At 58.6% G+C, this 51380-nt stretch carries 47 protein-coding genes and 2 pseudogenes; 35 read left to right on the top strand and 14 right to left on the bottom strand.

The genetic code is table 11. The annotated features are described in order from the left end of the window. Positions 1 to 249 (top strand): hypothetical protein (locus tag ACYCZJ_RS00245; protein ID WP_461552213.1); only part of this gene is annotated, 249 nt, incomplete at its 5' end. Between the two features lie 356 nt (positions 250 to 605). Here ACYCZJ_RS00245 and ACYCZJ_RS00240 read toward each other — a convergent pair. Next, positions 606 to 1517, bottom strand: coding sequence for a DMT family transporter (locus ACYCZJ_RS00240; RefSeq protein WP_461552212.1), 912 nt, complete (start codon positions 1515 to 1517; stop codon positions 606 to 608). Positions 1518 to 2234: 717 nt separating this feature from the next. Between ACYCZJ_RS00240 and ACYCZJ_RS00235 the strand changes: the two genes are divergently transcribed. Both ACYCZJ_RS00235 and ACYCZJ_RS00230 read left to right on the top strand, forming a co-directional pair. Further along, complete coding sequence (locus ACYCZJ_RS00235; protein WP_461552211.1) at positions 2235 to 3143, top strand: sensor domain-containing diguanylate cyclase; 909 nt, start codon at positions 2235 to 2237, stop codon at positions 3141 to 3143. A gap of 528 nt (positions 3144 to 3671) precedes the next feature. Next, positions 3672 to 4604 carry a hypothetical protein gene (locus ACYCZJ_RS00230; RefSeq protein WP_461552210.1) on the top strand — a complete coding sequence of 311 codons (933 nt, stop codon included), beginning with the start codon at positions 3672 to 3674 and terminating at the stop codon, positions 4602 to 4604. Between the two features lie 171 nt (positions 4605 to 4775). On the opposite strand, the gene ACYCZJ_RS00225 is transcribed toward ACYCZJ_RS00230, so the two are convergent. After that, a complete protein-coding gene (locus tag ACYCZJ_RS00225) occupies positions 4776 to 5471 on the bottom strand; it encodes a dienelactone hydrolase family protein (protein WP_461552209.1) in 696 nt (231 codons plus the stop codon). A 143-nt stretch (positions 5472 to 5614) separates the two neighbouring features. After that, positions 5615 to 5902, bottom strand: a complete 288-nt coding sequence (locus tag ACYCZJ_RS00220; RefSeq protein WP_461552208.1) for a hypothetical protein — start codon at positions 5900 to 5902, stop codon at positions 5615 to 5617. Between the two features lie 405 nt (positions 5903 to 6307). On the opposite strand from ACYCZJ_RS00220, the gene ACYCZJ_RS00215 reads away from it, so the two are divergent. Next, complete coding sequence (locus ACYCZJ_RS00215) at positions 6308 to 7144, top strand: hypothetical protein (protein ID WP_461552207.1); 837 nt, start codon at positions 6308 to 6310, stop codon at positions 7142 to 7144. Positions 7145 to 7202: 58 nt separating this feature from the next. On the opposite strand, the gene ACYCZJ_RS00210 is transcribed toward ACYCZJ_RS00215, so the two are convergent. Next, the gene (locus ACYCZJ_RS00210; protein ID WP_461552206.1) at positions 7203 to 8216 is read right to left on the bottom strand and encodes a zinc-binding alcohol dehydrogenase family protein; all 1014 of its coding nucleotides are present in this window, start codon (positions 8214 to 8216) and stop codon (positions 7203 to 7205) included. A gap of 104 nt (positions 8217 to 8320) precedes the next feature. Then, entirely contained in the window at positions 8321 to 8491 is a 171-nt protein-coding gene (locus ACYCZJ_RS00205; protein WP_461552205.1) for a DUF2164 family protein, read from the bottom strand. A 26-nt stretch (positions 8492 to 8517) separates the two neighbouring features. Between ACYCZJ_RS00205 and ACYCZJ_RS00200 the strand changes: the two genes are divergently transcribed. Continuing rightward, positions 8518 to 8763 (top strand): DUF2249 domain-containing protein, encoded by a 246-nt coding sequence (locus tag ACYCZJ_RS00200; RefSeq protein WP_461552204.1) that lies wholly within the window; start codon positions 8518 to 8520, stop codon positions 8761 to 8763. A 20-nt stretch (positions 8764 to 8783) separates the two neighbouring features. Here the strand turns inward: ACYCZJ_RS00200 and narL are convergent, their stop codons facing one another. Beyond that, entirely contained in the window at positions 8784 to 9437 is a 654-nt protein-coding gene (gene narL, locus ACYCZJ_RS00195) for a two-component system response regulator NarL (RefSeq protein WP_461552203.1), read from the bottom strand. Continuing rightward, positions 9434 to 11350, bottom strand: coding sequence for a histidine kinase (locus tag ACYCZJ_RS00190; RefSeq protein WP_461552202.1), 1917 nt, complete (start codon positions 11348 to 11350; stop codon positions 9434 to 9436). The genes narL and ACYCZJ_RS00190 overlap by 4 nt, the downstream gene beginning before the upstream one ends. A 301-nt stretch (positions 11351 to 11651) precedes the next feature. Here ACYCZJ_RS00190 and ACYCZJ_RS00185 point away from each other — a divergent pair, with 301 nt between their 5' ends. The 10 genes from ACYCZJ_RS00185 (at position 11652) to ACYCZJ_RS00140 (ending at position 25855) form a co-directional block, all read left to right on the top strand. Next, a complete protein-coding gene (locus tag ACYCZJ_RS00185) occupies positions 11652 to 12944 on the top strand; it encodes a nitrate/nitrite transporter (protein WP_461552201.1) in 1293 nt (430 codons plus the stop codon). 76 nt (positions 12945 to 13020) lie between these two features. Next, positions 13021 to 14442, top strand: a complete 1422-nt coding sequence (locus ACYCZJ_RS00180) for a NarK family nitrate/nitrite MFS transporter (RefSeq protein ID WP_461552200.1) — start codon at positions 13021 to 13023, stop codon at positions 14440 to 14442. A 42-nt stretch (positions 14443 to 14484) separates the two neighbouring features. Next, complete coding sequence (locus tag ACYCZJ_RS00175; RefSeq protein ID WP_461552199.1) at positions 14485 to 18201, top strand: nitrate reductase subunit alpha; 3717 nt, start codon at positions 14485 to 14487, stop codon at positions 18199 to 18201. Beyond that, positions 18198 to 19751 carry a nitrate reductase subunit beta gene (narH, locus tag ACYCZJ_RS00170; protein WP_461552198.1) on the top strand — a complete coding sequence of 518 codons (1554 nt, stop codon included), beginning with the start codon at positions 18198 to 18200 and terminating at the stop codon, positions 19749 to 19751. The genes ACYCZJ_RS00175 and narH overlap by 4 nt, the downstream gene beginning before the upstream one ends. A gap of 2 nt (positions 19752 to 19753) precedes the next feature. Further along, complete coding sequence (narJ, locus tag ACYCZJ_RS00165; RefSeq protein WP_461552197.1) at positions 19754 to 20425, top strand: nitrate reductase molybdenum cofactor assembly chaperone; 672 nt, start codon at positions 19754 to 19756, stop codon at positions 20423 to 20425. A gap of 23 nt (positions 20426 to 20448) precedes the next feature. Continuing rightward, positions 20449 to 21135 (top strand): respiratory nitrate reductase subunit gamma, encoded by a 687-nt coding sequence (narI, locus tag ACYCZJ_RS00160; protein WP_461552196.1) that lies wholly within the window; start codon positions 20449 to 20451, stop codon positions 21133 to 21135. 60 nt (positions 21136 to 21195) lie between these two features. Continuing rightward, positions 21196 to 21993 (top strand): peptidylprolyl isomerase, encoded by a 798-nt coding sequence (locus tag ACYCZJ_RS00155; RefSeq protein WP_461552195.1) that lies wholly within the window; start codon positions 21196 to 21198, stop codon positions 21991 to 21993. A gap of 35 nt (positions 21994 to 22028) precedes the next feature. Continuing rightward, positions 22029 to 23588, top strand: a complete 1560-nt coding sequence (locus tag ACYCZJ_RS00150; protein WP_461552194.1) for an NAD(P)/FAD-dependent oxidoreductase — start codon at positions 22029 to 22031, stop codon at positions 23586 to 23588. A 438-nt stretch (positions 23589 to 24026) separates the two neighbouring features. Next, complete coding sequence (locus tag ACYCZJ_RS00145) at positions 24027 to 25124, top strand: tellurite resistance/C4-dicarboxylate transporter family protein (protein ID WP_461552193.1); 1098 nt, start codon at positions 24027 to 24029, stop codon at positions 25122 to 25124. A 128-nt stretch (positions 25125 to 25252) separates the two neighbouring features. Next, entirely contained in the window at positions 25253 to 25855 is a 603-nt protein-coding gene (locus ACYCZJ_RS00140; protein ID WP_461552192.1) for a uracil-DNA glycosylase family protein, read from the top strand. A 25-nt stretch (positions 25856 to 25880) separates the two neighbouring features. Here ACYCZJ_RS00140 and ACYCZJ_RS00135 read toward each other — a convergent pair. Further along, positions 25881 to 27283, bottom strand: a pseudogene (locus ACYCZJ_RS00135) (IS5 family transposase). A gap of 173 nt (positions 27284 to 27456) precedes the next feature. On the opposite strand from ACYCZJ_RS00135, the gene ACYCZJ_RS00130 reads away from it, so the two are divergent. Together ACYCZJ_RS00130 and ACYCZJ_RS00125 are read left to right on the top strand one after the other, a co-directional pair. Continuing rightward, the gene (locus tag ACYCZJ_RS00130; protein WP_461552191.1) at positions 27457 to 27861 is read left to right on the top strand and encodes an IS21 family transposase; all 405 of its coding nucleotides are present in this window, start codon (positions 27457 to 27459) and stop codon (positions 27859 to 27861) included. A gap of 3 nt (positions 27862 to 27864) precedes the next feature. Then, positions 27865 to 28224 (top strand): annotated as a pseudogene (locus ACYCZJ_RS00125) (ATP-binding protein); the annotation flags it as partial. Positions 28225 to 28491: 267 nt separating this feature from the next. On the opposite strand, the gene ACYCZJ_RS00120 reads toward ACYCZJ_RS00125, so the two are convergent. Genes ACYCZJ_RS00120 through ACYCZJ_RS00095 form a run of 6 tightly spaced genes read right to left on the bottom strand, consistent with a single transcriptional unit; the run spans position 28492 to position 32132 of the window. After that, complete coding sequence (locus ACYCZJ_RS00120) at positions 28492 to 29379, bottom strand: TauD/TfdA family dioxygenase (RefSeq protein WP_461552190.1); 888 nt, start codon at positions 29377 to 29379, stop codon at positions 28492 to 28494. Continuing rightward, entirely contained in the window at positions 29376 to 29963 is a 588-nt protein-coding gene (locus ACYCZJ_RS00115; protein ID WP_461552189.1) for a hypothetical protein, read from the bottom strand. Before ACYCZJ_RS00115 ends, ACYCZJ_RS00120 begins: the two co-directional genes overlap by 4 nt. A gap of 6 nt (positions 29964 to 29969) precedes the next feature. After that, positions 29970 to 30815: a sulfurtransferase gene (locus ACYCZJ_RS00110; protein WP_461552188.1), complete on the bottom strand. Its 846-nt coding sequence runs from the start codon at positions 30813 to 30815 to the stop codon at positions 29970 to 29972. A gap of 55 nt (positions 30816 to 30870) precedes the next feature. Then, positions 30871 to 31203, bottom strand: a complete 333-nt coding sequence (locus ACYCZJ_RS00105; protein WP_461552187.1) for a TusE/DsrC/DsvC family sulfur relay protein — start codon at positions 31201 to 31203, stop codon at positions 30871 to 30873. A gap of 30 nt (positions 31204 to 31233) precedes the next feature. Continuing rightward, positions 31234 to 31860, bottom strand: a complete 627-nt coding sequence (gene cas6, locus ACYCZJ_RS00100; protein WP_461552186.1) for a type I-MYXAN CRISPR-associated protein Cas6/Cmx6 — start codon at positions 31858 to 31860, stop codon at positions 31234 to 31236. Between the two features lie 26 nt (positions 31861 to 31886). After that, on the bottom strand, positions 31887 to 32132 hold the full coding sequence (locus ACYCZJ_RS00095; protein ID WP_461552185.1) for a DUF6967 family protein: 246 nt from the start codon (positions 32130 to 32132) through the stop codon (positions 31887 to 31889). A gap of 435 nt (positions 32133 to 32567) precedes the next feature. On the opposite strand from ACYCZJ_RS00095, the gene dsrA reads away from it, so the two are divergent. The 18 genes from dsrA to ltrA all read left to right on the top strand — a co-directional run bounded on the left by dsrA (position 32568) and on the right by ltrA (position 51196). Continuing rightward, positions 32568 to 33869, top strand: a complete 1302-nt coding sequence (dsrA, locus tag ACYCZJ_RS00090; RefSeq protein ID WP_461552184.1) for a dissimilatory-type sulfite reductase subunit alpha — start codon at positions 32568 to 32570, stop codon at positions 33867 to 33869. A 50-nt stretch (positions 33870 to 33919) separates the two neighbouring features. Further along, positions 33920 to 34990 (top strand): dissimilatory-type sulfite reductase subunit beta, encoded by a 1071-nt coding sequence (gene dsrB, locus ACYCZJ_RS00085; RefSeq protein WP_461552183.1) that lies wholly within the window; start codon positions 33920 to 33922, stop codon positions 34988 to 34990. 69 nt (positions 34991 to 35059) lie between these two features. Next, a complete protein-coding gene (gene tusD, locus ACYCZJ_RS00080) occupies positions 35060 to 35419 on the top strand; it encodes a sulfurtransferase complex subunit TusD (protein WP_461552182.1) in 360 nt (119 codons plus the stop codon). Between the two features lie 16 nt (positions 35420 to 35435). Continuing rightward, positions 35436 to 35840: a sulfurtransferase complex subunit TusC gene (tusC, locus tag ACYCZJ_RS00075; protein WP_461552181.1), complete on the top strand. Its 405-nt coding sequence runs from the start codon at positions 35436 to 35438 to the stop codon at positions 35838 to 35840. Positions 35841 to 35851: 11 nt separating this feature from the next. After that, complete coding sequence (gene tusB / locus ACYCZJ_RS00070; RefSeq protein WP_413437209.1) at positions 35852 to 36157, top strand: sulfurtransferase complex subunit TusB; 306 nt, start codon at positions 35852 to 35854, stop codon at positions 36155 to 36157. 31 nt (positions 36158 to 36188) lie between these two features. Then, positions 36189 to 36521 (top strand): TusE/DsrC/DsvC family sulfur relay protein, encoded by a 333-nt coding sequence (locus ACYCZJ_RS00065; protein WP_461552180.1) that lies wholly within the window; start codon positions 36189 to 36191, stop codon positions 36519 to 36521. Positions 36522 to 36610: 89 nt separating this feature from the next. Continuing rightward, positions 36611 to 37339 (top strand): respiratory nitrate reductase subunit gamma, encoded by a 729-nt coding sequence (locus tag ACYCZJ_RS00060; protein ID WP_461552179.1) that lies wholly within the window; start codon positions 36611 to 36613, stop codon positions 37337 to 37339. 15 nt (positions 37340 to 37354) lie between these two features. Next, positions 37355 to 38887 (top strand): sulfate reduction electron transfer complex DsrMKJOP subunit DsrK, encoded by a 1533-nt coding sequence (gene dsrK / locus ACYCZJ_RS00055; RefSeq protein ID WP_461552178.1) that lies wholly within the window; start codon positions 37355 to 37357, stop codon positions 38885 to 38887. A gap of 29 nt (positions 38888 to 38916) precedes the next feature. Further along, complete coding sequence (locus ACYCZJ_RS00050; protein ID WP_461552177.1) at positions 38917 to 40866, top strand: NAD(P)-binding protein; 1950 nt, start codon at positions 38917 to 38919, stop codon at positions 40864 to 40866. An 8-nt stretch (positions 40867 to 40874) separates the two neighbouring features. Then, positions 40875 to 41420 carry a hypothetical protein gene (locus ACYCZJ_RS00045; protein WP_461552176.1) on the top strand — a complete coding sequence of 182 codons (546 nt, stop codon included), beginning with the start codon at positions 40875 to 40877 and terminating at the stop codon, positions 41418 to 41420. After that, complete coding sequence (gene dsrO, locus ACYCZJ_RS00040; RefSeq protein WP_461552175.1) at positions 41417 to 42157, top strand: sulfate reduction electron transfer complex DsrMKJOP subunit DsrO; 741 nt, start codon at positions 41417 to 41419, stop codon at positions 42155 to 42157. The genes ACYCZJ_RS00045 and dsrO overlap by 4 nt, the downstream gene beginning before the upstream one ends. A 3-nt stretch (positions 42158 to 42160) precedes the next feature. Further along, positions 42161 to 43369, top strand: coding sequence for an NrfD/PsrC family molybdoenzyme membrane anchor subunit (gene nrfD / locus ACYCZJ_RS00035; RefSeq protein ID WP_461552174.1), 1209 nt, complete (start codon positions 42161 to 42163; stop codon positions 43367 to 43369). Between the two features lie 41 nt (positions 43370 to 43410). Next, positions 43411 to 44409 (top strand): glycosyl transferase family protein, encoded by a 999-nt coding sequence (locus ACYCZJ_RS00030; protein WP_461552173.1) that lies wholly within the window; start codon positions 43411 to 43413, stop codon positions 44407 to 44409. An 11-nt stretch (positions 44410 to 44420) separates the two neighbouring features. Next, on the top strand, positions 44421 to 45818 hold the full coding sequence (locus tag ACYCZJ_RS00025) for a cobyrinate a,c-diamide synthase (RefSeq protein WP_461552172.1): 1398 nt from the start codon (positions 44421 to 44423) through the stop codon (positions 45816 to 45818). Between the two features lie 44 nt (positions 45819 to 45862). Next, on the top strand, positions 45863 to 46225 hold the full coding sequence (locus ACYCZJ_RS00020) for a HesB/IscA family protein (RefSeq protein WP_461552171.1): 363 nt from the start codon (positions 45863 to 45865) through the stop codon (positions 46223 to 46225). A gap of 18 nt (positions 46226 to 46243) precedes the next feature. After that, on the top strand, positions 46244 to 47704 hold the full coding sequence (locus ACYCZJ_RS00015) for a dihydrolipoyl dehydrogenase family protein (protein ID WP_461552170.1): 1461 nt from the start codon (positions 46244 to 46246) through the stop codon (positions 47702 to 47704). 18 nt (positions 47705 to 47722) lie between these two features. Further along, complete coding sequence (cysG, locus tag ACYCZJ_RS00010) at positions 47723 to 49129, top strand: siroheme synthase CysG (RefSeq protein WP_461552169.1); 1407 nt, start codon at positions 47723 to 47725, stop codon at positions 49127 to 49129. 708 nt (positions 49130 to 49837) lie between these two features. After that, complete coding sequence (gene ltrA, locus ACYCZJ_RS00005; protein ID WP_461552168.1) at positions 49838 to 51196, top strand: group II intron reverse transcriptase/maturase; 1359 nt, start codon at positions 49838 to 49840, stop codon at positions 51194 to 51196. The last annotated feature ends 184 nt before the right edge of the window (positions 51197 to 51380 follow it).

Raw genomic sequence — 51380 nt, 5'->3', positions numbered from 1 at the left:
CAGGAGTTCAGGAGTTCAGGAGTTCAGGAGTTCAGGAGTTCAGGAGTTCAGGAGTTCAGGAGTTCAGGAGTTCAGGAGTTCAGGAGTTCAGGAGTTCAGGAGTTCAGGAGTTCAGGAGTTCAGGAGTTCACAGGGTCAGGCCTGGAGTTCACAGGGTCAGGCCTTGCCTTTTGCCTCAACCATAAGCCAAAACAATTCAAAAATAACCCAGGGTCAGATACCGTCTGCATTAACACATACCAAAGCTAATTAGCGCGTCAATGCCACGCGTCTCGCTTGAGCATAGTTCGCCGGGGGTAGCCCGGCAGCTAGTCACCTTTTCTTGTTTGGCCAAGAAAAGGTAACCCAAAAGAAGGCCACCCCACTGCGCCGTCCCTTCGGGATACCTTCGTCCGAACCGGTCAGGCGGGGGCTGCGCAAACGCCCTGACAGCTTGCACAAACCGCAAGCTGCTGCGGAGCTCGAACAGTGCTCGCCTAAAGCTCCCGCCAGAGCGGTTCAGACGAAGCGGCGCAGAAGGGGAATTTCAAAAAACCTTGAGTCACACGCGTTGCGCGTGGCTTTTTGTGGCAAGACCTGACTCCAAGATCGTTCGCCCTTTATCCTCATTTTGCTGATTGATGTGTAGCGCCCAGAACAGCGCCGATCGTCACAAGCACGACGCCGGCAATGGTCACGGCATCGAGGGATTCCCTCAGCAAGGGTACGGCGGCGACTGCCGAGATACCAGGAACCATGGCCAGCATGAGGGTTGCTCGCTGCGTTCCGATGTTGTGTATGGCGTAGGCGAAGAGCAGGCCGGCAATCGAGGCAGCCAGGATGCCTTGATACACGCCTTGCAACAGGATGAAGGACAGGGGAACGGTGGTGATGGCCTTGGGCAGAAACAGGAGATAAACAGGCGTGTAGCAAACCATTGAAATCACGGCGACACCGATCGTGGCTTCGAGGGGCGAGACATGCCAATGCTTGAGCAACAAGCCAAAGCTGGCATAGCAGATTGCGGCAAGGAGAAAGAACACATCCCCCACCCATTGATGGGCGGGTGCCCCGGAAAATTGACCAAAGCTGTGGATGCCGATCAACACGATCCCCAAACCTGCGACCAGCAGGGCGAATTCAGACCGGACGCCAGGGCGGTTCCCGAGTATGAGCCAGGCAATCAATGCAGTCGCAAATGGAATGCCGCCGTTGACCAGAATGCCCGCATGGGCGGTCGGCGCAAGTGAAAAGCCCGCGTAAACGAATAAGCCATAGCTCATGCCGCCAAATGCGGCCAGCACGGCGAGTCGCTGCCAGTTGAGGCGTCGCCATCGGATCAACACAAACGGCAGACATACGAGCCCCGAGAAGACGAAACGTAGGGCAGCCATGTCATAGGGTGTAAGCGGGCTGCGTCCACCCAGCCGGGAGACGAGGTTGAACCCGGACCAGATCACGATGACCGCAGCCGCAGCGGCAAAGCCTTTGAATAGGTGGGGAGAGTGGGTCGGAATAGGGTGGCCTTCAACTGTCATGTGATGTGATTTCGGGATAATCGGTACCGCTCACATTATCACTGAAAACTCAATCCATCGCGTCGTGAACCAGGGCGGCACGGGAAACTTCGGGGCCAGGTCTTTCATTAACACATACCAATTATCAAATTGACGCGCCCGTTCGATGTGTATCGTTTGAACATGGTTTGCCGGGGGTAGCCCGGCAGCTAGTTACCTTTTCTTGTGTGGCCAAGAAGAGGTAACCCAAAAGAAGGCCACCCCACTGCGCCGTCCCTTCGGGATACCTTCGTCCGAACCGCTCAGACGGGGACTGCGCAAACGCCCTGGCAGCTTGCACAAACCGCAAGCTGCTGCGGAGCTCGAACAGTGCTCGCCTGAATCTCCCGCCCGACCGGCCCAGACGAAGCGGCGCAGAAGGGGAAGTTCAAAAAACCTTGAGTCACACGCGTTGCGCGTGGCTATTTTTGTATCCCTATTTCCACTATCACCCGGCTGCCCGGTCTTGCCACGATGGGATTAGGTCTCGATACTGCCTGCTTAAGCAGGATTTTGTGCAGAAGCATCATAATAGCCACTCAATTTGTATGGGATATTGGTAATTAACCGAATAGTATTGAGACCTAACCCCGGATTTTGTATCACTCGATGAATTGCTCCAATTAACGGGGCCAGGCTCGATTTATCTCAAGGGTCGATTGGGCGCGCAAGGACGAAGAAAAATGGAGGCTTCTGAAATTGAGAGACGAGCAAACTGATCCGGATATAGCCCGGCGTATCCAGAACGCGATCGACATGCTGCCGAGTCCGATATTCATCAAGGACGAGGACTGCCGTTACATTGCCTGCAATCGCGCATTCGAGAGCTATATCGGCCTGCCGCGAGCCAAAATCATCGGCGCGACCGTTTATGACGTCGCCCCCGCCGAGTTGGCCGCCATCTACGAGAAGGCCGATCGCGATCTGCTGGCCGACGGCGGGACGCAAACCTACGAAACCAATGTGCGCTACGCCGACGGCAGCGTCCACGATGTTATCTTCTACAAGTCGGTGTTTCACAAAGCGGATGGGCGGCCCGACGGCATCTCGGGGGTGATACTCGACATTACCGATCGCAAGCGCCTGGAAGACGAACTCGCGCAGGCGGCCAGGGAAGATTTCCTGACCGGCGCTGTGAACCTGCGCACCTTCTACGAACTGGCCGACCAGGAATTCGCGCGCTTCAAGCGCACCGGCGAAGCGTTCTCCCTGCTGGTGCTGGACCTCGATCATTTCAAGAAAATCAACGACACGCTCGGCCACGAAGCCGGCGATGATGCGCTGCGCAAATTCGTCCAGATTGTCACGGCCAACCTGCGCGAGCAGGACATTTTTGCCAGAGCGGGGGGCGATGAATTCCGGCTGTTGCTGCCGGGAACGCCACCGTCTGGCGCAATTGTGCTGGCCGAGAAAATCCGTGAAGAAGTGAGCCGGGTGAATCTCCGTGCATCGAACGGCAGCGTCCCCCTGTCCATGAGCGCCGGACTCTGCAGATGCCATCCGGATGACACGCGCATCGACGACATCGTTCGCAGGGCCGATGCCGCGCTGTATGAGGCAAAAGCGGCTGGCCGCAACGCGGTCAGGACTCATCCGGTCAGCCAGTAGCGCAGCTTGAAATCAATGCCGCTCCGTCGCGGTGAAAACAAATAGGGGACAGGCCACGGTTCGGCACCATGTAGTTACGGCCAAGTCTTGCATTAACGCATGCCAGAGCTAATCGGCGCGTCTATTCGACGTGCATCGCTTGAGCATGGTTTGCCGGGGCTAGCCACCTTTTCTTGTGTGGCCAGGAAAAGGTAACCCGAAAGAAGGCCACCCCATTGTGCCGTCCCTTCGGGATGCCTTCGTCAGAACCGCTCAGGCGGGGGCTGCGCAAACGCCCTGACAGCTTGCACAAACCGCAAGCTGCTGCGGAGTTCGAACAGTGCTCGCCTATCGATCACCATGAATGGAGTGGCTGGCTTGTGTGCAAGCAAAGGTGAAAGTTAAAATAGCGCACCAATTAATTAAAGGCGAAAGTCTCGAAAATGGTAATTGGATTAACCTGAACCCATTGCGGAATCAGCAAGAACACGCACGGGGTCAATGCTGGCTTCGTGGTTTGCCTATCATCAAAAATTCTAAAATAACCCCATGATCTCTAAACTGCCCTGGCTCCCGAATTTCCATCGCAAGTCGCTCGTCACGCTCTTTGTCACCTATATTGCCCTGGTGGGTGTCGTCACCCTGGCCATTCTGTCGGTTTATGCCGTGCTCTTGCCGGGTACCCTGGCAGAGGGATTCGGCCTGCTGAAACGGGCGGTCATCGCGAGTTTCAACCTGAGTGGTTATAAGGATGCCGCGCCGACTCCGTTCAGGGATAACCCGAACCTCGTGGTGATGACGATCCTGTTCGCCCATGCCTTTGCCATCCTGGTTCTCAACATGATCTTCCAGGCGGTAATCACTGCGAAGCTGATCAAGCCGGCCATTGATTTGCGCCTCTCCGACGGCGCGGTATTTAATCCCTCCTACGGCCTCAAGCAGACGCCGAACATCCTGTTCCGGCTGATCAATGCCAACCCGTTCGACCTGCACCTGATTTCCCTCAAGGCTTTTCTGACCGTGCATGATGAACACCCGGAGGATCCTGCGCGAAGCATGATCTATTACTTTCCTGTTCCGGACATCGATCCGCAGGAGATTCCGGTGCTGCGCTCGCACACTCCGTGGATCATCGCCATTCCCGTGGACGCGGCGCTTGGCAATTCGATTGTGCGTGACTATGAATGGCGCCTGACCGGCCCCGCCGGTTCCCAGCCCGGAAAGCGCCAGCTCGAGGTGCTGGTATCCGGCTATGAGACCGAGGCCTCCACCAGTTTTATGCGGGCATTCAAGCTCAATCTGGAAGCGGATGGTCCGAATGGCCTGATCTGCGGAGCTTTCCAGTCTTTGCACTGCGTTATGGACAAGAAGGAACTGGAGGCCATCAACACGCGCAACGCGAGGCTGGATGCGTCTTGCGTCGGCTGTCCGGAAGCGGATTGCCGATTCCGGAGCGTGTCGTCAGCGTCTCAAAGCGTTTAGCCAGGGCAGCTATTGCTTGAACATGGTTTGCCGGGCTGTCCCCGGCACTCAACTATCGCGCGTAGCGCTCTAAAGTACTCACCGGAACATCACGCCCGACCGGCTCAGACGAAGCGACGCAGAAGGGGAATTTCAAAGAACGCGAAGTCGCGCGCCTTGCGCATGAGTTTTCTATTGACGCAGTTGCTTGTCGAAGAACGCGATGGTCCGCTGCCAGGCAAGTTTTGCAGCCTCGGGGTTATAACCGAGTGGCGGCAAGTTCCTGGAATCGGATTCTTCGTTGGCGAAGGCATGTTTGGCATCGTAGCGGTAGAACTCATGGCCGACGCCGGCCTGCTTCAGTTTCTCTTCCAGCGCGTCGACACCGTTGATGGCGAAGAACTGGTCGCGGGTGCCCCAGTGGCCGAGCATGGGCGCCTTGATCTTGGCGGCATCCACGTATTCGAGCGGTGGATAGCCGTACCAGGTGGTGTTGGCATCGCTCTCGGCAACGAACACGGCCGCGAGCACCGTCAGGGCGCCGCCCATGCAGTAGCCGTTCACGCCGACCCTGGGGCTGCCAGTATTTTTGAGGTATTGAACCGCGCCGCGAATGTCCTGGCCCGCCGCATCACCGAAGTCGAGGTCCTTCATCAGATGTTCGGCCTCGGTCGCATCCAGCGTCAGTTTGCCGCGAAACAAATCGGGCACCAGCACGCGATAACCGGCCGCGGCAAATTGATCCGCAACGCCTTTGATCTGGTCGTTCAGACCCCACCACTCCTGGATCACCACGATCCCCGGCGCGCTGCTACCCTGCGCAGGCTCAACCATATAGCCTTTGGCATCCTGACCGTCCGGTCGTTTGAAACTGATTAGCTCACCCATGACATTCTCCTGATTAATTACGTGAATAGACAAAAACCTGCCGCGCGGCCTGACCTGACCTGAACAGAAGTTTTGTGAATATTGGTGATCAGAGTGACTCCAGATAGACAGGCAGGTTCAACCATATGCAGGCAATGCCGGGGTCAGCGATGCGTGTACCCCAACACCAACAGCAGCAGCGCCGTAATGGCCATGGCCGCGTGGAGGCTGACGCCAATCATCGGCGGTGGCGGGCGATGTTCGTGATTGCCCATGCGCAGGGCCAGAAAAACCAAGCCGCCGAGCAGTGCCAGAATAAACAGTAGCGCCGCATCGTTGTACAACACCTGAATGGGACTGCTGAGGATATGTTTTCCCAACAGGATCAGGCCCAGCAGGGCGACGCCGGCGTGCCCCGCCGCCAAGGTCCGGGAGCCACGCCGATAGCGCACGCCCAAACCACGAGCCCCAGGCCAAGCAGGGCGGCCAGACAGAACAGAGCGATTGCGGCAAGGATCATGCGTTTTCCCGGATCAAGGAATAGCGATACAACGTTCAATCCGACCGGATGACATGGTCGGGTTTTGCGTTCACACATATTAAAACTAATTGACGCGCCTATTCGACGCGCATCGCTTGAATATAGTTCGCCGGGGGTAGCGAATGCCCTGACAGCTCGTACAAACCGCAAGCTGCTGCGGAGCTCGAACAGTGCTCACCTGAACCCCTCATCTGGAGGCGATGCAGAAGGACAATTTCAACAAATCTTCCTATTCATTAAAGCGATACTAATCTAGTATGAATTCGTAAATTGATTGAGGCCTGTCTTTGCGTATAACCCGGACAAAGGAACAGCAATGCGATTGATAGTCTATGCAGCCGCAACCCTTACGTTTATGGGCGCGCAGATAGCGCCCTCCTTTGCCGCTGGCAATCCTCAAGCGGAAGGGCTCACCGAGCAAATCGTCGAAACCACCCCGCGCGAGGGGGTCTATCAGCGCTCCCTGCTGAGCCGCAAAGCAACCCAGGGTGAAAAGTGGCTGGTGGTGTCCTTTCCCGGCTACCCCGGCATCCTTCGATTGGCTCAGAATGACGGCGTCATCGAGTATGGGCTGAAAGGGAATTTCCTGGTTCGGGCCCGGCGTCATCTGGTGTCAAACGACATCGCGGTGGCGACGCTTGATTGTCCTTCGGACCAATTCGCGGACTGCGGCGACAGTTATCGGGCCAGCGACAAACAGGTGCGCGATGTTGAAGCGCAGATCGAGGCGCTCAAGGCCATCGTCGGTCCGCAAGTCAAGGTGGCCTTGATCGGTACTAGCTACGGAACAGTGTCAACCGAGATACTCGCGCTCAAGCTGGGCGGCAAGGTGGACGCTGTCATTCATACCTCTTCTATCACGAAGCCGCACCGGGAAATAGGCCTGGTTTTGTATGGGATTGATCTGACCAAGGCATCGATGCGACAGCTCCTGGTGCATCACCAGGATGATCCCTGCGATCTCACACCCTTTGCACCATTGGAAAAGTACCAAGGCATTATCCCGATCATGCGGGTCAAGGGTCAGAGCAATCCGCATGGTCCCGACTGCCAGGCCTTCACGGCGCACGGATTTGTCGGTCGGGAGCGGGTGGTGATGAACAGCATTGGCGACTGGCTGGTGAATGACCACCTGACCGAGGTGATTGAGTGACCCTGTAACGACTGAGCTATCGCAAGGGGGTAGCAGAGCTACTCCCTGTCATGGTCTGTCAGAAGCCTTCAAGCACAATCTTGCCGCGTGCCTTGCCTGATTCCAGCAACTGGTGGGCACGCCGCAGGTTTTCTGTGTTGATGGTCCCGAAGTGCTCCGCCAGGGTGGTGCGAATAATCCCGGCATCGACCAAGCGGGCCATTTCATCCAGCAAGTGTTGCTGGGCAACCATGTCGGCGGTTTTGAACATGGAACGGGTGAACATGAACTCCCAATGCACGGAGACGCTCTTGCGTTTCAACTGGCGGATGTCGAGCGACGCCGGGTCGTCGATGAGGCCGAACTTGCCCTGGGGGGCGATGGCTTCGACAATTTCCGGGAAGTGTTCGTCGGTCTTGTTAAGGCTGACGATGTGCGACACCTGGTTGATGCCGATGCGCTTCAGTTCTTGACTGATCGGGCGAGCGTGGTCGATGACATGATGCGCGCCCAATTCACGGGCCCAGGCTTGCGTTTCGGGGCGCGAGGCGGTGCCGATGACGGTCACGTCGGTCAGATGGCGGACGAGCTGGGTCATGATCGATCCGACGCCCCCCGATGCGCCAATGATGAGCAGGGTGTCGTTGCCGTGATTTTTTCCGGGCTTGAGTTGCAGCCGGTCAAACAGCATTTCCCACGCCGTGATCGAGGTCAGGGGCAGGGCGGCAGCCTGCGCGAAATCGAGGCTCTGCGGCATGTGGCCGGCAATCCGCTCATCGACAAGATGAAGTTCGGCATTGGTGCCCATGCGGGTGATATCACCGGCGTACCAGACGCGATCGCCCACCTTGAATTGCGTGACTGCGGCACCCACGGAGCGAACGACACCTGCAGCATCCCAGCCCAGCACCTTCCATTCGCCCGGCGCAGCCCCACTTGAGGCACGAACCTTGGTATCCACCGGATTAACCGAGATGGCCTTCACCTCGACCAGGAGGTCGTGTTCGAGCGCAACCGGATCGGGAAGCGCGATATTCTCAAATGATTCCAGTGATGTGATTGGATGAGGATTTTGGTAGGCAATGGCTTTCATTTATGATCCTTTTGGGTGAATGATCGAAGCCGGAAAATGAGAGCCGGCTGCATTTGGCAGGCATCAATCCATATGAGAAGGGCGAGCCTGAAGTTGCATGAGGCTTACGCGCTCTTTTTCTGACGGCCCGGCTTGCGCCAATATTGAAACTCATCTTCATGGACGTCGATATCGGCTTCCATGATTCGCGCCTGGAGGCGATCCTGTACATCAGCGACCGCCTTATTGTAGACAACCGGCCCAGGCTCTTCGGGAGAATAGTCCAGCAGCGCCACTCGATCAGGAAATAAGGAGATTGATCATGCTGCAGAATCTGAAGATTTTCGATGGACAATCCCGTCTTGTCGATGTCCGCAGCGTCGCCAGGCGTTTCCGCCATGCGGCCATATCGGCGCTCTGGATGTCTTGCAGCCAGGGGAGGTCATGCATTCGTCAACGTCCGTTGCCGTTGATCGATCAAATGCACCAGCGCTATGGCGGGACGATCGAAGTGGAATATGTCGAACGCCAACACGTGAACATTGTCATCCGTTTTGCGCGCCGTTAAGATGTATTTGGGCTGCCCGTTCAGCTGCGTCCGGCTCTTTCGACGGCCCACACGGCCGCTTCAACGCGGGAGCGCAGATTGAGCTTTTTCAGCAGGTGCTTGATATGCACTTTGACCGTGCCTTCGGTAATTCCCAGTTCGCGCGCGATCAGCTTGTTGCTCTTGCCGGTGGCGACCTGTTCCAGGATATTGGTTTCCTGCTCGGTAAGCCCGGCTTCCTGCGGCGTGTCGGGACGCGCCTCGTGCCGCAGGGCATGGGCCAGCATGCCGGCCAGGCCATCGGTCAGGGTCATGCGTCCCTGGGCACCGGTACGGATACTGGCCAGCAGATCTTCGGGTTCCATGTCCTTCAGCAGATAGCCGTCGGCACCGGCGCGCAACGCGGCGATCAGATCGTCCGAGTGGTCCGATACGGTGAGCATGATGACGCGCCAGTCGGCGTCTTTCGTTTTCAGCGCCTTCAACACGTCGATGCCGCTCATGTCCTTCAGGTTGAGGTCGAGCAATATCAGGTCCGGTTGCAGCGCATGGGCTTGTTCGATACCTTCCTTGCCGCTTGATGCCTCGCCGATGACGCGGAATTCCTCGGCCATGCCGATGAGCTGGATCACGCCTTTGCGGAACAGCGGGTGATCGTCGATGATCAATACCGAGAAATCTGTGGTGGCGTTCATGTTGCAAATCCGTGCAGTTGTACCGGCGCCGGTTCGTTGCAGGCGGCCGGTTTGAAGCTCAGTGACACGCGGGTTCCTCCTGTCGCACGGTTTTCCGTTTCCAGTTTTCCTCCCAGGCTGCGCGCGCGTTCCTGCATGATGGCCATGCCGTAATGGTGCATGTCCGGAGAGCCATTGAAGCCGATGCCGTCGTCTTCCACCGTGGCCGACAATATGCCGTCGCTGTCCAAGCTAACCATTGCTTTAACTTGCCGGGCCCTGGCGTGATGCACGACATTGGACAGGGCTTCCCGAATGATCTGCAACACGTGGATTTCCTCGTTGGCCGACAGGTGACAGCCAACTAAATGGACGTCGAGCTGAATCGGGATATCTCCACGCCTGGAAAATTCGGCGACGGTGTCTTGCAGCGCGGCCGCCAGCCCGGCGCCTTCGATTTTCAGGCGGAAGGTAGTAAGCAGCTCCCTGAGTTCGCGGTAGGCACTGTTGAGGCCCTGGCGTAGCTCGGAAAGTATTTTTCCCGCCTCCGCAGGCGGCGGCGTACCAAGCACGGATTGCAAGCGGCTCACCTGGATTTTCATGAAGGAGAGGGACTGGGCCAGCGAATCATGCAGTTCGCGCGCGATGACGGCACGTTCCTCGAGCAGGGAGACGCGCCGGCTTTGCTCGCTCTTGCGCGCCGTGCCGATGGCGGTGCCGATATGCCGGCACAAGGCTTCGAGCAGCTGCATTTGCCAGGCTTCGAGCGTGCGTCCTTTCTGTATCTCCAGTTGCAGCACGCCGTGCTGCCGTTCGGCGTCCATCAGGGGTAGCGCCAGTATGGTCCGCTGGCTGTCGCCAGCGAGGCGTTGATGCATGACGGCGCCGCCCAGGCACTCGGCGCAATTGGATACCTGGCAAAGATTGACGTCGCCATTACCGGCGATGAACGTGGAGGCAAGCGGGGAGGCCCGGTCGCTTTCTCCCTCCACCAGACATGCCGAGCCATGCCCGATGTCGAGCACGCTTTCAATATCCTTCAACAAGATTGCGTAAGTGTCGCGGGCGACCGGCCCGCTATACAGCCGTGCGATGGAGTGGTACAGCAATTCAAGAGACTGGTTGCTGCGGCTCAATTCTGCGGTTTTTTCCGCGACGCGGGTTTCAAGATTCCGGTACAGTTTGGACAATTCCGCAGCCATCCCGTTGAATGCGCGACCCAGGCGGCCCAGTTCGTCCGGACCGGTATGCTGGGTCCGGATATCAAATTGCCCTCGTCCCATTCGCTCGGCGTAATCGAGCAGATCCCGCAACGGAACGAGCACCTCGGTATGCAGCATGTACATACTGACAAAGATGACCACGATCGTGAAAAACAGTGAGGCGCCCAGGATGGTACGCTGAAGGGCGACTTTGGTATCCACTTTCTGGCTCAGCAGCTTGACCAGTCGATCGACACGATCAACAAATCCATCCACTTTAACCAGCAATGCCGTCTCTGCAGCATAAGTTTGCCGCGTTGTCGCACCAGCAAGCCTTTCGCCCTTCAACATGGCCGCTATGTCGGGATGCAGCCGTTGCTGCCAGTCATTGACCAGTGCCCGGTATTGTATTTGGGGCATGCTGCGAGGATCGGTTGGCAATGTTTTCAACAGGCGGCCATCACGCAGCGTCGAGTCGAAGTGTTGCAGTGCATCCAGCGCCGTGCGTTTGCCATCAGGGTTTTGCTGCTTCTGCGCCAGCAGCACCAGATTCACGATGCGATGGCTCTGCATTCGCAAGGAGCCTGCCACATCAATGGCCGTACCGCTGCCTTGCATCGTTTCAGCAACCATGATGGAACTTGCCATGCCCAATACGGTGAGCAGTGCGATGGCGGCCATGGCAATACCCAGGCGCAACGATAAAGAACGTTCAAACAGTTTCGTAGGCATGGTTATGGTTCTCCTGCATCTGCGGTGATGTCCGCCGAGGCGAAAGCGTACCGTACCAGGGAAGAAAAGGGTGAGAAAAAGGTGTACCACCAATAATGCGACAGCGCTTCATTTTCTGTATTTCATCGCAATGAAACAAAATTGTATCAAGGTGTTAGCCATGTTTCTCGCGTACCTCTTTGGTGGTATGCGGGTGCTTTTTGCGGGATTCGTACGGATAGGCAGTTATCTTTCCCAAGCCTACACTGCGCTCAAGGGTAACAGGGATCGATCATCATCATCAGGGCGTAAAGCGTAAAAAATGACGACACATACTCAAAAACAGGGTTTGGCTCTGGGCATGAGCACTTTGGCGTTTGCCTTTAACTTTGCCGTGTGGACCATGTTCTCCATTATCGGTATCAAAATCAAGAGCGAGCTGGGATTAAACGAGACCGAATTCGGACTGCTGGTGGCGACGCCGATCCTGACCGGCTCTCTCGTACGTTTGCCGCTGGGGATTTTGAGCGATCGCTTCGGTGGGCGGATCATCTACCTGGTACAAATGATCCTGGTAGCGGTCTCGACCTATGGACTCGCCTTCGCCACCCAGTACTGGCAATACCTGGTAGTCGGGCTGTTCGTCGGGCTGGCGGGAGGTGCTTTCGCCATCGGTATTCAGTACACCTCGTCCTGGTTCAGCAAGGAGCGGCAAGGCACCGTCATGGGTATTTTTGGCGCAGGCAATACGGGTGCTGCCATTACCAACTTCGTGGCTCCCTTGATTGTGGTGGCCTGGGGCTGGCGCGCCGTCCCGCAAGTCTATTCCATCGCCATGCTGGTGATGGCGGTGGCGTTCTGGTTGTTGACCTCCACCGATCCGCGCTACGAGGAGCGCAAGGCGGGCCGGCTCAAGCACATCACCCTTGCCCAGCAACTCGCGCCTCTCAAGGATGCGCGGGTGTGGCGCTTCGGGCTCGCCTACTTCTTCGTGTTCGGCGGGTTCGTGGCGCTGGCCCTGTGGTTGCCCAAGTACTACATCGCCGAGTACGGCCTCGACTTCAAGACGGCGGCATTGATCACCATACTCTTCACGCTTCCTGCCGGCAGCGTACGCGCTTTAGGGGGCTGGGTTTCAGACAAGTTCGGCGGCCGCATCGTGAACTGGTGGGTATTCTGGATCTGTCTGGTGTGCCTGTTTTTCCTCTCCTACCCGCCGACCACCATGACCATTCACGGCATCAAGGGTGATGTCTCCCTGCACATTGGCCTCAATGTATGGGTATTCACCATTTTGATCTTCGTGGTAGGCACTGCCCAGGGATTCGGTTCGGCCAGCGTGTACCGCTGCATCGCCGACTATTACCACGACAACATCGGCTCGGTCGGCGGCCTGGTCGGAGTGATCGGCGGCTTGGGCGGATTCAGCCTGCCGATTCTGTTCGGCGTGGCCGCGGACAGGATCGGCGTGCGTAGCAGCTGCTTCATGCTGCTCTACGGTCTGGTAGCCACCGTGATGATCTGGACCTATTACGCCGTCAAGGCAGAAAAAATGGCGGTGCTGGCGAAGAAAGATGAGCTGCGCGCCGCGATGATGAAGGAAGAGTTGATATGAGCGTACCGGGACTCCATGGAGAACGCGCTGGCAGCAATACTCTGCCAACGCGAATGAGCAGAAAAGGAGCGGCAGAATGGCCCGCACCGTATTAAAAACGAATCCAAGACGCGAAGGCCATGTCATTACCGAGTGGCGACCGGAAGATGCCGCTTTCTGGGAAGAGAAAGGCAAGCGCATCGCGACCCGTAACCTGTGGATATCGATCCCGGCGTTGCTGCTCGCGTTCGCCGTGTGGATGGTGTGGAGCGTGGCGGTGGTGAATTTGCCCAATATCGGGTTCAATTTCGACGAAAACCAACTGTTCTGGCTGGCGGCGTTGCCCGGTCTTTCCGGCGCCACGCTGAGGGTTTTCTACTCGTTCATGGTGCCGATTTTCGGCGGGCGCCGGTGGACTGCCATCAGCACCGCATCGCTTCTGATACCGGCAATCTGGATGGGGGTCGCGGTGCAGGATCCCCATACGCCATACTCGGTATTTTTGGTCCTGGCGCTGCTGGCCGGATTCGGGGGCGGCAACTTCGCGTCCAGCATGTCCAATATCAGTTTTTTCTTTCCGAAAAGCCAGAAAGGCATGGCGCTGGGACTGAACGCCGGCCTCGGCAACCTGGGGGTGAGCGTGGTGCAGTTCGTCGTGCCGCTGGTGATTACGATCGGCGTGTTCGGTGCCTTTGGGGGCGAACCGCAAACCTGGGCCAAGGGTGATGTCACCAGGACCATGTGGATTCAGAACGCCGGCTTCATCTGGGTGCCGTTCATTATTGCTTCCACGCTCGCCGCCTGGTTCGGCATGAACGATCTGGCGACGGCGCGCGCCTCGTTTCGCGAGCAGGCGGTTATTTTCAAACGCAAGCACATGTGGCTGATGAGCTGGCTGTATGTTGGCACGTTCGGTTCTTTTATCGGCTTTTCCGCCGGGTTGCCGTTGCTGACCAAGCTCCAGTTCCCTGACGTGGACCCGACCCAATACGCTTTCCTGGGCCCCATGGTCGGCGCCCTGTTCCGCCCCGTGGGCGGATGGATATCGGACAAGCTGGGCGGCGCGCGCGTGACCTTCTGGACGTTCGTGGCCATGGCTGTGGCGGTGCTGGGGGTGATCTACTTCCTCGGCATACGCACCCAGCCCGGTGCGTTCTGGGGTTTCCTGGCGATGTTCATGGTGCTGTTTCTCAGCACCGGCATCGGCAACGGTTCGACCTTCCGCATGATTCCAGTGATTTGCCTGAGCATGTATCTGCGCGAAGCCGAACTCCACGGCGATGCTGCCGTTGAGTCGGTGGCGGCGAAGGAGTCCGGCATGCGCTCGGCAGCGGTGTTGGGGTTCATCTCCGCCATTGCGGCCTACGGTGCATTTTTCATTCCGAAGAGCTTCGGCACCTCCATTGCGCTGACCGGCGGGCCGCAGGCCGCGTTGTATATATTCATCGGTTTCTATCTGAGCTGTATCGCCGTCACCTGGTGGTATTACTCACGCAAAAATGCGCCGGTACCTTGCTGAGTCAAGGGTATGGCGGCTGAATATAACCTTAGGAGCAAATAAATGAGCCATTTCATCGACAGATTGAGTTTTTTCAAGAAGAACGTTGCAAACTTCTCCGGCGATCACGGTGTCGTGACCCAGGAAGACCGGAGCTGGGAAAACGGTTATCGCCAGCGCTGGCAGCACGACAAGATCGTGCGCTCCACCCACGGGGTGAACTGCACCGGTTCATGCAGCTGGAAAATCTACGTCAAGAACGGACTGATCACCTGGGAAACCCAGCAGACCGACTACCCGCGTACCCGTCCGGATCTGCCCAACCACGAGCCGCGCGGCTGCCCCCGCGGCGCCAGCTACTCCTGGTATGTGTATAGCGCGCAGCGCGTGAAATACCCGATGATCCGCGGCCGCCTGATGGAATTATGGCGCGAAGCCCGCAAAACCATGGAGCCGGTGCAAGCCTGGCAGGCGATCAGCCAGAATCCGGAAACCGCAAAGCGCTACAAATCGGTGCGCGGACAGGGTGGTTTCGTGCGCGCCAAGTGGGATGAAGTCACGGAAATGATTGCCGCGGCCAACGTGTCCACCATCAAGGACTACGGCCCTGACCGGGTGGTGGGATTCTCGCCGATCCCGGCGATGTCGATGGTGAGCTATGCCGCCGGGTCGCGTTACCTGTCGCTGATCGGTGGCGTTCCCTTGTCTTTTTATGACTGGTATTGCGATCTGCCGCCGGCTTCGCCGCAGGTATGGGGCGAACAGACAGACGTGCCCGAATCCGCAGACTGGTACAACTCCACCTACCTGATGGTATGGGGTTCCAACATCCCGCAGACGCGTACGCCGGATGCGCATTTCTTCACCGAGGTGCGTTACAAGGGCACCAAAACCGTCGCCGTCTCCAGCGACTATGGCGAGATGGTCAAGTTCGGCGATATCTGGCTGGCGCCCCGGCAAGGCACCGATGCCGCCCTGGCGATGGCGATGGGGCACGTTATTCTCAAAGAATTCCATCTGAACAAAAAGAGCGAATATTTCGACGGCTATTGCCGCCAGTTCACCGACATGCCGATGCTGGTGATGCTGAAAGAGCATAACGGCACGCTGGTGCCGGACCGGTTCCTGCGCGCGTCCGATCTGGATGGCAAGCTCGGGCAGGAAAACAATCCCGACTGGAAAACCATCGTGATCGATGAAAATACCGGCTATCTGGTCGCACCCAACGGCTCGATCGGTTTCCGCTGGGGGCAGAGCGGCATGTGGAATCTGGAAATGCGCGATGCCGGATCCGGTCAGGAAATCAAATCCAGGCTTAGCCTGATGGATGTCAGGGATGCCGTTGCCGGTGTCGGCTTCCCCTATTTTGGCGGCACCGACGCCGATGATGTGCAGGTGCGCAATGTGCCGGTCAAGACCATCCGTGTTCACGATAGCGAAGTCAAGGTGGCGACGGTTTACGACCTGTTGCTTGCCAATTACGGCCTGGATCGCGGGCTGGGGGGCGGCAATGTGGCCACCAGCTATGACGACATGGCACCGTACACCCCGGCCTGGGGTGAAAAGCACACCGGTGTGAAACGCGCCGACATCATCACCGTGGCGCGCGAATTCGCCGACAACGCAGACAAGACCCACGGCAAATCCATGGTGATCGTCGGTGCCGGGCTGAATCACTGGTATCACATGGACATGATTTACCGCGGCATCATCAACATGCTGATGATGTGCGGTTGCATCGGCCAGTCCGGCGGCGGCTGGGCGCATTACGTGGGACAGGAAAAACTGCGCCCGCAAACCGGCTGGACGCCGCTGGCCTTTGCACTGGACTGGCACCGTCCGTCGCGGCAGATGAACGGCACATCGTTCTTTTACGCGCACACCAGCCAATGGCGGCATGAGAAGCTGGATACCAGTGAAATTCTGTCGCCCACCGGCGATGCCAGTGTTGCGGACTACCGCCTGATTGACTTCAATGTGAAATCCGAGCGCATGGGCTGGCTGCCGTCTGCCCCTCAGTTGCAGACCAACCCGATCGAGGTGGTTAAGGCTGCGGAAGCTGCGGGCATTGATCCGGTCAAATATGCAACGGAGCAACTCAAGAACGGCACGCTGAAAATGTCCTGCGAAGACCCGGACAATCCCAAGAATTTTCCGCGCAATATGTTCGTGTGGCGCTCCAACATTCTGGGTTCCAGCGGCAAGGGCCACGAGTATTTCCTGAAGTACCTGCTGGGTACGCAGAATGCTGTATTCGGCCCGGATCTGGGGGAACTGGGCGAAGTCAAGCCCAAGGAGGTGGTGTGGCATGACAAGGGCGCGGAAGGCAAGCTGGACCTGCTGGTGACGCTGGATTTCCGCATGTCCACCACCTGCCTGTATTCCGATATCGTATTGCCGACCGCCACCTGGTACGAGAAGGACGACCTGAATACGTCGGACATGCATCCCTTCATCCATCCGCTGTCCGAAGCCGTGCAGCCGTTGTGGCAAAGCAAGTCGGACTGGGAAATCTACAAGACCATCGCGAAAAAGTTCAGCGAACTCGCCGCCACGCATCTGGGCACCCGGAAGGATCTGGTGCTGACCCCGCTGATGCACGACACCCCGAGCGAACTGGGGCAGGCGATGGGGGTGAAGGACTGGAAGAAAGGCGAATGCGACGCCATCCCTGGCAAGACCATGCCCAACATGACGGTGGTGACGCGCGATTACGCCGATACCTACAAGAAATTCACCTCGGTGGGCCCGTTACTGAGCAAAATCGGCAACGGCGGCAAGGGTATTTCCTGGAACACCGAAAGCGAAGTGAAACAGCTCGCCGAACTGAATTATACGGTGCAGGAAGAAGGCATCAGCAAGGGCTTGCCGCGTATCGAATCAGCCATCGATGCGTGCGAAATGATCCTGATGCTGGCGCCGGAAACCAATGGCCAGGTGGCGGTGAAGGCGTGGGAAGCGTTGTCCAAAATCACCGGACGCGACCATACCCATCTGGCCATCCCGCGCGAAGACGACAAGATCCGTTTCCGCGACGTGCAGGCACAGCCGCGCAAGATCATCTCCTCGCCCACCTGGAGCGGGCTGGAGTCGGAGCATGTGAGTTACAACGCCTGCTACACCAACATTCATGAATTCATCCCCTGGCGCACCCTGACCGGACGCCAGCAGTTCTACCAGGACCACAAGTGGATGCTGGATTTCGGCGAAGGGCTATGCGTATACAAACCGCCCATCGACACCAAGACCGTCAAGCCGGTAATCGACAAGATGGGCAACGGCAACACCCAACTGGTGTTGAACTGGATCACGCCACACCAGAAATGGGGCATCCACAGCACCTATACGGACAACCTGCGCATGCTGACACTGTCGCGCGGCGGGCCGCACGTCTGGATCTCCGAACCGGAGGCGAAGGAAGCCGGGATTGTGGATAACGACTGGATCGAGGTCTACAACGTGAATGGCACGCTGACTGCCCGCGCCGTGGTCAGCCAGCGCGTGCCGCGCGGCATGGCGCTGATGTATCACGCACAGGAAAAAATCATCAATGTGCCGGGTGCGGAAACCAGCGGCTATCGCGGTGGTATCCATAACAGCGTGACGCGCACGGTCACCAAGCCGACCCACATGATCGGCGGCTATGCGCAGCTCTCCTACGGTTTCAATTATTACGGGACGGTCGGCTCCAACCGGGATGAATACGTGATCGTACGCAAAATGAAAAATGTGGACTGGCTGGAAGGCCCGCTGGATGAAAACAAGGAGGCTGCAAAATGAAAATCCGCGCCCAAGTGGCCATGGTCCTTAATCTGGACAAATGCATCGGCTGCCATACCTGCTCCGTCACCTGCAAGAACGTGTGGACCTCGCGCGATGGCATGGAATATGTCTGGTTCAACAACGTGGAAACCAAACCCGGTATCGGCTATCCGAAACAGTGGGAAAACCAGGATATCTGGAACGGCGGCTGGAAGCGCAACAGCAATGGCAAGATCGAGCCGCGCCAGGGCGCCAAGTGGCGCATCCTGGCCAATATCTTCGGCAACCCGAACCTGCCCGAGATTGACGATTACTACGAGCCGTTCACCTACGATTACGAACATCTGCAGAATGCCAAGCTGTCGGAAACCCCGCCCACTGCGCGCCCTGTGTCGGTGATTACCGGCAAGAAAATGGACAAGATCGAATGGGGCCCAAACTGGGAGGATGACCTGGGTGGGGAGTTCTCCTCGCGCAGTCGCGACAAGTGTTTCGACGATGTGCAGAAGGAAATGTACTCGACCTTCGAGAACACTTTCATGATGTACCTGCCGCGCCTGTGCGAGCATTGTCTGAACCCGACCTGCGTCGCGTCCTGTCCTTCCGGTTCCATCTACAAGCGCGAAGAGGATGGCATCGTGCTGGTCGACCAGGACAAATGCCGTGGCTGGCGCATGTGCATCAGCGGTTGTCCGTACAAGAAAATTTACTACAACTGGAAATCCGGCAAGGCAGAAAAATGCACGTTCTGCTACCCGCGCATCGAGGCCGGCCAGCCGACTGTTTGCTCGGAAACCTGCGTAGGGCGGATTCGCTATCTGGGCGTGTTGCTATATGACGCAGACCAGATCGAGCAAGCCGCCAGTGTTGCCGACGAACAGGATTTGTATGAGGCGCAATTGAAGCTGTTCCTCGACCCGAATGACCCCAAAGTCATCGAGCAGGCGCGTACCGACGGCGTGCCCGAGGCCTGGCTGGACTCTGCGCGCAAGTCACCGGTTTATAAGATGGCCATCGACTGGAAAATCGCGTTCCCCTTGCACCCCGAATACCGGACCTTGCCGATGGTCTGGTACGTGCCACCGCTCTCGCCGATCCAGTCTGCGGCAGAAAGCGGCACAATGGGCATGAACGGCATCATCCCTGATACCAAATCCCTGCGCATACCGGTCAAATATCTGGCCAATCTGCTCACCGCCGGCAAGGAAGCGCCCATCGTCACGGCATTGGATCGCATGCTGGCGATGCGCGCCTACATGCGCGGCAAATCGGTGGAAGGCGTGGCCAATACCGCGGTGCTCAAGCAGGTCGGCCTGACGGTGAGCCAGGTCGAGGAAATGTACCGTTACATGGCCATCGCCAATTACGAAGACCGGTTTGTCATCCCGAGCGGCCATCGTGAGGAAGTGGTCGATACCTTTGATGAGAAGGGCAGTTGCGGTTTCTCGTTTGGCAATGGGTGTTCCGATGGTATATCTGATGCCAGTCTGTTCGGTACCAAGAAAAAAGGTTCGATGATCTTCGTCGATATGCCGAAATCACGGAAAAAAATAGTGGAAGGGGCCTGATCATGAAAACATTCAAAGTGCTTTCGTTGTTGTTGAGTTACCCCCAGGCTGAATGGGTGGACGAACTGGATCTGATGGAATCGTTGCTGGCGGACGAAAAGGAGCAGAACGGCGCGGCGCAGGCGCAACTGGCTGATCTGTTCCAGGCGCTGCGTACAGAGACCCTGCTTGAGTCGGAACAAACTTACGTGGGCACGTTCGACCGCAATCCCTCGCACTCGCTGCACCTGTTCGAGCATATCCACGGCGAGTCGCGCGACCGCGGTTCGGCGATGGTCAACCTGATTGAGGAATACCGCAAACACGGGCTGGATATGGATGCGGATGAGTTGCCGGACTATGTGCCGCTGTTTCTGGAGTATCTCTCCCAGCTTCCGGATCAGGACGCGCTGAACATGCTGGGCGAGGCGGTGGACGTGCTGGCGCTGATCGGGCGCAAGCTGAACGGCAACCATAGCCCGTACCACACCGTATTCGCTGTGCTGGAAGGCATGTCGCCGGTGGTGGCGCAAGTCCTGCCCGATGTGCCGGTGCGCGAGATGGAAGAAACCATCATCCAGTTCGGCCCGTCAGCCGACGGCACCGATCCGCTGCTGGTGCCCAAACCGCAAACGGCTTATGTGCGCATGCCGGAATCCCGCAAGGCGGCTGCCGCCGCTGGCGGCGCGATCTGACCTACCTTTAAGGAGACCAAGTCATGGATTACTTGAATAATCTGCTATTCGGGATTTACCCCTATGTGGCGCTCGCCATCTTTTTCCTGGGCAGCCTGATTCGTTTCGACCGCGAGCAATACACCTGGAAAAGCGACTCCAGCCAGCTATTGAAACGGAGCCAGTTGAGATGGGGCAGCAATTTGTTCCACATCGGCATCCTGTTCCTGTTCTTCGGGCATGCGGTCGGCCTGCTGACCCCGCACTGGCTGTATGAGTCCATGGGACTGACCACCGAGGCCAAGCAGCTTCTGGCGATGATCTCCGGCGGTACCGCGGGGCTGATCTGCCTGGCGGGCATCACGCTGCTGCTGCACCGGCGCCTCACCGAGCCGCGCATCCGCGCCACCAGCAAGCCGATGGACATCATCATCCTGCTGTGGGTCTTCGTCACCCTGCTGCTGGGGCTGACGACCATCCTGTTTTCGGCCCAGCATCTGGATGGGGCCGACATGCTGCTGCTGGCAAACTGGGCGCAACACATCGTAACGTTCCGCTCCGGTGCTGCGCAATTCCTGCTGGCGGTGCCGCTGATTTTCAAGATTCACCTGTTCTTCGGCATGACCCTGTTCCTGCTGTTCCCGTTCAGCCGGCTGGTCCATGTCTGGAGCGGATTCGCAGCGGTCACTTATCTGACGCGCAGCTACCAGGTAGTCAGGCAGCGTGGTTGAGCGATGAATTCTGCCTGCCACCAGTAGGGCAGCAGGTAAGCATACGAAAGGAGAAGGACTGTGAGTATCAGTGTAAATGATGTCGAAATTACGGATGAAGCAGTGGAACGCGAATTACCGCACCATGCCGGCGCCCCCGTTCCGCTGAAGGCAGCGGTGGAAGCCCTGGTGGTGCGGGAAGTCTTGCTGCAGGCGGCACGCAACAAGCTTGCCGCGGAGCAGGACGCGCTGCGCGTGTTGGAAGCGTCGCAGGCCGAAGATGCCGAGGCGCTGGTCGAGGATGCCCTGATTGAGCGGTTGATCGAACTGGAAGTGACTTCGCCGGTGCCGACCGAGGAGGAGTGCGAAACCTATTACCGCAAGAATATCGGGCAGTTCCGCACCGGCGATCTGGTTGAAGCCAGCCACATCCTGTTCCAGGTAACGCCGAATGTTCCGCTGGACGCATTGCGGGCGAAAGCGCAGGAAGTGCTGCAGCAGGCGCTGGCACAGCCGGAGCAATTTGCAGAGCTGGCTCGCACCTACTCCAATTGCACCTCGGCAGAAGTCGGCGGCAGCCTGGGCCAGCTGACCAAAGGCCAGACCGTGCCGGAATTCGAGCGCGCCATTTTCAGTCTTGAGGCGGGGCAAACCGCATCCAGGCTGGTTGAGAGCCGTTTCGGCTTGCATATTGTGCGCGTCGAACGCCGTGCAGAAGGCCGCACATTGCCCTTCGAAATGATCCGTGAGAAGCTTGCCGAGTATTTGACCGAGCAGGTGCGGATCCGCGCCCTCAGGCAGTATCTGAAGATTCTGGTCGGGCAAGCCGATATTCAGGGCATTGAACTGGAAGGCGCGCAGACGCCGCTCGTGCAATAAGCGCATTTTTATATGTCGCATCAAAGGAGACCAACATGACACACATAGTGATTGCCGGAGCAGGAATCGCAGGGGTGCCTGCCGCTTACGCCATGAAAAACCGGCTGGGCCCGCAGGACAAGGTGACCGTGGTATCGAACAAGGATTACTTTCATTTCGTGCCGTCCAATCCGTGGGTCGCCATGGGGTGGCGCGATCAAAAGGATATTGCGTTCCCTATCGGCCCGTGCCTGGCAGACCGTGGCATAGCTTTCATCCCGCAAGCACTGAAAAAAGTGGATGGCGCGAATAACCAGGTGGAATTGGCCGACGGCAGCACACTGGCTTATGACTATCTGATCCTTGCCACCGGACCGGAAGCGGCGTTTGATGAAATCGAAGGGCTGGATCCGGCCAAAGGCGCAGTGCACTCCGTGGTGCATATTGAAGACGCAGCCAAGGCTTATACGGACTACCAGCAGTTCGTGAAAAATCCGGGGCCGCTCGTGATCGGCGCCGTTCAGAACTCATCCATACTCGGCCCGGTCTATGAATTCGCTTTTCTGGCGGATGCCGATCTGCGGCGCCGCAACCTGCGCGACCGCGTGCCCATCACGCTCCTCACCCCGGAACCTTATGTCGGGCATCTGGGCCTGGGCGCGGAAAGTGAAACGCGCCATTTGCTGGAACGGGCGCTTGCCGAGCGCAATATCACCTACCGCACCAACGTAAAAACCAAAAAAATCGATTCAGGCGTTGTCCATATCGCCGAATGCGACGAGCAGGGCAAGGAAATCCGCGCGAGTGAAGTTCCTTTTGCCTACGCCGTGTATTGGGCCGCGTTCCGCGGCATCCATGCCCTGCGTGACAGTGCCGGCCTCACCGATGAGCGCGGTTTCGTCAAGACCGACGCGTATCTGCGCAGCCCGGCATATCCTAATATCTTCGCCGTGGGAGTATGTGGCGCGCACCCGTCCATAGTGGAAACGCCGCTGCCCATTGGCGCGCCGGATTCCGTCTATTCCATACAGAACGAAGTCGATGCCGCCGTGCGCAATATTGCTGCCGCCATCAATGGGGAAGCGTTGACCAGCCCGGCGCCGCTGCGTGCCAAGTGGTTAACCGACATGACCAAATCCGGTGCTGTGTATCATTCGGAGCCGCAGATCCCGTTGCGCAACATCAACTGGCTCAAAGAGGGCAAATGGGTACATCTGGCCAAGGTGGACTTTGAAAACTACTTCATCAATAAAATCAAACTGAAGCCGGCCGGACCCGGTGTATCCGTTGGGAGCCATATCGCTACATTGGTGCGAAAACTGCAATCCTATTCCGATGGAGCAACCAAAGTTGAAGACATGCCCCGCGCATTCACAAAATCTTTGGAAGTGCGGATATCGAAGGAGTTGAATTATGATTTGCGGGCTTTTTCTCAAATCTTGAGTCAGAAGGAAGGCGCGCTGGCAGCAGCATTGCTGGAGTCTGCCCTGCTCGATGCCAGATCCATGCTGCAAGGAGCGGCGCTGGACGATCTGCAAAAAATAAAGCGCGATCTGATGGTGGCCGATTTGCCGGAAAACCAGCCGGGAGTGGGGTTTCACGGTGGCGGAACCTGATACTTTGCTTCCTGTTGGCCGAAGCGGCGCGGCTGTCCTCGCATCATACCTGTTGCGATTTCAAGGCGCTGGCGCTGGGTTTTTTGAACGAAAAACCTTGAGGCTGCACTCACACCGCCCCAGCGCGCCCAAGCCCCACCCTTGATGTGCTGACCTCATCCGGGCAGCATCAGGGCTTCCCTGCAGTTGCAGGGGAAGCTCGCCCGCCTCAACAGACTTCGGATATGCGCAAATATCTGAGGATTCTTTGTGCGGAGCAGGGTGTTGCGACGCGCGGGAGCGGTTGATCTGCTCCAGTCGATGGTAACGCTCCCATCCAGGCAGATAAATTGGTATAAGGAACTGACTGAATGGCTGTGGAATACGCGACACCACTCACGTACAGAGAAGTTACTCCCGAGCGGACAGCACTATCAGGCAGCGGAAGACAGAGCAATAATGACCGATAGTGCCGAGCACAACATAGACCAAAGACCGGATGGCCGGTTCTTCCTGGGCAGTCTTAAGGCCGCAGCGAAGGGACTGTCTCCCGCCTACTTTGCCATGGTGATGGCAACCGGGATCGTATCCATTGCGGCAGGCGCGATGGGCATGCCGCGCATCGCAATGGCGCTGTTCTGGCTCAATATCGGTGTCTACCTGGTGTTATGGCTGTTGAGCGTGCTGCGGGCCGTCTGGTTCACCCGCCAGTTTTTCGACGACATGCTCGACCACCAGCGCGGCCCGGGATTCTTTACCACCATTGCCGGATCCTGCGTCCTCGGCAGCCAGTTCATACTGATCTCCGGTAATTATCAGGCCGCATTCGTTCTCTGGGTGGTCGGTGCTGTCCTGTGGGTGGGTTTGAACTACACCATTTTCACGGCCTTCACCGTCAAGGAAATCAAGCCGCCTCTGGATCAGGGCATCACCGGCGCCTGGCTTCTCGCCGTCGTCGCTCCCCAGTCGATAGCCGCTCTCAGCGCGCTCCTGGCGGCGCACTGGGGGCAACCGCACAAACTCGAGTTCAACTTCATAGCCTTGTCCATGTGGTTGTGGGGCGGCATGCTCTACATCTGGATGATGGCGCTCATTTTCTACCGCTATACCTTCTTCAGATTTTTACCCAGCGATCTGGCGCCGCCATACTGGATCAACATGGGGGCCATGGCAATCTCCACGCTGGCCGGCTCATTGCTGGTCGCCAATGCGGCTGACGCGCCCTACCTGCAGTCGCTGCTTCCCTTCATCAAAGGTTTCACGGTGTTTTACTGGGCAACCGGAACGTGGTGGATTCCGATGCTTGTGGTGCTGGGGGTCTGGCGGCACGTCTACAAGCGCTTTCCGCTGAAATATGATCCGCTGTACTGGGGTGCGGTCTTTCCGCTCGGCATGTACGCCGCCAGCACGTTGCAGATGGAACGTGCGATGAATCTGCCATTTCTGAAATTCATTCCGCAATACTTCCTGTACCTGGCGCTGCTTGCCTGGCTGGCTGCCTTCGCCGGGCTGCTCCACACGCTGGCGCGTCAAATCCTCGTTCGGGCGAGAAAGTGAAGCGTGCTCGATGATTGAATTCGCGAGGCTTGTTTGCAAGGCTCTCTGATGGGTCTATCCTGGCTGCACAAATGTGCTTTATTCGCGCCAACGCTAGCCTGTTTCCTCTGTCAATAAAAGTGCACATTGTGCCAGAAACAACTTATCCCACCCTCGAAGCGCTGCTGGTTGCAGTGCGTGATTGTCGCGCGTGCGAAGCACACTTGCCGCTCGGCCCACGCCCGGTGCTGCGAGCCGTTAACACAGCCCGCATCCTGATTGTGGGGCAGGCACCCGGCATCCGCGTGCATACATCCGGCATTCCATGGGACGACCCGAGCGGGGAACGCCTGCGGGCATGGATGGGTGTGGACAAAGATGTTTTTTATGATGCTTCGCGCATTGCAATTATTCCCATGGGCTATTGCTATCCGGGACGAGGCGCTCACGGCGATATGCCGCCGCGTCGTGAATGCGCAACACTGTGGCTCGACCAGTTGCTGGCCAGGCTGCCGCAGATTGAGTTGACCTTGCTTGTTGGTCAATATGCGCAGCGTCACTTTCTCGGCCCTCGCCGCAAATCGACACTGGCTGAAACGGTAAAGGCCTGGCGGGAATATGCTCCACAATACCTTCCGCTGCCTCACCCATCGCCACGCAATCAGCCATGGCTCAAGCACCATCCCTGGTTTGTGCAGCAACTTGTGCCGCTGCTGCGCGCACGAGTCGAAACACTTACCATGCTGAGCTAAAAAATGGCGAAGCCGGATCACCAGCCTATCGTATTGATCGTGGGTCATTCAATAGTCCGTCCTGAACAATGATGTTTTCAGCCGGCCGGGGCATTGCGATAAAAGCTGGCGGCGCGTTCGACACCAGCCAGGCGTACACGACGTCGGCAATTCGGGCGCAAAGAAGCCGCAGCTTCTTCAGCAGCAAGCGGAGGTTGTGCCCAGCGCCGCACATGACCGCATGCAGGGCGTCGCCGATCGCGCCCTTGAGCGGATTGCGGGCAAGCCTTCCATCGGATTTCATGTGGCCGATTGCGGGTTCGATCGCACTGCGCCGCTTGACCATCGCGTGCAGCGTTCGCGTCAGACCGCGCTTCTGGCCGGAGCGCAAGATGCGCACCCCGTCGACCTTCACCCCCTGGTAGCCCTTGTCGACGATGGCGATCTTCGGTCTTGCGTCGGCCAGGATGCCGGCCTGCTCCAGGGTTTCGGCCAGGGTGTGGCCATCCCAGGGGTTGCCCGGCATCGAACGCATGCCCACGACCACAATCCCTCCTTGAGCGTGGTGGCGATCGTGATCTTCACGCCGAACTCGTAGGGCGTCCTGGCCTTGCCCTTGGCGATGCATTCAACCTCCGGGGCGTGCAACGCGTACAGCTTGTTCTTGTCCTGGGCCCTCTGCGCGAGGATCCGGCCGGCGCGCTCGAGCAGGTCCTGCGCCTTGGCCTGCTGCGACTCGGGCAGCTCATGCAACTTGCGCCCGACCTCGCGGTGCACGCGACCGACGCGGCTGCGCAAGGTGCGCAACGATTTCTTCATGCGCTTGAACTGCTTGGCGTGCGCGTAGCGTCCGATCTGCGTGGCCAGTCGCGGCGCCTCGCGGTTGTAGTTCTGGCGCAGCTTGATGCTGCCCTCGCCGGCCAGTTTGACCATGTGCTGGCGCGCCCGCTCCAGCAGGCGGCTGTCGGTCGGATGGGCGATCGCCTTGGGCATCACCGTCGTGTCGACGATGACCCGATCCACGCTCGTCTTGCTGATCATCCCGGCCTTGCGCGCCGCCTCGATCGTCAATGCCAGCAGCGTCTCGACGCCTTCCTCGCCGATGCGCTTTCTCCAGCGTGTCAGGCTTGAAGGATCCACCGGCGCCTCGGTCTGCAGGTAGGTCTCGCCAGTGAAGAACTGCCAATACGGGTTCTCCACCCAGGTGTTGACCACGGCCTCGCCGGAGGCGTCGAACGCGTGTTGCAGGTACAACAGACCGGCAACCACCTGCGGCGACAGCGCGGGCCGGCCACGACCCGAGGTGAAGTGCCGGGCAAAGGTGCGGTGAATCTCGTCCCAGTCAATCAGACCGGCAAGGCGAACCAGCGGATGCTTCATGTTGAGCTGTTCATCCAGGCGCGGCCGGAACAGATCCGGCGGCGGCGACTTCGGGGAATGCGGAGCCATGCGCGAAACCTCGTCGAAATTTGCAGGAAAGCTCCGTGTTTAACGCACGAGCCTGCGATTTCGACAACCGAAAACGCTCACTTTTTCAAACAAAATCAACTTATTGAGGATTGTTCAGCGCCGACTATGTAATCATCCGGCGTTTTGAGCCGGGGGTATCTGGAGTGTTTTATATGGACATGATTTACGAAATTCGTCGGCGGCATCTGGTACAAAAGCAAACGATCACGGCGATTGCCCGTGACATGGGCGTTTCTCGCCCGACGGTGCGCAAGCATCTCAAAACGGTCGAAGAACCCCAGTACGTGCGTGAGCACCCAGCCTCACCGAGGCTGGATCAATTTGAGGAACAACTCAGGCAATGGCTGACTGACGAAGCCAAACTTCCAAGACCACGCCGCCGCACCGCGCATCGACTACTCAAGGGCTTGCAGGAAATCGGCTACAGCGGCGCCTATGACAGCGTGCAGCGTTTCGTCAAACGCTGGAAATCCAACCATATTGGCCCCAAGCTGACCGAAGCCTTCGTCCCGATGCTGTTTCAACCCCTAATCTGGAAAGTTTTGCACGCTGTTTGACAGGTCAATCAGTTAGAGCGGGAGAAGAGTCTGGGTCGTGTCGGCAATCTGGCCAAGCAACTATGCCTGGTGGATGCCGTCATTTTAGATGAGCTGGGTTATTTGCCGTTTCCGGCGTCGAGCGGTGCACTGCTGTTCCATCTCATTAGCCAACTTTATGAGAAGACCTCTTTGATCATTACCACGAATCTGTCGTTCGGCGAATGGGTACAGGTGTTCGGCGATGCGAAGATGACAACCGCTTTACTGGATCGCGTTACCCATCATTGCGACATCCTTGAAACAGGCAACGATTCCTACCGCTTCAAGCAGCGTAAAAATCACCCTCAGAATGCTGGAAAAGTGGAAACTATTGGACGCTGATTGACATATCTATGCCGCATTCTTCCCGGCCCAGAGTGAAGGCGAGAAATTCCAGGATGTTGATGACGGGGACACCTGATTTTTGTGAGGTACCGGGCGTTCTGGCCAGATTGTTTGATGCCGGCACAAACATTCCTTTCAACGGTCATTGTTCAAAAATAAATTTACCTATCTGCTTGCTTGAATGTTAAGCAGTCACAGGCAAGTTACAGCCGTGGCTGATTCCGGAGCCGTCGGGCTTCCCGGGCCGAAATCTAAATGGTGGAGTCAGGTGTCTTCGATGCGCTCGTAATAACGTGCGCGGTAGAGCAGCCGTCGTTGCGTTTCATTGTCGCTGAAACCGCTGCGGTCATGCAGCACGTTGTTGCAGACCAGGCCCATGCCGGACTCCAGGCGGGCGCGGAAGATATAGGACAGGTCGCTTGCCAGCAGCTGTTCCAGGAAGGCCACGGCGGCCAGGGTGGCAGGGTTCGGATTCCATTCGATGCTGCGGGTGCGGGCGGTGTAGCGCATGTGGAGCTGGCCGCTGTCCAGCACGGAAAACACCGGGCCGGTTTCGGCGGGCCGCGCCACGCCGTTCTCGTCCATGCGTACCGGAATGGTCATGGCATCGGGCGCCATGAGCGCGCGGATGTGCTCGGGGTTTGCATCGCGCATCAGCAGGTAGACGATTTCGTGGTCGAGCAGGGTATTCTCCCCGCCGCTGACGGCAGGCGTTACGCAGTGCAGCATCAGCCCCAGGATGCGCCGTTCCGGGGGATTGTAGTAACCGTCCGTGTGCCAGCGGATGGGGCGGTCGGTATAGGGAATGAAGTCACCGCGCTGGCCGCCGCCGGCGGCGACGGTGAGGGAGGTGATGGCATCCTCGTCCGCCAGCAGGTTGTGGTCCAACCGTTTCAGGCCGAATTGCAGCCCCAGCCTGCGCGGGATGTCCTTGTCCGGCGTGGCGCCGCAGTGGCTGGCGTAGATGGCCAGGTTGGTCTTGCGGCAACGTATCAGGATCGCGTCATGCTCCGCCGGGGTGAGCGCTCGCGGGTCGCCTACCTCCACCACCATGTCTTCGGCGCGCCTGGGGTAATTGCTCAGCTTGGCTTCGCGCCAGGCCTGATAAGCGGCGTCGGCGTCCAGATGGAAAGGGCTGCGTGTGCTTGTCATGCGGGCAGGGGAACGCCTGATGTTTGCGGAAACAGGCCATCCACCGCTTTCTTGACGGTTGCTACCATCTCTGGCGCCTCCAGTTCCATGATCTGGTCGATCACCCAGGGCTGGTCGCGGCCTTCCATGATGTCGCGGATGCAGTTGCCCAGGTAGCGCAGCGCTGCGAAACTGGGTTGCTCCGGCGGAAAATCGAAGCTGGCGTAATCCTGGCCGCGCCGGTTGACCAGGTCGATGAAGTCGGCCTGGTAGGGGTGGCCGTGGTCGTTCATCACTTCGTGGATATTCTCTTCCAGGATTTCCGCTAGGCGCTTTGCCAGGGCCTGCACCAGGGCCTGCCGTTCAGCGTCCGCGATGCGGCGGTACACCATGCGGTCGGCGAGGTGCAGCATGAAGGCTGCCAGTTCCGCCAGCAGGGTAAAGCCGCGTTGGGGAGTGATGATGTCGTAATCGGACTTGGAAAGGTCAATGACCGTTTTGTCTGCCAGCTTCCAGATGGTAAGTGCGATCACACCGGCCTGTTGCTCCGGTCCCTTGGGGCCGTCCTCTTGCTTGAACCAGATGGTTTTAACGCGGATAGCCATTTTGGTTTAATCCTCCTTGATGGTTGGGCGCGACGGATCGGTGATCCATTCGCTCCAGGAGCCGGGGTAGAGCCGGGCGCCGGACAATCCCGCAATCTCCATGGCCAGCAGGTTGTGGCAGGCGCTGACACCGGATCCGCACATATGAATGCTGCGCTGCGGCGGGGTCGCGCCCAGCGCCTCCAGATAGGCGGCGCGCAACGCGTCGGCGCCGAGTAAAGTGCCGTCCAGGTCCAGGTTATCCTCGAACGGCCGGTTCATCGCGCCGGGGATATGGCCGGCCACTTTGTCGAGGGGTTCCACGAAGCCGATGAAACGCTCCTCCGGGCGGGCATCGAGCACCGCTTCGCCGCGGCAGATGGCGGCGGCCACTTCGGCGGCGTCTGCGCACCGATCGGCATTGGGCCGGGCTTCGAAGCGTGCTGGCACGATAGTCGGCGCATCTGCCGTGAGCAGACGCTTTTCCCGCTGCCATTTGTGCAAGCCACCGTCCAGCAGGCCCACGTTTTCATGCCCCAGCCAGCGCAGCAACCACCACAGTCTCACCGCCATGGAACCGAAGCTGTCGTCGTACACCACGACCTGGACGTCTTGTCTTACCCCCCAGCGGCCGAGTTTTTCACCCAGTATGGCGGGATCGGGCAGCGGGTGGCGGCCGCTGGCGGGCAGAACCGGCGCGGACAGGTCGGCGTCAAGGTGGGCATAGCGGGCGCCCGGGATGTGCGCGGCGGTGTAGGCTTGGCGCCCGGCCTCGGGCCGGGTCAGGGTAAAACGGCAGTCGAACAGGATCCAATCCGGGTCGCCGAGGCGCCGTGCGAGTTGTTCGGTGCTGACCAGCGTGGCGGACCTCATGGCCGTAGGGCGGGACGGTAACGGAATCGGTCGGCCATGTTCATATTGGGCGCTATCAGTAGCCGCCTTTCCCGAACGGCTTGGTCAGGCCGGCTACCCGCGCCGCCTGGCGGGCAGGCTGGTTGGGAAACAGGGTGTACAGATGCTTTTTCCAATCCGGACCGGGATGGTTTTCCTCGAGATCCTTGACCATGTTGCGGAAATTCGGCGTATGGCCGTCCTCACGGAATTTCTCGCGCAGGTAACGCACCACGAACCAGTGTTCGTCGGTCAGGCCGATATTTTCCGCGCCGGCGATGACGGGCACGATTTCATCGTCATAAACTGGCTCCAGCAGGAATTTTTCATCATCGACTTCCAGTTCCTGGCCGTTGTATGTGTAGCTCATTTTTTCCTCCTGTCGTTAACGGATTGGCGATTAAACCGAGCCTATTGCGCCGACGGCGGCAATGGATTTATGCGGGATAAAGATGCCGCATCCGAGCTTGCGGTGCGCTCCCAGGCCCTGCTGCTGCATATGGATGGCATGCTCCAATGGCAGGTTGTGCAGCAGCAGGCTATAGCCGGAAACGGTATCGCGGCCGTCAAAAACCTGCTGGCGTCTGCCGCAAATGAAACGGCTGTCAATGCCCATCTGGTTCAGCATGCGCATGATGTCGAGCGTGAATTCTTTTTCATCTGCGCTGCCGGTGACCACGCAATGGGCATACAAGGGCGTGTACCTGCTCAGCGGCTTGATCTTGCAGGCGCCAATAACCAGTTCCTGTTGCTCCAGGTGGATGGTGCGCCCGTTAAGTTTTGTTAATTCATCCAGACGGCCGGCCGGGCAGCGCACCACCAGTTTGGTACGCCGGTTCAGCATCAGTTCGCCGGCGCCGCTGTCGGCGCCATGCACCGGATGAATGCCCAGCAAGGGCTCATCCTCGATCCAGGGCAACCAGCGCAGCAGTTCCTGGAACAGCAGATAGCCGTGATCCGCCGGCATGCGCGGGCCGCGCAATTCCAGATGCGCATCGGACATCGCGGCGATGCCGATTTCCGACATCTCCGCGTGATCGTCGTAGAGCCAGCCTATTTTCCTTCTCCTGCTTTGACCTGCCCGGCCTGGGCAAGGGTGTCCGCCCATTCCAGCATGGCCCGCCCCCACGCCCTGGCGGTGGGTTCGTCGATATCGAAAATGGTAAAACGTGTCTGCTCGCGAATCCTTACCCGTAGCGTCACGTAATCGGCCTGGTGCAGCACGTGCTGAAGCTCGATTTGCTGCCGGTAGGGCGAGGCCAGCAATTTATGCAGCGTTCTGATTTCAATCGCGTCCAATTTTTGTCCCCAATGAGCGTGGAGCAGGAAAGCCGCATTTCTTAAAGGCACCTGGGCGACCCGGGCTTGACAGGATTGTAATCGGCCTCATTGCTTCGTCCTGAGCAAAGTTTCTCATTGTCGCCCGCACAAGAAACTAGCCCAGAAGGGGGAGGCGCACTACCCGAATGGTTAGGTGTGTACTACCAATCAAGTTTATGGAATTGGCGTTTTTGAAGGAGGAACATACATGAACTTTCAGTGACATTGCGCCGGGCATCAGTTTCCGGCGGCAGCATCAACGGTCATGGACTGCCTGGCCTTTGAGCACGGCAGGAAGGGTCAGGTTAACGACTAGTGCAGTCTGGCTGAACATGTTGATCGGTTGATCATAAGTTCAACCATGGATTTTGGACAAACCGGCAACTACTTACTGGTGGAATGAAGGGAGTGGCTATGACCAAGAAGATGTACGACACGCCGATGCTTGACCAACTCGAGAGTGGCCCGTGGCCCAGCTTTGTAACCGGGCTGAAGCGTCTGGCCAAGGACAACGACATGATGGTTGACCTGATGGGTCAGCTGGAAACCTCCTACCAGACCAAGAAAGGTTACTGGAAGGGCGGCACCGTGGGTGTGTTCGGTTACGGCGGCGGCGTGATCCCCCGCTTTAGCGAGTTGAAGGACGAGCACGGGAAACCCCTCTATCCAGCTGCCGCTGAATTCCATACCCTGCGTATCCAGCCGCCGGCCGGCATGCACTACAACACCGAGATCCTGCGCAAACTCTGCGATCTGTGGGAAAAGCATGGTTCCGGGTTGATTGCCCTGCATGGCCAAAGCGGCGACATCATGTTCCAGGGCGTCTCCAGTGCAAACGTCCAGCCCGCTTTCGACGAGCTGAACGAAATGGGCTTCGACATGGGCGGCGCCGGCCCTGCCCTGCGCACCTCCATGTCCTGTGTGGGTGCAGCCCGTTGTGAAATGTCCAACTTCGACGAGGCAAAAGCATTGCGGACCATCATCAATGACAATATTGATGACATGCACCGTCCAGCGTTGCCGTATAAATTCAAATTCAAATTCTCCGGCTGCGGCAATGATTGCGTGAACGCCATTCAGCGTTCCGACATGGCGGTAATCGGTACCTGGCGCGACAGCATCCGTGTCAACGAGGTGCTGGCCAAGGATTACATGGCCAGGCACGGCATGGAAAAACTGGTTAACGACGTGATCAGCCGTTGTCCGACCAAGGCCTTGTCCCTGAAAAATAGCGCCGATGTTTCCCGGGCCGATGGTATTTCCAGCGTGGCCGTCACCGACACCCAGTCCCTGCAAATAGACAACCACAATTGCGTGCGCTGCATGCATTGCCTGAACGTCATGCCGGGTGCGCTGCTTCCCGGCGCCGATAAAGGTGTGAGCATCCTGGTGGGCGGCAAGAGCGTGCTGAAGATTGGCGCCACCATGGGCACGATGGTGGTTCCGTTCATGAAGCTGGAATCCGAAGAAGACTTTGAAGCGTTGACCAGTCTGTCGCGCAGCATTATCGACTTCTTTGCCGAGAACGCGCTGGAGCATGAACGCACCGGCGAGATGATCGATCGCATCGGCCTGGTCAACTTCCTGGAAGGCGTGGGTATTGATATCGATGCAAACATGGTTCTGGAGCCGCGCAGCAATCCCTATGTACGCATGGACGGCTGGGACGAAGAAGTCGAGAAGGCGGCAGAACACAAGAGAAAAGTTGCCGGTTAATGCCGCTTCATTAAGCGCTGAACAAGTTTTCTATCTGGAGATAAGAAATTATGGCTGAAATGCGTTCACCCATTGAGAGCGGCGTTCCGGATCCGATGCCCTACATGCACCCGGTCATGGTCAAAAACTATGGCAAATGGGCTTACCATGATCATCCGAAACCAGGTGTCCTGCGGCACCGCGCCGAAAGCGGCGATGAAATCTGGACGGTCAAGGCAGGCACCCAGCGCCAGATGGACGTCTACACCATCCGCACGTTGTGTGACATTGCCGACCAGTTCGCCGATGGACACGTACGCTTTACTGCGCGCAGCAACATCGAATACATGGTTGCCGACGAGAACAAAGTGGAACCCCTGATCAAGGCGCTGAATGATCATGGTTTTCCGATCGGCGGCACCGCCAACTCGGTTTCCATGATTGCCCACACCCAGGGTTTTCTGCATTGCGACATTCCCGGCACCGACGCTTCCGGTACGGCGAAGGCATTGATGGACGAGCTGTACGAGGAGTTCATCAAGTGCGAGATGCCCAACCGGGTCAAGCTGTCCACCTCCTGCTGTGAGATCAACTGCGGCGGTCAGGCCGATATCGCGATTATCATGCAACACACCAAGCCGCCCAAGATCAACCATGATCTGGTTGCAAACGTGTGCGAGCGCCCTACCGTGGTGGCGCGCTGTCCGGTGGCAGCGATTCGTCCGGCGCTGGTGAACGGCAAACCTTCTCTGGAAGTGGACGAGAAGAAATGCATTTGCTGCGGCGCCTGCTACCCTCCCTGCCCGCCGATGCAGATCAACGACCCCGAGCACTCCAAGATCGCGATCTGGGTCGGCGGCAAAAACTCCAACGCGCGTTCCCGCCCCACTTTCCACAAACTGGTGACTTCCGGCCTGCCCAACAACGCGCCGCGCTGGCCGGAAGTGGCAGCAGTGGTCAAGAACATTCTGTCCGTGTACAAGGCGGATGCGCAGCCCTGGGAGCGCATGGCGGACTGGATCGAGCGCATCGGCTGGCCGCGCTTCTTCGAGAAAACCGGTCTGCCGTTCACCAAGTACCACATTGACGATTGGCGTGGCTCGCGGGCGACACTGAATGCCTCCGCACACATCCGTTTCTAGTTGCTTTTGAGCCGTTCCTGCGGCGCGCAAGGCCGGCAGCGACAGCGCCATAAAAAAGGAATTGAAGGTATGAAATTCGGAATAATGGTCAACGAAGGTCCCTACACCCACCAGGCTGCGGATACCGCGTACCTGTTTGCCAAAGCGACATTGGAAAAGGGCCATCAAATCCATCGGATTTTCTTCTATCACGACGGCGTCAACAATGCCACCCGGCTGACCGAGCCGCCGCAGGACGATCGTAACGTCGTTGCGCGCTGGTCCAAGCTGGCGGAAGACCACGGCATCGATCTGGTGGTGTGCGTTGCCGCTGCCTTGCGTCGCGGCATCTGCGACGAGAATCTGGCTCCCGGTTTTCGCATTTCCGGTCTGGGTCAACTGGTCGAAGCCGGCATCCAGGCCGATCGGCTGGTGGTATTCGGTGATTGAGCAAGAGGAGAGTGTGATGAACGAAACAACAGGCGGTATCGAGGATGACGAGGGCTCCGGCATCGTAAAGAAATTCATGTTCGTCAACCGCAAGGCGCCTTACGGCACGATTTACGCGCTGGAAGGGCTGGAGGTGGTGCTGATCAGCGCGGCTTTCGATCAGGACGTGAGCATGGCTTTTCTGGATGACGGTGTGTACCAGTTGGTCAAGGGGCAGCATACCAAAGCCCTCGCTGTGAAAAACTTCTCGCCTACCTACCGGGCGCTGGAAGGTTACGACATCGAGAAGCTGTACGTGGAACGCGAGTCGCTGGAAATTCGCGGCTTGAACGCGGGCGACCTGCTGGTGCCGGTGGAAGTGCTGTCCTCTGCCGCAATGGGCGACCTGATGAAAACGCAGGACGTGGTTATTGGTTTTTAAGGGGAAAACGAATGCTGCACATCGTGAACAAATCTCCATTCGAAAACACCACGCTTGCCAGTTGCCTGCGCGTTGCGTGCAAGGGCGGTGGTGGCGCGCTGCTGTTGATCGAAGATGGGGTTTATGCGGCAACAAAAAACAGTGTTGCGGGGAATGCCGTCCACGGTGCCATGGGCGACATCCAGGTGTATGCGCTGTGGCCTGACGTGGAAGCTCGCGGCATCCAGGACCGGGTGCTGGAAGGCGTGAAAATGGTGGACTACGGCGGCTTCGTCGATTTGGTGGTTGAGCACAGCAACGTGCAATCCTGGTTGTAAATGGATTTTAAAATTAGAGAGGTTAGATATCATGGCTTTGGAAGTTAACGGCAAGACCTACGAGACCGATGAAGAGGGCTACCTGCTCAACCTGAGCGAATGGGACGAAGATATCGCCAAGGTGCTGGCCGAGAGCGAGAAAGTAGAGATGAGCGAAAATCACTGGGAAGTGGTCAATTTCCTGCGCGAGTACTACAACGACTACCAGATTGCTCCAGCGGTGCGCGTACTGACCAAGGCGATCGGCAAGAAATTGGGCGCGGAGAAGGGCAACAGCAAATACTTGTACGAGCTGTTTCCGTACGGTCCGGCCAAGCAGGCATGCAAGATCGCAGGCCTGCCCAAACCTACCGGCTGCATCTGATCTACGGCGGCTGATGCAGCGTAAAGCGGCAACGACCTCACGAGGCCGTTGCACTGCAGTTTATTTGAGACCGGAAGGCAAGCGCTAGCATGTCATCGCTCACAACTTTTTTTGCGCTTCTGTTTTACCTGGCGACAGCGCTGCTGGTCAGCGGACTGGCTTATAAGATTTATATTTATAGCCGCACCCCAGCGCCGCTGAAGATTCCCACCATGCCTGCGCCTATTACCACGACCGGCGTTGTCATGCGCATGGGACGTGAAGTCGTGTTGTTCGAAAGCCTGTTCAAATCCAACAAGTGGATCTGGATTTTCGGCTGGATGTTCCATTTTGGCTTGCTGCTGGTGCTGCTGCGCCACCTGCGTTATTTCACCGAGCCGGTATGGGGCTGGGTGGTGTTGATTCAGCCCTTCGGCAGATACGCCGCATTCGCCATGATCGCAGGCCTGCTTGGCCTGTGGGCGCGGCGCTTTCTGGTGGATCGGGTGCGTTACATTTCCACCCCCTCCGACCACCTGATGCTCGCGCTGCTGGTCGGCATCGGTTTGACCGGCGCGGCCATGAGCTTTGTCGTGCATACCAATATCGTCGGGCTCAAGGAGTTCATGCTCGGCCTCATGGTGTTCGACTGGCAACCCCTGCCGGCCGACCCAATTTTGCTGGCGCATCTGTCTCTGGTCGCGCTGCTGATGATTATTTTCCCCATCAGCAAGCTGCTGCATGCACCCGGCATATTCTTCAGCCCAACTCGCAATCAGGCCGACAACTCCAGGGATAAGCGCCATGTGGTCGCCTGGGCTGCCCGGCTTGAGAAATAAGAACAGGGGATCCCGGTGGCCGCACCCAAATTCGAAGTTCCTGAACTGAAGGGCTACACGGAAACTCCGCTGCTGCGCGAAGGCGCGGCAGCGGAGGTCAAATCCTTCCCGGCGAACGCGCAGATACAGGAAGCGCTTGGTTTCCCAGGCGAGCTGGTGGAAAACTGGCATGACACAGCCATCGGCAAGATGGGCGAACTGCTCGGCAAGTATCGCTCGCTCCAGGTTTTTATGGATGCCTGTGTGCACTGCGGGGCCTGCACCGACAAGTGCCATTATTATCTCGGCACCAGCGATCCCAAGAACATGCCGGTGGCGCGCCAGGATCTGATGCGCCAGGTTTATCGCCGCTATTTCACCTTTGCCGGAAAATATTTTCCCAAGCTGGTAGGGGCCAGGGATCTGACCAGGGAAGTGCTGGATGACTGGTACCGCTATTACTACCAGTGTTCTGAATGCCGCCGTTGCTCGGTGTATTGCCCCTACGGTATTGATACCGCCGAAATCACCATGGCGGGCCGCGAAATTCTGGACAGCGTGGGCATCGGCCAGAAATACACCAACGAGATCCTGGGCAAGGTGCACCGCATCGGCAACAATCTGGGGCTGCCCGGCCCGGCTTTATTGGACACTCTGGCGGGCCTGGAAGAAGACATCGAGGCCGATACCGGCGTTGCGGTAAAGCTGCCAATCGACGTCAAGGGCGCGGAAGTGCTGCTGATCACGCCCTCTGCGGATTTCTTCTCCGAGCCGCACGTGGAAAGCCTGATCGGTTACGCCAAGGTGTTCCACGCTGCCGGAATTAGCTGGACGCTGTCCTCCCATGCCTCCGAGGCCGGCAACTTTGGCATGTTTATCGGCAGCTACGAGCAGATGCAAAAGGTGGCGCTGCGCATCCGCGAAGCGGCGCTGGAACTGGGTGTCAAACGCATTGTAGTGGGCGAGTGCGGCCATGCCTGGCGCGTCGCCTACAGCTTCTGGAATACGTTGATCGGCGCCGGCGCGGGCGCTGACGACAAATACGGCAGGATGCTGCAACAACAGCTGGATCCCAACTATCCGCAGCCCGCGCATATCTGCGAAGTGACTTACGACCTGCTGCAGCAGGGTGCGATCACGATGGACAAGGAAGCCAACGATCACCGCATCATCACTTTTCATGATTCCTGCAACGTGGCGCGGGGCTCGCGCATGGGCGACATGCCGGGCGGACAGTTCGTTATCCCGCGGGAAATCATCAAGTCGGTAGCCAACCGTTTCCACGACATGGCTCCGGAAACCATACTTGAGGGCACCTTCTGTTGCGGCGGCGGCGGCGGCCTGTTGACCGACGACCTGATGGAACTGCGGGTCAAGGGCGCGCAGCCGCGCATGGATGCGTTCAAAAATGTCGTGGATAACCATGGTGTCAACTTCATGGCCAACATCTGCGCGATCTGCAAGGCACAGTTCAGCAAGGTGCTCCCGTATTACGGCTTCGACATGGGCATGGTGGGCGGTGTCCATCAATTGGTAAGTACGGCCATTCGGCTGGGCGCAAAACAGTAGCTTACGGAATTCACTTCAGGAGAGCAGCGATGTCAAGCACATCCGAGGACATGGACAAAAAACTGACCTTTCGTCGATACAAGAACGACGATCAGGACTGGAAGCAATGGCAGGACAAGATTTTCGATGCCGACCATTCCCACCTGTGCCCGGAGTACGTGCTGTCCTCTCCGCCCTGCCAGGCTAGTTGCCCGGCCGGGGAGGACATCCGCGGCTATCTGAACATTGCGCGCGGCATCGAAAAGCCGCCGGCGGGCGTGACCTGGCAGGAATATGCGTTCCGCCGCATTACCGAAGCCAATCCATTTCCCTCGGTGATGGGCCGCGTGTGCCCGGCGCCGTGCGAGTCCGGCTGCAACCGCAACCAGGTCGAAGACTTCGTGGGCATCAACTCCGTCGAACACTTCGTCGGCGACTGGGCGCTGACCAACAAGATGGCCTATGTGAACAAGGCCGAGCCCACCGGCAAGAAAATCGCTGTGCTCGGTGGCGGCCCTGCCGGCCTGGCCTGCGCTTACCAGCTCGCTCTGAAGGGACATTCCGTCACCATCTTCGACGAGCACGAACTGCTCGGCGGGATGATGCGCTACGGTATCCCCGGCTTCCGCACGCCGCGCGAAGTGCTCGACGGCGAGATCCAGCGCATTCTGGATCTGGGCGTGCAGACCCGCATGAAAACCCGTGTCGGCAGTGACATTGCGTTGGCGCAGCTGGAGCAGGAATACGATGCCATTTTCATGGCGATGGGGGCCCAGAGCGGCCGTCCGCTGCCGGTGCCCGGCGCCGAAGCACCCAACTGCGTGACCGCCATGGCCTTTCTGCGCGCCTTCAACGACGGACGTCTGCAACACGTGGGCAAGCGCGTGGTGGTGATCGGTGGTGGCGACACCTCGATCGACGTGGCAACCGTAGCCCGCCGTCTGGGCAAAATCACCCACGATACCGAGAGTGAACGTCCCGAGCACATCATTGCCGGCAACGTGGCGCACGACGTCGCCGAGGCTTCCGTCCGCGAAGGCGCGGAAGTGGTGCTGGTGTCCCGGGCCAGCATCGACAAGATGCACGCCAACAAGCATGAAATCGAGCAGGCGCTGGCCGAAGGTATCGAGATCCTCGGCGGCGTAATGCCGATAGCGGTAATCCTGGGCGCGGATGGCCGTGCCACAGCCCTGCGCGTGGCCGAATTCGACATGGTGAAGGGCGAATCCGTCATCAAGGAAGGCACCGAACGCGATCTGCCCGCCGACCTGGTGGTGTCCGCCATCGGCCAGGCGGTGGATTTCACCGGCTTGGAAGAGTTCAACAACAACAAAGGCCTGATCAAGCCGGACAGCCACTATCGCTTCCCCGGCAAGAAACATATCTTTGTCGGCGGCGACGTAATCAAGCCGCACCTGCTCACCACTGCCATCGGTCACGCCTCCATCGCCGCAGAGGGCATCCATGCCTTCCTGGGCGGTCATGATGAGCTCGACAAGCGTCCCAAGGTGGACGCGCACCGCTTCGATCTGCTGCGCAAGCTGGTGGAAAAAGGCATGAAAATCGAAGAGTACAACCACCAGCAAATGCATGGCTCGGACACCAGTGCTTTTGCCGTGCACAACTTCGAGGATCGCTCCGCAAAATACGTAATCCCGTCCACCGAGCTTTTCCTCGGCCATTTTCCGTTCGCCGAGCGCCACAAGCGCGAAACGATCACACTCAACGCCGAACAGGCGCTGGGTAATTTCGAAGAGCGTCTGGCGGCTCTGAACGAGGCACAGGTTGTGGCGGAAGCCAAACGCTGCATGAGCTGCGGTTTGTGCTTCGAATGCGACAACTGCGTGGTGTACTGCCCGCAGGCCGCCGTATTCAAGGTCAAGCGCGACAAGTCGACACTTGGCCGTTATGTGGACACTGACTACAGCAAGTGCATTGGCTGCCATATCTGCGCTGACGTGTGCCCGACCGGCTACATCCAGATGGGCATGGGCGAGTAGGGCTCGATATGAGAAGGCTGGCCAAAGGATGGGTTAAACCGGCTGCATTGGGCGCCTTTCTGCTGGCTTGCGCGCTGTCGCTGGCCTACGCGGGGAGCGGCACCCAGGAATCGTCACGGGTACCGAAGCCCAATGTGACGACGGCAAAAGGCGAAAAGTGCGTGGAAGACACCGAGTATATGCGCAAAAATCACATGAAGCTGCTGCGGCATCACCGCATTACGGCCGTGCACGAAGGGGATAACCAAAAAACCGACAAGTACAGCATCGTTAACTGCGTGAACTGCCATGCCAGTGCCAAGGACAACAGCGTGACCGGACCGGGCGATTTCTGTCAAAGCTGCCATGCCTACGCGGCAGTGAAGATCACTTGCTTCGAGTGTCATTCCAGCAAGCCTTCCGGGTCGCCACCGGCATTCCATCCGGCAGTGTCGCAGGGACCGCTGGATAAAACGACCCGTGCCACCATGATGCGCTATCAGGCTTACCATGGGCGTCTGCCGAATCTGGATGCCGGGTTCAACGCCAAGGATGTGGCTGGAGTGATTCGATGAGCGATTTTTACACTTACCGCCGCCGTTTCATGGGGGGCGTGCTGGGCGTGGCCGCCACCGCTGCGCTGCCGGCTGGAGTGCTGTTCTGGCAAACCGCCCAGGGAGAGGTGAAAGACGGCCCGCCCGCTTCCGGCAAGGTACGCTGGGGCATGCTGGTGGATACCACAAAATGCGGCACCGGTTGCGATGCCTGCGTGCGCGGGTGCGATCAGGAAAACGGTCTGTCCGGCGATACCTCGCCTACCAGCCCGCAGTGGATACGCAAAGTGCAGGTGAGCAACCCGCGCACCGGCTACAGCTTTTCCTTGCCCATGATGTGCCAGCATTGCGAGGAGCCGCCCTGCGTGGACGTGTGCCCCACCGGCGCTTCGTTCAAGCGTGCCGACGGCATTGTGCTGGTGGATCGCCACCTCTGCATCGGCTGCCGCTATTGCATGATGGCCTGCCCCTACAAGGCGCGCTCCTTCATTCATCAGCCGGTCACCGATCAGTTGGCGGAAGTGCCGCGCGGTATCGGCTGCGTGGAGTCATGCACTTTCTGTGTGCAGCGTATCGACGCGGGCAAGCAGACTACGGCCTGCCAGGATGCCTGCAATGCCGAAGGCCACCAGGCCATTTATTTCGGCAATCTGAAAGATCCTGACAGCGAAATTTCCAGGCGTCTTGCCAGCTACCGCAGTCAGGAAGTTCTGGCGAGCCTCAACCTGCACACCGGCGTACGCTACGAAGGTATTTGAACCATGCAAATCGTATTTCGCGAACTGGAAGGAAAGAGCAGTACCTATTACGGCCTGCTGGGCGGACTGGGCCTGCTGGCGCTGCTTGGTCTGTTTGCCGCCTATCAGATGGAGCATCATGGCCATATCATCACAGGTATGACCAACCAGGTGGTGTGGGGGATACCGCACGTATTTGCGGTGTTCCTGATCGTGGCTGCCTCCGGTGTGCTCAACGTGGCATCCATCGCCACGGTATTCGGCAAGCAGTTCTACAAGCCGCTGGCGCCGCTGTCGGCGCTGCTCGCCATCGCCCTGCTGGCAGGCGGCCTGATGGTGCTGATGCTGGACCTGGGCCGCGCCGATCGCCTCATCGTCGCCATGACCCATTACAACTTCAAGTCGGTGTTTGCCTGGAACGTGTTCCTTTATACCGGCTTCTTCACCCTCAGCGCGATTTACATCTGGACCATGATGGATCGCAAGGTGGCGGCTTTCAACAAACCGGTGGGTTTTGCCGCCTTCTTCTGGCGCCTGTCGCTCACTACCGGTACCGGCTCCCTTTTCGGTTTCCTGGTGGCGCGCCAGGCCTATGACACCGCCTTGCTGGCACCGATGTTCATCATCATGTCGTTCTGCTACGGGCTGGCCGTCTACCTGCTGGTGCTGATGGCCGCCTACAGCTGGAGCAAACGTCCGCTCGGAGATGTGGTCATCAGACGCCTGAAAAACCTGCTGGGCGTGTTCATCGCCGCTGTGCTGTATTTCGTCGCGGTCTATCACCTGACCAATTTTTATTTCACCAGGCAGCACGAGTTCGAGCGCTTCATTCTGCTCGACGGCGGCATCTATACCCTGCTGTTCTGGATCGGTCAGATATTGCTGGGCGGCGTGGTGCCGTTGATTCTGTTGTACGCACCCGCCACCCGCCAGTCGCGCAGCGCCATTGCCAGCGCCTGCCTGCTGGTGGTGCTGGGAGGGCTGGCGCAGATGTATGTCACCATTATCGGCGGCCAGGCTTTTCCGCTGCAAATGTTCCCCGGCATGGTCGAGTCCAGCAGCTTTTTCGATGGCGTGATTCATCCCTATGTACCCAGTTTGCCGGAAACGCTGCTGGGGCTGGGCGGCGTGGCGGTGGCCGGTGCGATGGTCGTGTTCGCAATCAAGATTTTGCGTTTTCTACCGGAAAGCCTGGATGACTTGGTGGTGAACCCTCACCACAAGTCTGGCTGATATTGCCTGGCAACCAGGGGCCTGTTTTAAAGGATATCCACATGAGTGAAGAACATCCGTTTGCTCCCTACATCCGTATCCTGGGAAAGGGCAGAAGCGGTTCGCGCTCGCTCACCCGGGACGAGGCCTGTCAGGCCATGCGCATGATCCTGGCCGGGGAAGCCGAGCCCGTGCAACTGGGCGCCTTTCTCATGCTCCTGCGGGTGAAGGAAGAATCCCCCGAGGAACTGGCCGGTTTCGTGCTCGCCGCGCGCGAAACCATGCCGCTCCCTGATAACGCGCCGGCGGTGCAACTGGACTGGTCGTCCTATGCCGGCAAGCGGCGCCAATTGCCGTGGTTTTTGCTGTCCGCGCTGCTGCTCGCAAGCCATGGCGTCAACGTGTTCATGCACGCCGCCGGCGGGCGCAAGGACAACCGTGTGTACACCCCGGAGACGCTGGCGCTGCTGGGCATCAGCCCGAGCAACTCCTTGCCGGAAGCAGCGGCCCAGATCCGCACTCGTCACTTCGCTTTCATGCCGCTCGAGGCATTGAGCCCGGCGCTATACCAGATCATGGAACTGCGGCCGATGCTGGGCCTGCGCTCGCCCGTCAACACCATGGCGCGCATGCTGAACCCGCTGCGGGCACCGGTGGCGATACAGGGTATTTTTCATCCGGCTTACCGCGATATGCACCAGTTGGCCGCGCAGTTGCTCCAGCAATCGCACCTGGCTGTGCTCAAAGGAGAGGGCGGCGAGATCGAGCGCAATCCCGACTCGCCCTGCCTGGTCAAAAGCGTGCACAACGGTGTGTTGTCGGAGGAAGAATGGCCTGCGCTGTTCCGTAATCGCCACATGAAAGACGAGAGCATGGACACCCGGCGTCTGCCCGCGCTGTGGAACGGCGATATCGAAGATGAATACGGGCTCGCTGCCATTACCGGCACCACTGCGATAGCGCTCAAAACCATGGGCATGGCGGACACCCAGGAAGCAGCGCAGGCCATGGCTGCGGAACTGTGGAAGCGGCGTCCCTCCACCTGGCTCAAGGCGGCCTGAGCGGAACAGACATGTCGCGCTTCCTCATCTCCGCTGCACACAAATCGTCGGGAAAAACCACGCTGAGCATCGGCTTGTGCGCGGCCTTGCGTGCTCGCGGCTTGCTCGTACAGCCGTACAAAAAGGGGCCGGACTATATTGACCCCATGTGGCTGACGCTGGCTGCCGGCCGCCCCTGCTACAACCTGGATTTTTACCTGATGGGTCGGGAGGAGATCAGCAACCTGTACCAGCAACACAGTGCCAGCGCGGATGTCTGCCTGGTGGAAGGCAACAAGGGACTCTACGACGGCCTGGATCTGGACGGCGGCAACAGCAATGCGGCGCTGGCGCAGTTGCTGGACCTCCCGGTCATCCTGGTGATTGATGCGCGCGGCATGACGCGGGGCGTGGCGCCGCTCATCCTGGGCTACCAGGCTTTCGACCGCAATATCCGCATCCATGGCGTGATCCTCAACCAGTTGGGCGGCTCGCGCCACGAGAGCAAGCTGCGCGCGGTGATCGAGCATTACACCGATGTGCCGGTGCTGGGCGCGGTGCAGCACGATCCCGCGCTACAGATTGTCGAGCGCCATCTCGGGCTGATGCCGAGCAACGAATCTGCCTCCGCCACCCGGCAAATCCGCGCCATCGCCGAATGCATCGCCGCGCAAGTGGACCTGGAACGGCTGCTGCAAGTGACCGTTTCTCCGCACGCCGCAGCCGCCGCATCTGCGGCCCCAATCCGGCCGCGGCCGCGTTTTCGCATCGGTCTGGTGCGCGACCGGGCGTTCGGTTTTTATTATGCCGACGACCTGGAAGCCCTGGCTGCGGGCGGCGCGGAAATCGTCCCGATCAATGCCCTGGATGACGCGCATTTGCCGGCGCTGGACGGCCTCGTCATCGGCGGCGGTTTCCCGGAACTGTTCTTGCAGGAGTTGGAAGCCAATGCCTCGCTGCGCCGCGATATCCACCAGGCGGTGGAAGACGGACTGCCGGTTTACGCGGAATGCGGTGGCCTCATGTACTTGTCCCGCAGCATTCGCTGGAAAGAGCGCGCTCACCCGATGGTGGGCGTGATACCGGGCGACGTGGTGATGCATGACAAACCCGTGGGGCGCGGTTATGTACGCTTGCGCGAAACCGGGCTGTCGCCATGGCCCGCAGGCGCGGCGCCGGCGCAGGAAATCTGCGCGCACGAATTCCACTACTCCAGCCTGGAAAATCTGGCGCCGGATGTGCAGTTCGCTTATGAAATGGTGCGCGGTCACGGACTCGATGGCCGCCACGACGGCATCGTTTACCGCAACCTGCTCGCGTCCTATACCCATTTGCGCTCCACCCGGAATTTTAACTGGGTGCAACGCTTTCTTGCCCTGGTAGCCCGGCATGCGTCCTCCACAATGGCTGCAAAGCAGGCCGTGGCTTGATTTGCCGAATCAACTTTAACCAGTCCTGGAACAGGAGCCCTCGCATGATTACCGTGACCCCCATTGCCGCCCAACAAATTCAGGCTTCCGCCGCCCAGGGCGACGTGCAAGGCATGGCGTTGCGGTTGGCTGCCCGCTTCACCGCGGATGGATCCATCGAGTACGCGATGGGTTTCGACGAGCGCAGCGCCGATGACGCATTGGTGAGCGTTGAAGGCGTGGATTTGCTGATTCATGACAGTCACCAGGCGCTGTTAAATGGCGCAACCCTGGATTTCGCGGAAGTTTCTCCCGGCCAGTCAGGATTTGTATTCCGCAACCCCCACGCGCCACATTCCGCCTGCGGCGGTGGCAGTTGCGGTGGTGGGGGTGGGGGCTGTGGCAGCAGCGGCGGCGGCTGCGCCTGATCCATGGATACTCAAGCGATGCAATTCGATCTTATCGTCATCGGCAGCGGGCCGGGCGGTTATAAGGCTGCCATCAATGCCGCACATCTGGGTGCAAAGGTTGCCTTGATTGAACGCGATCTGCCCGGGGGTACCTGTCTCAACCAGGGGTGCATCCCGAAAAAAACCCTGCTGCATATGGCCAGCCTCATCGCCAGCGTGAACGAACTGGAGGGACGCGGACTGGTGGGCCATGTCAGCGGTGATTTCAAGGCCGCGATGGTGCAGAAGGATGCGGTCATCAAGGGTATTCGTGACAATTTCCCGATCTGGCTCAAGCGTCTGGGCGTGCGTATTTTTCGTGGCGAAGCCCGCTTCGTCGACCGTCAGCGGGTGCGCATCAGCCTGACGGAGCCGCTGGCGGATACCACTGTGGCTACGCTTGAACTGCAGGCACCGCGCATTATCATTGCCACGGGCTCCACGCCCAGAGAACTGCCAGCCTGTCCTACCGATGGCCGTGTCGTGGCGAATTCCAGGGATTTTCTGTTCAAGCTGGATTATCTGCCGCGCTCGGTGCTGTGCGTGGGTGGCGGGGCCATAGGCGTGGAATTCGGCTTTCTGCTGCATCAGTTCGGCGCCAAAGTGCGCATCGTGGAGCAGGGCGATCGCCTGCTGTATCGATCGAGCATGCCTGATCGGGCCTGCAGCGCTCTGGAAAGAAAACTGAGCCGCCTGGGCATCGAGGTGTGCAACAATCTCAACGTTATTTCCACCAAGGTTGAAGAAAACGGCATAGATGTCGAGTTCAGCAACTGTGAACGTGCCCGCTATGACTATGTGCTGGTAGCCGTGGGCCGGCAGCCCCAAATCCAGGGCCTGGGCCTGGAAGAGATTGGCGTGGCCGTTAACGCCGAAGGTTTCATCGTCACTTCCGAATACCTGGAAACCAGTGTGGCGGGCATCTACGCGGTAGGCGATGTCAAACACAGCCCCATGTCCAGCCCGATGACCGCCAACGCCGCCCTGTACGATGGCAAGGTGGCGGCAACCAATGCCATCCGAGGCAACGAATTGCATGCCAATTATTTCAAGGTGCCGTTCGTAATCCACTCGGCGCTGGAGATGGCCAGTGTCGGACTGTCCGAAGACCAGGCCGAGGATGCCGGTTTCGAAGAGGAAGTGGCGCGTTCCAGCCTGGGTGGCTCCGGCAAGGCGCGCGCCTGCCATGACTTCGAAGGTTTCACCGAGGTGGTGCACGATGCGGAAACCGGCCAGTTGCTGGGTGGCTGCATCGTGGGCCCGGAGGCCGGCGAGCAGATCCACATGCTGTCCGCCGCGCTGCAATCCAAGCTGGGGCTGTGGTTCTTCAAGGATATGAGTTATAGCCACCCGTCCTGGTGCGAAGAGCTGGAAACCACCATTGACTCCTGCACCTCGGCTTTTTCCAGGTCCGACAAAATCATTTTCCGCCCTGGCATTCTGGCCGGGGCTGAATAACCCGGCCCGGATCGAATCATGAATTTTCTTCCTGTATTTATGGATATTCGCGGCCAGCGTTGCCTTGTGGTGGGCGGTGGCGAAACCGCCGCACGCAAGACGGCGCTGCTGCTTCAGTGTGGTGCGCAGGTGACTGTCGTGGCACCGGAACTCGTGCCCGCCTTTACCGAACTCAAGAACCAGGCGCGGCTTTTCCATCGCAAGATCAGGTTCGAGCCCGCGTTGCTCGACGACGTTGTGGTGGTGATTTGTGCCAGCGGGGACGACGACCTGGACTGCACGGTATCCCGGGCTGCGCACGACCGTCATCTGCCGGTGAACGTGGTGGACAGGCCCGAGCTGTGCAGCTTCGTGCTGCCTGCCATCATCGACCGTTCGCCGCTGCTGGTGGCGGTGTCCAGCGGTGGCGCCGCGCCGGTGCTGGCACGGCTGCTGCGCGCGCGGCTGGAAACCCTGATCCCCTCCAGCTACGGCCGGCTGGCGCTGCTTGCCGCCAGCTTCCGCGACGAGGTGAAAAAGAAATTTTCCCTGCCCCCCAAACGCCGCATGTTCTGGGAAAAAGTTCTCCAGGGGCCGATTGCCGAACTGGTTTACGCCGGTAATGAAGCGGCAGCTGAAGCAGCGCTCAAGCAGCAACTGGACGAGGAAACCGATGACTTGCCGCAGGGCGAGGTTTACCTGGTGGGCGGCGGTCCCGGCAACCCGGACCTGCTGACCTTCCGTGCGCTGCGGCTGATGCAGCAGGCCGACGTGGTGATCTATGACCATCTCGTCGCCGACGCGGTGCTCGACATGTGCCGGCGCGACGCGGAGCGCGTTTACGTGGGCAAGGAGCGCGCCAACCATACCATGCGTCAGGAAGGCATCAACCAGTTGCTGGTGCGTTATGCCCGGCAAGGCAAACGGGTGCTGCGCCTCAAGGGCGGCGACCCGTTTATTTTCGGCCGTGGCGGAGAAGAAATCGAAACGCTGGCGGAAAACGGCATCCCGTTCCAGGTGGTGCCCGGCATCACCGCGGCGTCAGGCGTCGCGTGCTACGCGGGCATCCCGCTTACCCATCGGGATTACGCCCAGTCCTGCGTGTTCGTCACCGGCCATCTCAAGGACAACAGCATCAACCTGGACTGGGATGCGCTGGCTCGGCCCAATCAGACCGTGGTGATTTACATGGGACTGCTGGGCCTGCCCATCCTGTGCAGGGAACTCATTTCGCACGGCTTGCCCGCGGCCACGCCCGTCGCCATCGTGCAGCAGGGCACCACGGTGCGTCAGCGGGTATTGGTGGGCACCCTGGAAACGCTGCCGGCGCTCGCCACCGAGGCCGAGTTCAAGGCGCCCACGCTCATCATCGTGGGCAATGTGGTGAAACTGCACGAGAAACTGGCCTGGTTCCATACCGAGGCGGAGACGGAAGGCAGACAATAAAACATGAAAGGCATTCGAGCCACGGGGGCACGGGGAAATGGGGTTCGCAGGGATGGGCGGCTTGTCGCCCAACTCGCAAAACCAAAAGCTTTTGAACTCGAATCCTTTCGGGCAAGATTTGACCGCTTTTGTCTTGCTGTTGCCGGATTAAAATCATAAGACAAGATGTGATCCTTTATGCGCGGCTTGCGAGGCAAAAGGCGAGACCTGACACCATTGACTGCGGTATATCGAGTACGACCGTTCGCAGTAACAGCAGTAAATCTAGCGGGTTGAAGTCCCGTCCGGGGAGTTGTCCGTGCGCCCCGGTAGCATGAGGAAGCGGCGCTGGAGTAATTCAGGGTCGTGAGTTTCCAAACAGCAAGAGAGCAGGCCGTAACGCAAGTGAACCTATGAGTAGCCTCGTAAACGAATTGGAGAAGCCGACCCTGTGGTCAGAAGGGGAAGGTCGCTGGATGGATGCTGAAACAACGGAAGTGGCATCCATCGACTCCCGGGGTAGCAGGGTCGGCATGTTCTCGAAGATTTATTGCCCAGTGCTGGAGACCCGGTGCGGTGGTGGGGAGACCATCGACTGCGGCGTATAAGGAAACGAAAGCGCAACAGGCCGTATCGGGAGTCGGAGGGGTTCATAGTACCGTTTGAGCTCGAGGGACAACATAACCCCGGACGAGGGAAGGAACCCTGCTTTGTTCATGCAACCGAAGAGTGAAGGAGAAGGGGATTGCCGTGTCGCTAACAACCCCTGATGCAATCAGGACACTACAGAGGAAGCTCTACACCAAGGCCAAGCAGGAACCGGCCTATCGCTTCTATGCGCTATATGACAAGGCGTGGCGGGCAGACATCCTCATGTTTGCCTACCGCCTGGTTCGCGCCAACAAAGGAAGTCCCGGTGTCGATGGGATGAACTTCGAGGACATAGAGCAGAAGATTGGGATAGACAAGTTTTTGTCGGAACTCGCTCAAGACCTGAAAGACAAGACTTATCACCCAAGTCCGGTGCGGCGCGTCATGATACCCAAGGCGGACGGCAGCTTGCGTCCGTTGGGGATACCGACGATCCGCGACCGGGTAGCCCAGATGGCGGTCAAGCTGGTCATCGAACCGATATTTGAAGCGGATTTCTGCCCGAATTCCTACGGATTCCGGCCAAAGAAATCCGCCCATGATGCGGTCGACGAAATAGCGAACGCGCTTCATCAAGGTTACACCCAAGTCATAGATGCCGACCTGTCGAAATACTTCGACAGCATCCCTCACGCCAAACTGCTGGCTGTCGTAGCCGAGCGCATCGTTGATAGTGCGATTTTGCACGTAATCAAACAATGGCTCAAAGCGCCGGTCATCGGCGAGGACAAGGACGGCACCAAGAAGAATGTGGGCGGCGGAAAGGCCAACAGCACAGGCACGCCGCAAGGCGGAGTCATCTCACCGCTGCTGGCGAACTGCTACCTGCACCTGCTTGACCGGATATGGGACAGGCATCAACTGCGCAGGAAATTAAAGGCGCGCATCGTTCGCTATGCGGACGACTTTGTGGTGATGTGCAGGGGCAAAACAGATGCGCCTCTGGCAACGGTACGGCATGTACTGGAACGGCTTGACCTCACGCTGAACGAGAGCAAGACCCACATCGTTGATGCCCGACAAGAAAGTTTCAACTTCTTGGGATTTGCAATCAGGGTGAGCAAGAGTTGGAAGTCGGGCAAGAATTATCAGCATATTTGCCCGGCTTCAAAATCTCTTGCGAAAATCAAAGACCGTATAACGCAACTGACCGCACGAGAGCGCACACCGATACCACTGGAAGATATTGTCGGGAGTATGAACGCCAGCCTTCGCGGGTGGGCGAACTACTTCCACTATCGCAATTCCAGCGGCGTATTGGACAAGGTGAGGATACATGCAGAAGAACGCTTGCGAACACACCTGATGAAGCGCCACAAGGTCAAGGATCGTGGAGTCGGCATTAGCCGTTTCCCGAGTCAACAGCTTTATACGCGTTACGGGCTATACAAGGTTCCGACAACGGCTGGCTGGAAAACGGCGCATGCCTTGGCATGAAGAACATCGGAAAGCCGTATGCGGGAAAACCGCACGTACGGTTTGATGAGGGAGGGCGAGGGTGTAAATAATTTTGTGTAAACGGTCATTAGGCAGGAGACTGCCGCCTCCAAAGGAAAACCATGACCAAACGCAAAGTAGTACAGCCCGATCTGATTGATCTTTTACTCGCTGATTACCAGAA

It is taken from the genome of Sulfuriferula sp. (genome assembly GCF_054605375.1).
This window is presented reverse-complemented; position numbering and strand designations above follow the sequence as displayed.

Excerpts from the sequence above, each read along its gene's own strand:
- tusD (WP_461552182.1), top strand. The coding sequence starts at position 35,060 with ATGAAATTCGGAATAATGGTCAACGAAGGTCCCTACACCCACCAGGCT.
- ACYCZJ_RS00240 (WP_461552212.1), bottom strand. The coding sequence starts at position 1,517 with ATGACAGTTGAAGGCCACCCTATTCCGACCCACTCTCCCCACCTATTC.
- dsrB (WP_461552183.1), top strand. The coding sequence starts at position 33,920 with ATGGCTGAAATGCGTTCACCCATTGAGAGCGGCGTTCCGGATCCGATG.
- ACYCZJ_RS00145 (WP_461552193.1), top strand. The coding sequence starts at position 24,027 with ATGACCGATAGTGCCGAGCACAACATAGACCAAAGACCGGATGGCCGG.
- ACYCZJ_RS00050 (WP_461552177.1), top strand. The coding sequence starts at position 38,917 with ATGTCAAGCACATCCGAGGACATGGACAAAAAACTGACCTTTCGTCGA.
- ACYCZJ_RS00200 (WP_461552204.1), top strand. The coding sequence starts at position 8,518 with ATGCTGCAGAATCTGAAGATTTTCGATGGACAATCCCGTCTTGTCGAT.
- narJ (WP_461552197.1), top strand. The coding sequence starts at position 19,754 with ATGAAAACATTCAAAGTGCTTTCGTTGTTGTTGAGTTACCCCCAGGCT.
- ACYCZJ_RS00030 (WP_461552173.1), top strand. The coding sequence starts at position 43,411 with ATGAGTGAAGAACATCCGTTTGCTCCCTACATCCGTATCCTGGGAAAG.
- ACYCZJ_RS00020 (WP_461552171.1), top strand. The coding sequence starts at position 45,863 with ATGATTACCGTGACCCCCATTGCCGCCCAACAAATTCAGGCTTCCGCC.
- narI (WP_461552196.1), top strand. The coding sequence starts at position 20,449 with ATGGATTACTTGAATAATCTGCTATTCGGGATTTACCCCTATGTGGCG.
- ACYCZJ_RS00190 (WP_461552202.1), bottom strand. The coding sequence starts at position 11,350 with ATGCCTACGAAACTGTTTGAACGTTCTTTATCGTTGCGCCTGGGTATT.
- ACYCZJ_RS00060 (WP_461552179.1), top strand. The coding sequence starts at position 36,611 with ATGTCATCGCTCACAACTTTTTTTGCGCTTCTGTTTTACCTGGCGACA.
- ACYCZJ_RS00180 (WP_461552200.1), top strand. The coding sequence starts at position 13,021 with ATGGCCCGCACCGTATTAAAAACGAATCCAAGACGCGAAGGCCATGTC.
- cas6 (WP_461552186.1), bottom strand. The coding sequence starts at position 31,860 with ATGTCGGAAATCGGCATCGCCGCGATGTCCGATGCGCATCTGGAATTG.
- ACYCZJ_RS00215 (WP_461552207.1), top strand. The coding sequence starts at position 6,308 with ATGCGATTGATAGTCTATGCAGCCGCAACCCTTACGTTTATGGGCGCG.
- nrfD (WP_461552174.1), top strand. The coding sequence starts at position 42,161 with ATGCAAATCGTATTTCGCGAACTGGAAGGAAAGAGCAGTACCTATTAC.
- narH (WP_461552198.1), top strand. The coding sequence starts at position 18,198 with ATGAAAATCCGCGCCCAAGTGGCCATGGTCCTTAATCTGGACAAATGC.
- ACYCZJ_RS00175 (WP_461552199.1), top strand. The coding sequence starts at position 14,485 with ATGAGCCATTTCATCGACAGATTGAGTTTTTTCAAGAAGAACGTTGCA.
- ACYCZJ_RS00230 (WP_461552210.1), top strand. The coding sequence starts at position 3,672 with ATGATCTCTAAACTGCCCTGGCTCCCGAATTTCCATCGCAAGTCGCTC.
- ACYCZJ_RS00105 (WP_461552187.1), bottom strand. The coding sequence starts at position 31,203 with ATGAGCTACACATACAACGGCCAGGAACTGGAAGTCGATGATGAAAAA.
- ACYCZJ_RS00115 (WP_461552189.1), bottom strand. The coding sequence starts at position 29,963 with ATGGCTATCCGCGTTAAAACCATCTGGTTCAAGCAAGAGGACGGCCCC.
- narL (WP_461552203.1), bottom strand. The coding sequence starts at position 9,437 with ATGAACGCCACCACAGATTTCTCGGTATTGATCATCGACGATCACCCG.
- ACYCZJ_RS00130 (WP_461552191.1), top strand. The coding sequence starts at position 27,457 with ATGGACATGATTTACGAAATTCGTCGGCGGCATCTGGTACAAAAGCAA.
- tusB (WP_413437209.1), top strand. The coding sequence starts at position 35,852 with ATGCTGCACATCGTGAACAAATCTCCATTCGAAAACACCACGCTTGCC.
- ACYCZJ_RS00150 (WP_461552194.1), top strand. The coding sequence starts at position 22,029 with ATGACACACATAGTGATTGCCGGAGCAGGAATCGCAGGGGTGCCTGCC.
- tusC (WP_461552181.1), top strand. The coding sequence starts at position 35,436 with ATGAACGAAACAACAGGCGGTATCGAGGATGACGAGGGCTCCGGCATC.
- ACYCZJ_RS00210 (WP_461552206.1), bottom strand. The coding sequence starts at position 8,216 with ATGAAAGCCATTGCCTACCAAAATCCTCATCCAATCACATCACTGGAA.
- ACYCZJ_RS00065 (WP_461552180.1), top strand. The coding sequence starts at position 36,189 with ATGGCTTTGGAAGTTAACGGCAAGACCTACGAGACCGATGAAGAGGGC.
- cysG (WP_461552169.1), top strand. The coding sequence starts at position 47,723 with ATGAATTTTCTTCCTGTATTTATGGATATTCGCGGCCAGCGTTGCCTT.
- ACYCZJ_RS00025 (WP_461552172.1), top strand. The coding sequence starts at position 44,421 with ATGTCGCGCTTCCTCATCTCCGCTGCACACAAATCGTCGGGAAAAACC.
- ACYCZJ_RS00110 (WP_461552188.1), bottom strand. The coding sequence starts at position 30,815 with ATGAGGTCCGCCACGCTGGTCAGCACCGAACAACTCGCACGGCGCCTC.
- ACYCZJ_RS00225 (WP_461552209.1), bottom strand. The coding sequence starts at position 5,471 with ATGGGTGAGCTAATCAGTTTCAAACGACCGGACGGTCAGGATGCCAAA.
- dsrA (WP_461552184.1), top strand. The coding sequence starts at position 32,568 with ATGACCAAGAAGATGTACGACACGCCGATGCTTGACCAACTCGAGAGT.
- dsrO (WP_461552175.1), top strand. The coding sequence starts at position 41,417 with ATGAGCGATTTTTACACTTACCGCCGCCGTTTCATGGGGGGCGTGCTG.
- ACYCZJ_RS00185 (WP_461552201.1), top strand. The coding sequence starts at position 11,652 with ATGACGACACATACTCAAAAACAGGGTTTGGCTCTGGGCATGAGCACT.
- ACYCZJ_RS00015 (WP_461552170.1), top strand. The coding sequence starts at position 46,244 with ATGCAATTCGATCTTATCGTCATCGGCAGCGGGCCGGGCGGTTATAAG.
- ACYCZJ_RS00045 (WP_461552176.1), top strand. The coding sequence starts at position 40,875 with ATGAGAAGGCTGGCCAAAGGATGGGTTAAACCGGCTGCATTGGGCGCC.
- ACYCZJ_RS00120 (WP_461552190.1), bottom strand. The coding sequence starts at position 29,379 with ATGACAAGCACACGCAGCCCTTTCCATCTGGACGCCGACGCCGCTTAT.